The 57,671-nt window shown below is 26.9% G+C and carries 52 protein-coding genes (1 of these 52 running past the window's edge); 42 read left to right on the top strand and 10 right to left on the bottom strand.

Annotated elements, in window-relative coordinates; translation table 11 throughout:
* The 10 genes from X274_RS10635 to X274_RS10590 form a co-directional block, all read left to right on the top strand.
* Positions 1-13, top strand: partial view of a NusG domain II-containing protein gene (locus X274_RS10635; protein WP_047266811.1) — the final stretch only. It extends 350 nt beyond the left edge of the window; only the last 13 of its 363 coding nucleotides appear in the window; its start codon lies beyond the left edge, outside the window; it ends in the stop codon at positions 11-13.
* The gene (locus tag X274_RS10630; RefSeq protein WP_047266810.1) at positions 7-504 is read left to right on the top strand and encodes a Gx transporter family protein; all 498 of its coding nucleotides are present in this window, start codon (positions 7-9) and stop codon (positions 502-504) included. Before X274_RS10635 ends, X274_RS10630 begins: the two co-directional genes overlap by 7 nt.
* Positions 501-1,055: a Maf family protein gene (locus X274_RS10625; RefSeq protein ID WP_047266809.1), complete on the top strand. Its 555-nt coding sequence runs from the start codon at positions 501-503 to the stop codon at positions 1,053-1,055. The genes X274_RS10630 and X274_RS10625 overlap by 4 nt, the downstream gene beginning before the upstream one ends.
* Before the next feature lie 197 nt (positions 1,056-1,252).
* Positions 1,253-1,954 (top strand): RadC family protein, encoded by a 702-nt coding sequence (radC, locus tag X274_RS10620; protein WP_231580412.1) that lies wholly within the window; start codon positions 1,253-1,255, stop codon positions 1,952-1,954.
* Positions 1,947-3,164, top strand: coding sequence for a hypothetical protein (locus X274_RS10615; protein ID WP_047266807.1), 1,218 nt, complete (start codon positions 1,947-1,949; stop codon positions 3,162-3,164). The genes radC and X274_RS10615 overlap by 8 nt, the downstream gene beginning before the upstream one ends.
* Positions 3,161-3,703: an HD domain-containing protein gene (locus X274_RS10610; protein ID WP_047266806.1), complete on the top strand. Its 543-nt coding sequence runs from the start codon at positions 3,161-3,163 to the stop codon at positions 3,701-3,703. The genes X274_RS10615 and X274_RS10610 overlap by 4 nt, the downstream gene beginning before the upstream one ends.
* A gap of 85 nt (positions 3,704-3,788) precedes the next feature.
* A complete protein-coding gene (locus X274_RS10605) occupies positions 3,789-4,004 on the top strand; it encodes a hypothetical protein (RefSeq protein ID WP_047266805.1) in 216 nt (71 codons plus the stop codon).
* A 44-nt stretch (positions 4,005-4,048) separates the two neighbouring features.
* Complete coding sequence (locus tag X274_RS10600; protein ID WP_047266804.1) at positions 4,049-4,873, top strand: PHP domain-containing protein; 825 nt, start codon at positions 4,049-4,051, stop codon at positions 4,871-4,873.
* 10 nt (positions 4,874-4,883) lie between these two features.
* A complete protein-coding gene (locus tag X274_RS10595; RefSeq protein WP_052913304.1) occupies positions 4,884-5,825 on the top strand; it encodes a cation diffusion facilitator family transporter in 942 nt (313 codons plus the stop codon).
* Complete coding sequence (locus tag X274_RS10590) at positions 5,822-6,895, top strand: alanine/ornithine racemase family PLP-dependent enzyme (RefSeq protein WP_047266803.1); 1,074 nt, start codon at positions 5,822-5,824, stop codon at positions 6,893-6,895. Before X274_RS10595 ends, X274_RS10590 begins: the two co-directional genes overlap by 4 nt.
* A 30-nt stretch (positions 6,896-6,925) precedes the next feature.
* Here the strand turns inward: X274_RS10590 and X274_RS10585 are convergent, their stop codons facing one another.
* The 6 genes from X274_RS10585 to X274_RS10560 form a co-directional block, all read right to left on the bottom strand.
* Positions 6,926-7,123: a cold-shock protein gene (locus tag X274_RS10585; protein WP_047266802.1), complete on the bottom strand. Its 198-nt coding sequence runs from the start codon at positions 7,121-7,123 to the stop codon at positions 6,926-6,928.
* Positions 7,124-7,267: 144 nt separating this feature from the next.
* Positions 7,268-7,465 (bottom strand): cold shock domain-containing protein, encoded by a 198-nt coding sequence (locus X274_RS10580; protein WP_047266801.1) that lies wholly within the window; start codon positions 7,463-7,465, stop codon positions 7,268-7,270.
* 187 nt (positions 7,466-7,652) lie between these two features.
* Entirely contained in the window at positions 7,653-9,203 is a 1,551-nt protein-coding gene (locus tag X274_RS10575; protein ID WP_047266800.1) for a 5'-nucleotidase C-terminal domain-containing protein, read from the bottom strand.
* Between the two features lie 28 nt (positions 9,204-9,231).
* Positions 9,232-10,119, bottom strand: coding sequence for a damage-control phosphatase ARMT1 family protein (locus X274_RS10570; RefSeq protein ID WP_047266799.1), 888 nt, complete (start codon positions 10,117-10,119; stop codon positions 9,232-9,234).
* 95 nt (positions 10,120-10,214) lie between these two features.
* Positions 10,215-11,588, bottom strand: coding sequence for an RtcB family protein (locus X274_RS10565; RefSeq protein ID WP_047266798.1), 1,374 nt, complete (start codon positions 11,586-11,588; stop codon positions 10,215-10,217).
* Between the two features lie 206 nt (positions 11,589-11,794).
* The gene (locus tag X274_RS10560) at positions 11,795-12,367 is read right to left on the bottom strand and encodes an acetate uptake transporter (protein WP_047266797.1); all 573 of its coding nucleotides are present in this window, start codon (positions 12,365-12,367) and stop codon (positions 11,795-11,797) included.
* Between the two features lie 537 nt (positions 12,368-12,904).
* On the opposite strand from X274_RS10560, the gene deoC reads away from it, so the two are divergent.
* The 14 genes from deoC to era all read left to right on the top strand — a co-directional run bounded on the left by deoC (position 12,905) and on the right by era (position 28,072).
* Positions 12,905-13,654 carry a deoxyribose-phosphate aldolase gene (gene deoC / locus X274_RS10555; protein ID WP_047266796.1) on the top strand — a complete coding sequence of 250 codons (750 nt, stop codon included), beginning with the start codon at positions 12,905-12,907 and terminating at the stop codon, positions 13,652-13,654.
* A gap of 384 nt (positions 13,655-14,038) precedes the next feature.
* Positions 14,039-15,160: a type II secretion system F family protein gene (locus tag X274_RS10550; RefSeq protein WP_047266795.1), complete on the top strand. Its 1,122-nt coding sequence runs from the start codon at positions 14,039-14,041 to the stop codon at positions 15,158-15,160.
* On the top strand, positions 15,157-15,549 hold the full coding sequence (locus X274_RS10545; RefSeq protein WP_047266794.1) for a hypothetical protein: 393 nt from the start codon (positions 15,157-15,159) through the stop codon (positions 15,547-15,549). Before X274_RS10550 ends, X274_RS10545 begins: the two co-directional genes overlap by 4 nt.
* Positions 15,543-16,043 carry a hypothetical protein gene (locus X274_RS10540; protein WP_047266793.1) on the top strand — a complete coding sequence of 167 codons (501 nt, stop codon included), beginning with the start codon at positions 15,543-15,545 and terminating at the stop codon, positions 16,041-16,043. The genes X274_RS10545 and X274_RS10540 overlap by 7 nt, the downstream gene beginning before the upstream one ends.
* On the top strand, positions 16,037-16,447 hold the full coding sequence (locus X274_RS10535) for a hypothetical protein (protein WP_047266792.1): 411 nt from the start codon (positions 16,037-16,039) through the stop codon (positions 16,445-16,447). Before X274_RS10540 ends, X274_RS10535 begins: the two co-directional genes overlap by 7 nt.
* A complete protein-coding gene (locus X274_RS10530; protein WP_047266791.1) occupies positions 16,444-17,022 on the top strand; it encodes a hypothetical protein in 579 nt (192 codons plus the stop codon). Before X274_RS10535 ends, X274_RS10530 begins: the two co-directional genes overlap by 4 nt.
* Positions 17,019-19,685, top strand: a complete 2,667-nt coding sequence (locus X274_RS10525; protein ID WP_047266790.1) for a hypothetical protein — start codon at positions 17,019-17,021, stop codon at positions 19,683-19,685. Before X274_RS10530 ends, X274_RS10525 begins: the two co-directional genes overlap by 4 nt.
* Position 19,686: 1 nt before the next feature.
* Positions 19,687-20,550 carry an AmmeMemoRadiSam system protein B gene (gene amrB / locus X274_RS10520; protein WP_047266789.1) on the top strand — a complete coding sequence of 288 codons (864 nt, stop codon included), beginning with the start codon at positions 19,687-19,689 and terminating at the stop codon, positions 20,548-20,550.
* A gap of 16 nt (positions 20,551-20,566) precedes the next feature.
* Positions 20,567-20,908, top strand: a complete 342-nt coding sequence (locus X274_RS10515; protein ID WP_047266788.1) for an Asp23/Gls24 family envelope stress response protein — start codon at positions 20,567-20,569, stop codon at positions 20,906-20,908.
* Between the two features lie 13 nt (positions 20,909-20,921).
* Positions 20,922-22,574: a DAK2 domain-containing protein gene (locus X274_RS10510; RefSeq protein WP_047266787.1), complete on the top strand. Its 1,653-nt coding sequence runs from the start codon at positions 20,922-20,924 to the stop codon at positions 22,572-22,574.
* Between the two features lie 12 nt (positions 22,575-22,586).
* Complete coding sequence (locus tag X274_RS10505) at positions 22,587-23,444, top strand: glycine--tRNA ligase subunit alpha (protein WP_047266786.1); 858 nt, start codon at positions 22,587-22,589, stop codon at positions 23,442-23,444.
* The gene (glyS, locus tag X274_RS10500) at positions 23,437-25,470 is read left to right on the top strand and encodes a glycine--tRNA ligase subunit beta (RefSeq protein ID WP_047266785.1); all 2,034 of its coding nucleotides are present in this window, start codon (positions 23,437-23,439) and stop codon (positions 25,468-25,470) included. The genes X274_RS10505 and glyS overlap by 8 nt, the downstream gene beginning before the upstream one ends.
* A 581-nt stretch (positions 25,471-26,051) precedes the next feature.
* Positions 26,052-27,173, top strand: coding sequence for a TM0106 family RecB-like putative nuclease (locus tag X274_RS10495; RefSeq protein ID WP_047266784.1), 1,122 nt, complete (start codon positions 26,052-26,054; stop codon positions 27,171-27,173).
* A complete protein-coding gene (gene era, locus X274_RS10490; RefSeq protein WP_047266783.1) occupies positions 27,170-28,072 on the top strand; it encodes a GTPase Era in 903 nt (300 codons plus the stop codon). The genes X274_RS10495 and era overlap by 4 nt, the downstream gene beginning before the upstream one ends.
* A gap of 295 nt (positions 28,073-28,367) precedes the next feature.
* Here era and X274_RS10485 read toward each other — a convergent pair whose 3' ends face one another.
* The 4 genes from X274_RS10485 to X274_RS10470 form a co-directional block, all read right to left on the bottom strand.
* Positions 28,368-29,297, bottom strand: a complete 930-nt coding sequence (locus X274_RS10485; protein ID WP_047266782.1) for a tyrosine-type recombinase/integrase — start codon at positions 29,295-29,297, stop codon at positions 28,368-28,370.
* Positions 29,288-31,651 carry a Lon protease family protein gene (locus X274_RS10480; protein WP_197073368.1) on the bottom strand — a complete coding sequence of 788 codons (2,364 nt, stop codon included), beginning with the start codon at positions 31,649-31,651 and terminating at the stop codon, positions 29,288-29,290. Before X274_RS10480 ends, X274_RS10485 begins: the two co-directional genes overlap by 10 nt.
* Positions 31,652-32,226: 575 nt before the next feature.
* A complete protein-coding gene (locus X274_RS11705) occupies positions 32,227-32,661 on the bottom strand; it encodes a type II secretion system protein (RefSeq protein WP_052913303.1) in 435 nt (144 codons plus the stop codon).
* Positions 32,662-32,732: 71 nt separating this feature from the next.
* A complete protein-coding gene (locus X274_RS10470) occupies positions 32,733-34,598 on the bottom strand; it encodes a GumC family protein (RefSeq protein ID WP_047266780.1) in 1,866 nt (621 codons plus the stop codon).
* A 336-nt stretch (positions 34,599-34,934) separates the two neighbouring features.
* Here X274_RS10470 and galE point away from each other — a divergent pair, with 336 nt between their 5' ends.
* The 18 genes from galE to X274_RS10380 form a co-directional block, all read left to right on the top strand.
* Positions 34,935-35,948: a UDP-glucose 4-epimerase GalE gene (galE, locus tag X274_RS10465; protein ID WP_047266779.1), complete on the top strand. Its 1,014-nt coding sequence runs from the start codon at positions 34,935-34,937 to the stop codon at positions 35,946-35,948.
* 252 nt (positions 35,949-36,200) lie between these two features.
* Complete coding sequence (locus X274_RS10460) at positions 36,201-37,367, top strand: ATP-binding protein (protein ID WP_047266778.1); 1,167 nt, start codon at positions 36,201-36,203, stop codon at positions 37,365-37,367.
* Positions 37,368-37,531: 164 nt separating this feature from the next.
* On the top strand, positions 37,532-38,785 hold the full coding sequence (locus tag X274_RS10455; protein ID WP_197073367.1) for a sugar transferase: 1,254 nt from the start codon (positions 37,532-37,534) through the stop codon (positions 38,783-38,785).
* A 10-nt stretch (positions 38,786-38,795) separates the two neighbouring features.
* Positions 38,796-40,625 carry a GumC family protein gene (locus X274_RS10450; RefSeq protein ID WP_047266777.1) on the top strand — a complete coding sequence of 610 codons (1,830 nt, stop codon included), beginning with the start codon at positions 38,796-38,798 and terminating at the stop codon, positions 40,623-40,625.
* A gap of 11 nt (positions 40,626-40,636) precedes the next feature.
* Entirely contained in the window at positions 40,637-41,701 is a 1,065-nt protein-coding gene (locus tag X274_RS10445) for a glycosyltransferase (RefSeq protein ID WP_052913302.1), read from the top strand.
* 5 nt (positions 41,702-41,706) lie between these two features.
* On the top strand, positions 41,707-42,888 hold the full coding sequence (locus X274_RS10440; protein ID WP_047266775.1) for an O-antigen ligase family protein: 1,182 nt from the start codon (positions 41,707-41,709) through the stop codon (positions 42,886-42,888).
* The gene (locus tag X274_RS10435; RefSeq protein WP_197073366.1) at positions 42,875-44,170 is read left to right on the top strand and encodes a glycosyltransferase; all 1,296 of its coding nucleotides are present in this window, start codon (positions 42,875-42,877) and stop codon (positions 44,168-44,170) included. Before X274_RS10440 ends, X274_RS10435 begins: the two co-directional genes overlap by 14 nt.
* The gene (locus X274_RS10430) at positions 44,157-45,305 is read left to right on the top strand and encodes a glycosyltransferase family 4 protein (protein WP_052913301.1); all 1,149 of its coding nucleotides are present in this window, start codon (positions 44,157-44,159) and stop codon (positions 45,303-45,305) included. The genes X274_RS10435 and X274_RS10430 overlap by 14 nt, the downstream gene beginning before the upstream one ends.
* A gap of 17 nt (positions 45,306-45,322) precedes the next feature.
* On the top strand, positions 45,323-46,426 hold the full coding sequence (locus X274_RS10425; protein ID WP_052913300.1) for a CDP-glycerol glycerophosphotransferase family protein: 1,104 nt from the start codon (positions 45,323-45,325) through the stop codon (positions 46,424-46,426).
* Position 46,427: 1 nt separating this feature from the next.
* Positions 46,428-47,843 (top strand): lipopolysaccharide biosynthesis protein, encoded by a 1,416-nt coding sequence (locus tag X274_RS10420; protein ID WP_047266773.1) that lies wholly within the window; start codon positions 46,428-46,430, stop codon positions 47,841-47,843.
* Between the two features lie 4 nt (positions 47,844-47,847).
* Positions 47,848-48,357: a glycerol-3-phosphate cytidylyltransferase gene (gene tagD / locus X274_RS10415; protein WP_047266772.1), complete on the top strand. Its 510-nt coding sequence runs from the start codon at positions 47,848-47,850 to the stop codon at positions 48,355-48,357.
* Positions 48,358-48,361: 4 nt separating this feature from the next.
* Positions 48,362-49,453: a glycosyltransferase gene (locus X274_RS10410; protein ID WP_047266771.1), complete on the top strand. Its 1,092-nt coding sequence runs from the start codon at positions 48,362-48,364 to the stop codon at positions 49,451-49,453.
* Positions 49,454-49,614: 161 nt separating this feature from the next.
* Complete coding sequence (locus tag X274_RS10405) at positions 49,615-50,580, top strand: glycosyltransferase family 2 protein (RefSeq protein WP_047266770.1); 966 nt, start codon at positions 49,615-49,617, stop codon at positions 50,578-50,580.
* Positions 50,581-50,793: 213 nt separating this feature from the next.
* Positions 50,794-52,500, top strand: coding sequence for an AAA family ATPase (locus X274_RS10400; RefSeq protein WP_047266769.1), 1,707 nt, complete (start codon positions 50,794-50,796; stop codon positions 52,498-52,500).
* Between the two features lie 476 nt (positions 52,501-52,976).
* A complete protein-coding gene (locus X274_RS10395; RefSeq protein ID WP_047266768.1) occupies positions 52,977-55,148 on the top strand; it encodes a GumC family protein in 2,172 nt (723 codons plus the stop codon).
* A gap of 17 nt (positions 55,149-55,165) precedes the next feature.
* Positions 55,166-55,786, top strand: a complete 621-nt coding sequence (locus X274_RS10390; RefSeq protein ID WP_047266767.1) for a CpsB/CapC family capsule biosynthesis tyrosine phosphatase — start codon at positions 55,166-55,168, stop codon at positions 55,784-55,786.
* Between the two features lie 151 nt (positions 55,787-55,937).
* Positions 55,938-57,413, top strand: coding sequence for a sugar transferase (locus tag X274_RS10385; RefSeq protein ID WP_052913299.1), 1,476 nt, complete (start codon positions 55,938-55,940; stop codon positions 57,411-57,413).
* On the top strand, positions 57,414-57,671 hold a 258-nt coding region (locus X274_RS10380), incomplete at its 3' end, for a hypothetical protein (RefSeq protein ID WP_047266766.1).

The raw sequence follows: 57,671 nt of genomic DNA, 5'->3' as shown, positions 1-57,671 counted from the left end.
AATTTCATGGTAAAAAACAACCTTCCGAGATTAGCAATATTAACCGCATTATCTTCAGCCGTTTATTATATAGAAACTCTTGTTCCTTTTCCGATACCTTTACCAGGAGCACGATGGGGATTTTCGAATTTTGCAATATTATATTCTTTGAATTATGATGGAATATTGATAAATGGTCTTTATATAGCTATTTTTAAAAATATTTTGGGAGCATTACTCTCAGGTAAATTCTTAAGTCCAACATTTTTTATGGGAATATCCGGAAGTTTGGTTGCAACATTAATTATGTATATTGCAATAAAAACGAAAATATTTGGTATAATAGGAATCAGTGAATCAGGAGCGATATTCAATAATTTAACCCAGGTTACAATAGGCTGGTTATTCATTGTAAAATCAATAGGAATATTCTGGTATCTTCCTCAAATGATATTATTTGGAACATTTTCAGCAATGGCAAATGCTTTTGTTGTAAAATCTGCATTCAGGAGTGTAAACAAATGAAAATAGTATTGGGTTCATCATCACCAAGAAGAAAAGAAATATTGTCAAAATTGGGATTATCATTTGAAATAAGAATATCGAATATAGAAGAATACAGTGACAGAGATAATCCAATTGAATATGTTAAAGAATTAAGCCTTAAAAAATCGAAAGATATAAAAATATATGAAAATGAAATATTGATAACCGCAGATACAATTGTGGCTTTTGAAGATAAAATATTGGGAAAACCTGAAAATAAAAAGGATGCATATGATATTTTAAAAATGCTTTCAGGACAAAAACATGAAGTAATAACAGGAATAACCTTTCGAACATTATCGGAAATATATACAACATATGATATAACAGAGGTTTTTTTTCATAAAATACCTGAAGAAATGATAAAATATTATATAGATAATTATTTACCATTGGATAAAGCAGGAAGTTATGGAATTCAGGATTTTGGTGGAGTCTTTGTAGAAAAAATAAATGGAGATTATTATAATGTTATGGGGTTACCATTAAATAAAATATTTTGGTATTTATATGAAAAACATTTATATTAGGCGGTCTAAAAAGTCTCAAATGAAACGAAGGCTCGAAGATTGCCCTTAAAATTATGAATGTAAGCCGTCAAAAAAACAGGATGTTTTTTTGAGTGAAGCTTTTTCATGGATGAAAAATCTGAACGACGGCTGAGAATGAATAATTTTAAGGATAAGCAATCGAGCTGCCTGAGTGAATTTGACTTTTTTGACATCGTATGAAAAACATTTATATAAAAAAGGAGTTTTTAATGAATACTGAATTACCAAGAGAAAAGTTATTAAAGTATGGTCCAAAAAATTTGACTATTGATGAATTATTAGCTATAATAATAAGAAAGGGAACAAAAGAGAAAAATGTATTTGAAATTTCAAAAGAGATTTCAAATGAGTATTCTCTAAAAGACCTGTTTTTTATGAATATAGAAGATTTATGCAATATAAATGGTGTTGGTGAGGTTACGGCAATAACATTAAAAGCAGTTTTTGAACTTGGAATAAGATTTCATAAAAAAGCATTAGAAAAAGAAAATTTAAAATTAGATTCTCCGGATAAAGTATATGAATTATTATATGATGAAATGATTTTTTACGATAAAGAAGTAGTAAAATGCATATCATTAAACAGCAAGCTAAACCCTATCTCAATAGACACAATTAGTATTGGCACGGCAAATAGCTCTATTTTACATCCAAGGGATGTTTTCAAAACTGCAATAAAAAACAACGCGGTTTCTATTTTGATTGTTCATAATCATCCGTCTGGAGATAGTGAGCCAAGCATTATGGATTATGAAATAACGAATAAACTTGAAAAAAGCGGAGAGTTGCTTGGAATAAAATTATCAGATCATGTCATAATTGGAAAATCAGAATATTACAGTTTTAAAATGGGAAGAAAGGTGATTAGAAATGGATAATATCCCTGATAACTTAAAGGCTTTAATGCAATTAAAAAAGAAATTTGAAAAGGATTTAAAGAAAAAAGGAATTAATATTGAGAAGAAAAAACAGAAAACTGTAGAAAGGGCAAAAATAGAAATAAAATACATATCTGTACCTATTGATGATGTTCAAACAATAGTTGATCTAAATCTTTACGATTTCAAAAACAACAATTTAGAACTGGCACGACATATAGAAAAATTACTTGCAAATAAACCAAAAAGCTCTTATGTAAATCAGGTTGCAGTGGTGCATTTATTAAGGGAAGAATTTGATGAGGTTAAAGAACTAATTGATAATCCATCATTTCCTGAGGATTATTTTAATCTTGGCATGGCTAAATTCTTTCTTAAAGAAAAGGATGCATATGATTTTGCGGAAATGGCAGTAAAGAGATTTCCAAACAATAAATACACAAATTTATTGCTTGCAATGAATGCTGTGTATAATGGTCATTATGTTAAAGCATATAAGGCGATTGAAGAAGCAGCAAGAAGTTCAAACGATCCGTTGCTTTATTTCGTAATCCATTTATACAATAAAGATTATGTAAAAGCAAAAGAATACTTAAGTAAAGTATTTTTGCAAGGTAAAGTAAAATACGTTGCTTCTATATACCAAGGATATCTTCACTATTTATCCCAGGAAGGCGATAAACTTTATCAAATGAGAAAAAATTTTGAAAATAATATTCCATGTGCCAATTGTTTGTTAAGGTATTCAAAAATGAAAGCAATAAATGTACCTCCAGATTATTGTAAATACTGGAAAGTGTTGGAAGCTTTTGAATATGAAACATCCGGAAGATTCGAGACAGAAATGAAATTACCAGAACAATCCATAATTAGTTTCTTAGGTTTTTATAATTATAATAATGAAGAAATGGCAAATAAAAGTTTTGAAGAAATTTCAGAAATGTTTGGTGAGGTTAGAATAGTATTTTTCCCAAATGATTCTCATGTAAAAGGATTAAAAACATTTACAATGGAACCGATAAAAAATGGAAAAGTAGCAAAATTATTTGGACCGGGTGTTTTCCAGAAACTAAAAAATATAATTCAAAGATTAGAGTCAAAAGAAGGAGTACGATATGATTTTGCAATAGATTTACCATTTTATGAAGGCATAAAAATGTTATTTGGATGGAGAACCTGTCAGTTATATTATGGAGGGGATGAGGAATGACAAGAGATGATGCTATAAAATTATTAAAAGAACATGTAAAAAATGATAATTTAATTAAGCATTGTATAGCAGTTGGTGCTATAATGAAAGGTCTCGCAACTGAATTGGGTGAAAACAGTGAGAGATGGGAAATAATAGGTATATTACATGATTTAGATTATGAATATACAAAAGACAATCCAGAAAAGCATGCTAAAAAAACAGTAGAACTTTTAGAAAATGAATTAAGTGAAGAAGAAAAAAATGCAATACTGGCACATAACGAACACGCAGAACTTAATTCAAAATTAGATTATTCATTATATTCAGCAGATCCGATATCAGGTCTTGTAACAGCAGCAGTATTGGTAAGGCCTGAAAAAAAGATAGAAGGATTAAAAGTAAAATCATTAAAAAAGAAATTCAAAGATAAATCATTTGCAGCTGGTGCAAATAGAGAAAACATAAGAAAAATAGAAGAAATAGGAATAGAATTAAATAGATTTTTTGAAATATCTATAGAATCGATGAAGCAAATTGCTGATGAACTTGGATTATAATATGACTTTTTAAATATTCTATATATTAAAAAAATTGTGTATATAGTCGATATATAATATGACACAACCTTAAGAAGGTGATAATATGATTAATCCTGTAAGTGGTGTTTCATATCAATATACACCTCAGGTAATTTCGAGTCAACCGAGAGCAGCGATATCATCATCAGTACAGCAAACATCAAAAGATTTCGAAAAACTTCTAAATGCAATAGTCTACAAACAGGATGGGTTAACCAGAAAATTAGTCAGAATTGTTGGGGAAATGTATAGTGGACAAAAACTTGATATTCTCGCTTAATGCGGGCAGTTTGCCCGCATTAAATTATTATAGGGAGGTTATTTATGTTACTGGATTTACACTCGCACTCCACTTTTTCAGATGGGACATATACATCAGAAGAATTAATTTTAAAAGCTAAAGAAAAAAAATTAGAACTGTATTCTATAACAGATCATGATAATATTAATGCCCAGAAGGAAGCTATATTTTATGCAGAAAAACATAAAGTTAATTATATAACAGGACTTGAAATTAGCTGTAAATTTAAAAATATGTTTGATATATTGGGATATAGAATAGATTTAGATAATAACGCATTAAACAAAACATTGGAAAAGGTTCAGACATTCAGGAAAAACAGAAATAAATTGATGATTGAACGTTTAAACAGTCTTGGTTTTAATATCACATTAGAAGAAGTGGCAGAAGAAGCGAAAGGAGACGTTATTGGAAGACCACATTTTGCCAGAGTATTACTTAAAAAAGGATATGTAAAAGATAGAGATGAAGCATTTGATAAATACCTGGGAGATGGAAAAATAGGGCATATACCAAAAGAAAAAATAGATCCTAAAGAAGCTGTAAAATTGATAAAGGATGCTGGAGGTTTTCCTGTAATTGCTCATCCAAAATCTTTAAAATTATCTTATACTGAATTAAAAAAAGTTATTTTAGAATTAAAAAAGCATGGATTATGGGGAATAGAAGTATATTATTTAAATCATACAGTTTCGGAAATAAAAATGTTCAGGGAAATAGCAGTTGAAACAGGATTATACATAACTGCTGGAAGTGACTTTCATGGTTCAAATAAACCAGATATCGATTTAGGAATAAAAGTTGAAGATGAATTGCTGGAAAAATCCATTAATATACTGCTAACATAGGAGTGAAAATATGGATTATATAAAAAGAGAAAAATTATCTACAAAATCATCGTTAATTTCGATAATTACAAATACACTGCTGGCAATATTAAAAATATTAATAGGATTTTTTACAAATAGTATGGCAATTCTGGCAGATGGATTTGATACAGCAACGGATATTTTAACCTCATTTATGACATTGATTGCCGGTAAGATTTCAAATCGTCCTCCAGACATTGAACATCCATATGGTCACGAAAGAGCAGAAACTATTGCAACAAAAGTTGTTTCGCTTGTTATCATATATGCAGGGTTTGAAGTTTTTATAAATTCTCTAAAAAGACTAATAAACAAAGAAATCATTATAGAAAATATAATTTATGTTGTTATAGTGGCATTTATCTCTGTAATTACAAAATATATATTATACAAATATAGATTATCAATTGGAAAAAAAATAAATAGTAATGCTATTATTGCTGATGCGTTAAATATGAGAAATGATATATTGACCTCGTCATCTGTTTTAATTGGAATAGGAATATTATATTTTACAAAAGTATGGTGGTTGGATCCGTTAATTGCAATAGGCGTTTCATTTATGATATTCAAAACAGGTTTTGAACAATTTATGGAATCATCCAATGAATTTATGGAAAGTTCACAAGAATTAAAAAAAATCTATAATGATGTTATAATTGAAGCAGAAAAATTAAAGTGTGCCAGAAAACCACATAAAGTACGTGCGAGAAAGTTTGGGCATAAAATTTTTGTAGATATGCATTTGGAACTTCCACCAGATATGACAGTAAAAAAAGCCAATGAAATATGTGCAAAACTTGAAAAAAACATAAAGGATAGAAATAATGAAATTAGAGATATAGTAATACATATAGAACCATATGGAAATGCAGAAAAAGAATGTTTTGGTCTTTCGGCAGAAAATATAAAAGATTTAAAGGGGGAATGATCTTGTATCCTGTACTTCATATCTATCCTGACAGAATAGAGCATAATGCAAAAAATTTAAAGAAACTTTGTGATAGTAGAAAAATTAAAATTACAGGAGTTACAAAAGTAGTTTCTGGAAATATTGAAGTAGCTCAAGCAATGCTGAAAGCAGGAATAACCTCAATAGGTGATTCAAGAATTCAAAACATAATACATATGAAAAAAAATGGGATTAATGCTGAATTTATAATGCTGAGAATTCCTATGAAATCTGAATTGGAATTAGTTGTTGAAAATGTAGATATTACACTTGTATCTGAATTAAAAACGGTAGAGTGGCTAAATGAAATTGCAAAAGAGAAAAACAAAATTCAGGATATAGTATATATGGTTGATGTAGGGGATTTGAGAGAAGGAGTATGGTATGAAAATGCGGTGAGTGAAATAGTTTCAGCTCAAAAATTTAGTAACATATGCTTAAAAGGAATTGGTACAAACCTTGGATGTTTTGGAGGAGTATTACCGAGTATTCAAAATATGAATATATTATTGGAAGTTAAAAATGAAATAGAAGAAATATTAAATAGAAAACTGGAAATAATTTCTGGTGGAAATAGTGCAGCATTACCATTAATAGAAAGTGGAAAATTACCAGAAGGAATTAATCATTTTAGATTGGGAGAATCTATAATTTGTGGAACTGATGTGACAAATAATAGAAACGTACCCGGAAACAGGCAGGATACAGTTATATTAGAAGCACAAATAATTGAACTAAAAGAGAAACCATCGGTACCGGTGGGAGAAATAGGGTTTGATGCATTTGGAAGAAAACCTGTTTTTGAAGATAAAGGAAAAAGATTAAAAGCCATACTGGCTATAGGAGAACAAGACATATCGCCAGATGGATTAATACCTCTTGATGAAAAAATTGAGGTGCTTCATTCAAGCAGCGATCATACCATTGTAGATTTAACTGAATCGGATAATCAATATAAACTTGGAGATACAATAAAATTTAAAATGAGTTATGGAAGTTTATTAAAAGCAATTACAAGCAAATATGTTGAAAAGAAAATTGAAAAATAAAAAAGCCCCATTTCGGGGCTTATTGGTTTATTAGATAGCTTTAACGTTTTTAGCCTGTAATCCTTTTTCGTTTTCTTCAATTTCGTATTCTACTTCTTGACCTTCTTCTAAAGTCTTAAATCCGTCCATAGCAATTGCTGTGAAATGAACGAATACGTCTTGTCCGTCTTCACCAGAAATGAAACCATAACCTTTTTTTGCATCAAACCATTTAACTTTACCTTTCATACTTTCCTCCATGTTTCTACCGAGTTACCCATTGCAACTACGGATGTGATTCTTTTCCCTTAAGGGACATATTAATTATATACCTTTTTTTTATAAATGTCAACTATAAATTAAAAGCCCCATTTCGGGGCTTGATTGGTTTTATTAGAGAGTAGTTACATTAACTGCCTGTAACCCTTTATCGTTTTCTTGAATATCATATTCTACATCCTGACCTTCTTCTAAAGTCTTAAATCCGTCCATAGCTAAAGCTGTAAAATGAACAAATACGTCATTTCCATCTTCACCAGAAATAAAACCATAACCTTTTTTTGCGTCAAACCATTTAACTTTTCCTCTCATGTTTTCCTCCATGTTTCTCCGTGTTACCCTTTGTAACTACGTGTGATTTCTCTTATAGTATATACCTTTATTATTACAAACAAACACTTTAATTATTACAGTCTGACAACAAAAGATTTTTAACAAAATATTTATAATAAACCGCAAAAAAATAACCCCTTCTGTTTTACAGAAGGGGTTATTTTTATTATTTCTCAACAACAACTCTCTTTGTATTATCGTAATTTTCTATAGTTCCTAAACTCTGAATATATTCTTTAACAACATCGGCTAATACAAATCCTGTATCGTATCCTTTTAGACCTTTTAACATTTTATAACCGTCTCCACCACCAGCAATATAGTTATTTGCAGCAACTCTATATTTTGCATTTAAATCAATAGGTTTGCCATTTACCATTACATCAACAGGTTTTTTATCTTTAATCTTATAAGTTACACCTGCAACGTGTAACCATGCACCTTTACCAGCAGGAATAGTTGCGGCGTATTCTAATACTTTCATTAAATCAGCACCAGTCATTTCAAAAACATATGTTGTATTCCCAAAAGGTAAAACTGTTAATATATCTCTATATGTAATTTTTCCTGGTTGAATTGAAGCCCTAATTCCACCACCATTTTGCAAAGCAACATCAGCACCTGTTTTCCAGATTAATGCGTCTGTAATCAAGTGACCAAGATTTGTATCTCCACTTCTTACATGTGCTCTTTCACCATCTAATAATATTTTTGTTTCTCCAATAACTTTATTCAATTCTTCTGCACCTAAAGAATAATAATAATCAGCAATCATTTTTATAAATGGATCTTCTGGAATAGGTTCTGTTACATATTCATATTTGGATTTTCCGTTTTCATCTTTTCCAAGATATTTTTTCATGTTTATAGGAATTGGAGCCCATTCATAATCTACGATTTTACCATTTTCAACCCATAAATCCAATCTTCCTAAATATTTGCCCCATTCTCCAGCCTGGACAACTATAGTTTTATTTATGTATGCAGCCTTATCCATCAATGTATGAGAATGACCATCAACGATAACATCTATGCCTTTCACGTCTTTAGCTAATTGATCAGAAGTAGTATATTCAACACCTAATGGTTGGTATTCACCATCATAACCTAAATGACCGAGAACAACGATAATATCTGCTTTTTTCTTCAGTTCAGGTAGGTATTTTTTAACTGTCTCTTCAACATTTAAGAATTTACCACCATTTAAATGAATAGGTTCTAAAATCTGTGTTTGTTCAGTTGTAACACCAAGGATAGCAACCTTAACTCCACCAACATTTTTTATAATGTATGGTTTGAATAACTGTCTTCCATCTTTTGTAACAAAATTAGCTGATAAAAATGGGAAACCAGCATATCTCTGTTGCATAAACGTTGTTTCAAGTGGATTATCGAATTCATGATTACCCAAAGCCATAGCATCAACACCCATATAATGGAAAGCTACAAAATCTGGAACAGCGTCAAGTTGATCTGATTCAGGAACACCGGTATTAGCATCTCCAGCGTGTAAAAGCAATACATTTGGATTTACTTCTCTTTCTCTGTTGACCAACGTTGCAATTCTTGCAAATCCCCCAATATCAGGATTGTGATACTCACTATAAGGCCATACATGACCATGTGTGTCATTCATGTGAAAAATAACAATATGTGTTGGAGCAGCAAAAGCAGCTACTGTCAAAAGAGTTAATAAAACTACCAAAAACTTCTTCATCATCTTACCCCCTTTAAATAAATATATACTATTTTACAAACAATCTTTTCCTTGAAAAGATTAAATCTCCGATGTTAACCCCTAAATCTCTTGAAACAACCGGACATTTAGCCATCAAAACGAAGTAAATATTTTCATTTTCTTCGCTTAATCCTTCAAAATTCCCCTGACCTTTAGAAATTATTATATCTGCTTGCTTATAAGCAATCATAAATTCCTGATTTACATCGCTTAAAAGCGTTCCTGGTATCTTACTTCCAGAAGAAATTATTTCTGAAGAAACCTCATCTAAGCCAATTTCTTTCGCATCTTCAAGTGTAACATCATTTATTATGGGTGCTCCTCTAACAACAGAAACTACGTGTAAATCAGGAAATTCTTCTTTAATTAGCTTAATGAATAATTTGTCCAAAACAATTTCTCCGGCATTATCATGTATATAAAGTAAGATTTTTGAATTTTCTAATGATTCATAAAAACTCTCAAAATCATCTAAAGCAAATTTTTTTATTTTCAAAATATTTTCCAATTCCCATTCCAACTCACCAAAAGAATTTTTAACACCATAATCTATAACATTACCAAGGGCTGATAATTTTGCTGCGTTTTTAAGTGGATTATCTGAATCTTTCAAAAAAAGATACATTTCATCAAAAACATCCAGAAATGTTTCATTTGATTGTTTTTTTTCTTCTTTAAAATAGTCTGTAGTACCTGTATATTCGCTTAATTTATCGTATATTATTCTTGCCATTTCAATAGGTTTTTTTCCATAATCCGAATATTTTAACATATCAAGCGATATATTTTTCATAATTTCAAATTTTTCTCTTTCGGTATAATTCTTAAAATCTTTATTAATTATACTTTTCATTTGATCTATAATACATACAATACATTCATATTTAGCATACATATATATTACCCCCGTGTTTTATTTCTATAATTAAATTATAGAAATAAAACTTTACAGTTTTAAATATTTAACTTGAATATACCTTTTAGATTTTATTAACCCTTTACAACAGCAACAGGAATTAATTTCACAACTTTTCTTGATATTTTTGTATTTTCTATAATAGTTATAACCTCTTCAATGTTCTTATAAGTTTCGGGGGCTTCTTCGACAATAGTGCTTTTTGACCTGGATATTAAATGTATATTTTTCTTTTTTAATTCATTAAAAACAGTTGATGAATTTAACATTTTCTTTGCCTGTCTTCTGCCAAGGATTCGACCAGCACCATGAGCAGATGAACCAAACGCTATATCCATTTCAGTTCCAGATAGGATAAAAGAAGCTGATCCCATATTTCCAGGGATAATTACAGGTTGATTATTAAAAGCTCGAGTGGCACCTTTTCTATGAACAATTAAATTATATTCTTTACCATGAATATTATGTTTTTCTAATTTTGCGATATTGTGAGTAATATCATATAATAAACTCACGTCAACTCCAAACAAATGTTTGAAAATTTTTCTAATTTTATGTCCGATGACCTGTCTATTTGCAAAAGCAAAATTAGCTGCACCATTCATTGCATAAAAATAATCCTGACCATATTGGCTGCTAAAAGGAGCATTAATCAATTGTTTATCGGGAATCTCTTTATTCCAATCTTTTAAATTATCTCTGAAAATTTTTATATAATCAGTAGCTATTTGATGACCCAAACCTCTTGAACCGGAATGCACGGAATATACAATTTGATTTTCAAACAATCCCCACTTTTTAGCAAAATTCGAATCAAAAATTTTTTCAACCTTCTGAATCTCAATAAAATGGTTTCCTGAGCCAAGAGTTCCTAACTCGTTGGAACCTCTTTTTATAGCAGTTGAACTTATTGTATTAAAATCCGTGTATATAATTTTACCGCTATCTTCAATATTATTCAAATCTTCTGGTATTCCATAATCATTATTAATAGCCCAATAAGCCCCATTTTCTATAATATTCTTCATTTCTTTTACAGAAAATTTAAATAAAGTTCTCGATCCTATTCCAACAGGTATTTCATTATAAATATATTTGATTAATAAATCGAGAGAGTCCTTAACATCATTATAAGTTAAAGGTGTAGTCATTACTCTCACACCACAATTAATATCAAACCCAACTCCTCCAGGAGAAATAATACCGCTATCTTTATCAAAAGCAGCAACACCACCAATGGGAAACCCATATCCCCAATGAATATCAGGCATTGCATATGCTGCATCTATAATTCCGGGTAAAGTTGCAACATTGAGCAATTGCTGTATAGCTTCACGAAAATCATGATTATAAATAGTTTTTGAATCTGTAAAAATTATAGCATCAACATTCATATTACCAAATTTTTTAATTCTCCAGACATAAGGACTTTCTTTAATTATTTTCATAAAAGTCACCTCAAATAAATTATAACATATTTAAAGCAAAATAGGTTTCATTATAATAAAAAAAGTGGCTTACGCCATATCAGTCTGTCGACAAAAATTTTTATACTTAAAAATAACTTTGCCTACAAACTGAGTAGCGCTTGCCACACTATATGATGTCTAAAAAGTCAAACAAGCGAAAACTCAAATATCAAAATTTCTGTTTTTTATAATGGCAAAACTGTTTTACCCAATTTTTCATTCAACACTTCACCCATAGCAGTATAAATCGCAGATGCTCCACAAAAAATACCTTCCCATCCAGCTATAACTTTAATTAAAGCATTTCCTGTAAAATCTCCAATTGCAAGCAAGAAAAAAAGTACCGTTAAACTACCAAAAACAACTTGAAGAGACTTGTTTCCGTTTAATGTTCCAAAAAACATAAATAAAGTAAATATACCCCACATCAAAAGATAAAAAGCTACAGCTGTTGAAGAAGCTGCATTACCCAGTCCCATTTTCGGTAATGTCCATATACCAACCAAAGACATCCAGAATAAACCATAAGATGTAAACGCCGTTGCTCCAAAGGTGTTATTTTTCTTCATTTCAAAAATTCCCGCAATAACCTGTGCAATTCCACCATAAAATATTCCCATAGCCATAATCATAACATTTAATTCAAAAATACCGGCATTATGCAGATTCAGCAAAACAGTTGTCATTCCAAACCCCATCAATCCAAGAGGTGCGGGATTCGCTAATTTCTCAGAAACACTAACGTTTTTTATTTCCATATCTTCTCCTCCTATAAAAAATTTTAAAATCTAAAAACCCTCGCTATTTTAATAAATAAATATTAATTTTAAGTGAAACATATCTTACAAAAAAAACCGGGATATCTATGTAAGGTTCTATACTTTTTCCAATTCTTCTCTTTTTACCAGTATTTTTAATACTAAATTTGCGTTTGAGCGGCTTTACTTTTTGGACATCGTAATTAGTTTAGTATTAGGCCGTCTAAAAAGTCTCAAATGAAGCGAAGACTCGAAGATTGCCCTTAAAATTATGAATGAAAGCCGTCAAAATTACATGGATGTAATTTTGAGCGAAACAATACACGATGTATTGTTTGAGCGACGGCTGAGAATGAATAATTTTAAGGATAAGCAATCGAGCTGTCTGAGTGAATTTGACTTTTTAGACATCATAATATCATATTAAAAAAGTTATATCATTAAATTTTTTGACACTTAATATAAATATGATATAATATGTTCGTTATAAAAATATATCTCAAATAACATTATCAAAATAAAAAGAGGTGATTTTATATGGAATTAAGAGATTTAATTCAAGCGGAAATAGAAAGATACAACAAAGATTTTAAAATTATAGAAAAAGATATAGTTTTAAAACCACAAGATGTTGCTCGATATATCGACCATACCATTTTAAAAGCAACGACAACACCAGAAGATATCAAAAGAATATGTAAAGAAGCTAAAGAATATGAATTCTTTTCTGTTTGTGTAAATCCAGTTTATGTTCCACTTGCAAAAGAGGAATTAAAAGGTTCTGATGTAAAAGTTGCTACAGTTATAGGATTTCCTTTGGGCGCAAATGCCATTGATGTAAAAGCTTATGAAACAGATATAGCTTTAAATGATGGTGCAGATGAATTTGATATGGTTATAAACGTTGGAATGTTAAAAAGTAAAGAATACAAATATGTTTATGATGAAATAAAAGCAGTTGTTGAAGCTGCTCAGGGAAAAACCGTAAAGGTTATTATAGAAACATGTTATCTAACAACTGAAGAAAAAATTGCAGCATGTGTTATATCAAAAGAGGCTGGCGCTCATTTTGTTAAAACATCTACAGGTTTTGGTACAGGTGGAGCTACAGTTGAAGATGTAGCTTTAATGAAATTTGTTGTTGGAAATAAATTAAAAGTTAAAGCTTCTGGTGGAGTTAGAAGTTTCGAAGATGCTGAAAAGATGATAAAAGCTGGTGCAGAAAGAATTGGAGCCAGTTCAGGAGTTAAAATCGTAAGTGGTGAAAAATCAGAATCTGATTATTAAAAAAACCGGATTTATCCGGTTTTTTTTTAATATTTTTTAATTTGTTAGGTTGTCTAAAAAGTCAAATTCACTCAGACAGCGATTATCCTTAAAATTATTCATTCTCAGCCGTCGCTCAAACAATACATCGTGTATTGTTTCGCACATTACATCCATGTAATTTTGACGGCTTTCATTCACGCTTAGATTTTTTGGGATAAAAAATCTAAGGGGAAAAGATTTATAATTATATAATAAAAATCTTTTATCCTATACCCGCTGTAGGCGTGTAAGGGCAATCTTCGAGTCTTCGTTTCATTTGAAATTTTTTAGACATCATATTAATTTGTAAGAACTCAAAATTTATGATAAAATATAAATAAATTGTTTAAAAAAGGTGATAAAATGAAACTTTTTTATTTCCAAGGTAAAAATTTTAGCATATCTATAAATGGTTATATAGTGGGTAAAAATGATATAGATGCGCTAAAAAATATAGATAAATCCATAGAAATAGAAAAGTTTGAATACGTAAAAAAAATAAATTTCAGAAAACTAAATACAAAAGAACATTTTAAACTGATAAAAATGCTGAAGGCGTTTATATCATCTGGACTGCAATTTTTTGATGCAATATTGTTTATAAGAGAAAATCAGGAAGTTTCACAAAAAATAAAAATAGCCCTGGACTTATTGATAAACAACATAAAAATTGGCATGCCATACAAAAATGCTATGGATTCTAATACCTATTTTGATTATGAATTTAGAAAATCATTGTCAAAAGCATCTGATAATAATGAAATGTTAAAAATATTGAAAAGACTTGAAAATGTATATGAAAATAGAATAAAAAACACACAGGAGATAAAAAATTTATTATCTTATCCTATTCTGCTCTTTTCAGGAGTAATTAGTTTGTTATTATTTTTACAATTTATGATTATTCCAATATTTAAAAGTACATTCAATACCAGTTTTAATTTTAACATATCATGGTTTCTGGTAGGGTTTATATCAAGCATAACAGCAACATTAATATTATTATTAAAAAACAAAAGAAAATTCGATAGTATATTGTATAAAATTCCAATAATAAAAAAAATATACAGGAAATATGCTTTACTGGAATTTGTTGAAACGACATTAATATTTATTGAAAGTGGGCATACAACTTATGAGGCATTTGAAAAGAGTTCAGAAATTTTGTCATCAAAGAAAATAAAAGAAGATATAATACACATCTTAAATAAACTTGAAGAAGGAAACAATATCATAGATATTCTCCAGAAAACCGATTTAAATGAATTGCTTTTTAGCATTTCACTATCAAGGGATTTAAACGATTTAAAACAGCCTTTTAAAATATTAGAAACAGAATTAAATTTTGAAATAAATCAAATAATACAACGAATAAAAAAGCTTTTAGAACCAGTGTTGATAATGGTTATATCTTTAATAATATTAGAGGTGGCATATGGGTTTTATGGTGGAATATTCAATACAATAAATAATTTAGGGTTATGAAAAAGGGATTTATATTATATGAAATGTTAATATTAATATTAATCGAAAGCATTATGTTCATCAGTTTTGCCATAGTTATAAAAAACTCTTTTTTTGATGATATAAAAAAGAGAATAGATTTTATTGAAATGATGAATTACTTTGTGCAGATAAAATATCATTCAATAAAATTTGAAGATCAAAGCACAAAAATAGTAATATCAAATAAAAGTTATTTTGATGGAATAATATATAAGGAAATACCGTATAAAACACAGGATTATACAAAAATTTTCAACTTTTACAATCTCATATTCAAAAGTCCAGGAAATACATTAAGAATAAAAGACGCAAATTTAGTAATCCTTCCTATAACCTCGTCATTTAGATGGAGTGGTATAGAATGGTGACAAAAATATATTATAACAAAAAATTTATTCATAAATACAAAAATAATAAATTTAAAAACATAAAAATAAATATAGTTGATTATTATGGAATAATAAAAGAATTCACCGGGAAAAAAGAATTGGATAAATATATAATAAAAAATTCCAGAGATAATAACATCTCAACTCAAAAAGTGAAATACATAAAATTAAAAGAAAACATATATTATCTTTATATAACCAAATTCACGAATAAATACAGATATTCGCTGTTATTTGACTATACAATTCCATTAAATTATTTATTATGGAGTACATTAAAAAATAACACAGATGAATTTATAACCTTTAGTGGAAATCAAAATAATATAGTATTTCAAAAATCATCATCGAGTTACATATATGGAATATATATAGACGAACCAATTGGAAAAAAAATAAATCTGGAAACCTTTTTTGAAAAAGAATCCATAACAAATACAATAAAAGGATTAGAAAGGGAATTAAAATGGTAGTATTCAAATCAAATGTCAGATATATACTGAATATAATTTCATATATACTGCTGATAGTTTCCATAATAATATTAACAATCTCATATTTTAAATTCCAGAATAGAATATATTTAAAAAAAATTGAACAAATAAAAATAAATCAAAATATAATAGCCGACTATAAAACAAAAATTGACACGGCAAAAAGAGCAAATGAGAAAATATATAATTTTTTGGATTTTTTAGAACAGATAAAAGCACCGGTATATATACAATCCATAGAATACACCCCTTCAACACTAAGTGCAACAATACTAATAGAAATAATAGATGGACTAAAAATAGTCTCGCCATATCAGATAAAAGAAATAGGAACCCTTGATTTATTATACAAACAATATAAAATACTGGAGCTAAAAAAATGATATACAGATATGCAATATCAATAATATTGATAATTCTCTCAATAATATTCTTAACTCAAAAACTCGAAAATAAAAAAGAGAATATAATTTCATATTTTTCAGTTTCAGATATAAAAGAAGAATATGTAAATCCAGAAATAAAATCAGAAGAAATAAATGAAATATTATCAAAATTAAAAGCGGAAAAAGGTGTGATTATAGAAAAGATTAAAATAGATTCTAATTATAACTTTGATTCAAATACATATTATTCAATATACATAAAAAGGAATATACCCACAAATACTAAAATAATAAAAGATTATGAGTTAAAAAAATACAAAATATTTGATTTTTTAAAAATAGATCTGGAAAAATTATGGCAAAATGCATCAGATGCACCAAATCCAGATTTTTTTGAGTTTTCTGGTGTAATAATAAAAGAAAATCAAAAAAAAGCATATATATATTTTAATGGGGTTTTAAAAGAAATAAATGAAAATATGCAGCTGGGAAATTACAGTGTATTGAAAATATTCAACAATGGTGTATTATTATTTGATAGAAATAAAAAACAATTTGAGGTGCTCAGATGAAAAAAATAACCTTAATAATATTTATACTATATTCCTTGATAATTTTATCATATCAAATAAAAATAGATTATATAAACAACAAAAATATTATAGAAGTTACAGGAGTTTCAACAGATACAAGAATTTTTCAAAACAATACAAAAACAGATTATAAAATACAATTTAAAAATGTCAAATTTGAAGAAAAAGAGTATATATTACCAAAAGGTCCGATAAAACTAATAAAACAATATGATAATATAATAGAAATTATAATGCTATTTCCAACGCAACTAAACATTGACAAAACAAACATTGATAAAACAAATATTGACAAAACAAATATTGAAACATCAAATAAAATAAAAATAACAGCAGAAGGGAAAAAGCGATTAAATGATGAAATATTTCAGTTTAAAAAAATAAAAGCAAAAGATTTACTTGAAATACTACTAAAAGAACTTGGGTTTAATCAATATTATTTAACCGAAATTCCTGATAAAGATATATCTTTAAATATTAAAAACTTTTATCCTGAAGATTTATTCAGATTAATTATAGATTCTACAGGCATATATTATAATTATATAGGTAAAAATAATATATACATATCGAAAAATCCATTATATAAAATCAACTATCCAATTATAAATTCAAAATACGAAAATAATGAAGATTTATATGAAGTAATACAGACTGATATAAATATATCCAGTCTTATGGAACTTATAGATATACAATATACCAGAATATATGAAGGGTTATATATTCTAAAAGGCGATAAAAATAAAATAGAAATGATAAAAAAAATAATAGCAAAAATACCAGTAAAAAAAACCATGCCAGAAGAAACAAAAAAGGTAACTGTAGAAAAAGAGAAAATATATAAAGTATTTGAATATAAAATACCTCAAAAAAACATAATAAAATTATTCAATATAGAATATACTGAGATATCTGATAATATAATATTATTAAAAGGTTTTAAAGAAGATATAAAACTTTTTGAAGAATATTACTTTCAGGCATATACACTTTATGAAAAACAAAAAACATTAAAAGAAAAAGTATTACAGCAAAAAAATGAAAAGCAAAAAATAGGAAAGTCAAATAAAACAGATATTAAACCAATGGATTTACAACAAATAGAATCGCAGGCCACAATTACAGTAATGAAAACAAAACTGCCAATAGAAAAATTATCTAATATTTTAAATTTAGAAATAAACAAGTTAACAGACGAAATATATATTATAAAAGGAAAAAATAATAATATAGATATACTGAGTAATATAATATCAAAAATCCCTCAACCGCAGGTAAATAAAATTAATAAAAAAAATAACATAAAAAACATAGAAACAGATGAAAAAATTGAAATAATAGAATCAAATTTAGATTTATATCCGTTTAATAAAATTTTTAAAAATGTTATAATCCAAAAGATAGAAAAAAATTATATAATAAAAGGAACACCACAGGCAATAAATACAATAAAAGAATTTAATGAAAAATACAATATTGCTCTAACAAATGATGCCACCAAAAATAACATTACCAATAAAATAATAACTGACAGTGCAACGGTGACCAATGACTATTACATTGCAATAAAAAATGATGAAATTGAATATTTTGAAAAAATATCAAAAAGTATAAATATAACCTATAAAATAATATATGAAAACGAAACAGGAAAGATTATAAAAATCACAGCAAATGAAAAGCAAAATGAAAAGTTTAAAAAAATATGGGCATTAAAAGAAAAAATAAAAGAAGAAAAAACAATAAAAAAAACAGAAACCATCGATAAAAACAATATTAATAGTAACAATAAAAACAAAATTGAAGAATATGAAACGCTATATAAATTGGTTGAAAATTATGCTCTGAAAAACAATATATCGTTAATCAATAATGAAAAGTTAAAAGATATAAAAATATACAATAATAAAGTTCAAAACATAGAAGACTTATTGTTAAAAAATGGATATTATATTGAAAAAGGAAAAGATATTATAATAGTAAAAGAAAAAATTCCAGAAATAATTTCCATAGAAATCGCAATAGTGGACTCATCTGTATTAGAAGAAACGATAAAAAATATAGAATCAAAAATATCATCAAAAAGCATAATAGATTCAATAAATCAGGGAATAATAAATCCTCAATTATATAAAGAAATACTGGATACCGCAATAAAAACTAAAAATATTGATTCAAAAACAAATACCAAACTGGTATCAAAGCCAAGAATAATATTAAAATCTGGGACAAAAGCGATTTTTAAATCAGTATACAGAATTCCTGTAATACAGGAAAATTCCATAAAATATATAGAGAGTGGATTAAATCTGGAAATCTCGGGCAAATATATAGAAAACAAAGACCTCATAGATTTAGATATAAGTCTAAAAGTAGGTGAGCCGGAAAAATCATCGGTGTCGAATTATAATGCGGAAAATTCGAGAGAAATAAATACAAAAATGATATTGAAAAACAATTATGTTAGCATAATAGGCGGTTTAAAAATAATGAAAGAAGAAAAATTGAATTCCGGTATTCCGCTATTAAAAGATTTGCCCATAATAGGTTTTTTATTCAAAACAAATGAACAAAGAAATAGAGAATATGATTTGAATCTGTTTATATGGCCCAAAACAGTAAATTACGGGGGCGATTAATATGAAAAGATACCCTGTTGTGGCAGGGACGTTTTATCCGGAGAATAAAAAAGAATTACTCGAAATGATAAGTGGATATTTTCCAAACATTGATAAACCAAATACTGATAAACCAAGCACTGATAATCCAGATAATGATAATCTGGATATAGATAATAAAGAAAAAAATTATATTAAACCAACGGGATTAATATCACCACATGCTGGATATATATTTTCTGGAAAAACAGCTTCATATGGATATTATGAAATCTTCAAAAAAGGTAAAATAAAATCTGTTATAATAATTGGACCTAATCATACAGGTATAGGTCCAAATATTTCTGTCTATCCAGAAGGGACATGGATTACACCTCTGGGAGAGCTAAAAATAGATAAAATGGCGAAGACAATAGTAGAAAAATTAGAAATATCAGGAGATTATTCCGCACATCAATATGAGCATTCAATAGAAGTACAACTGCCTTTTTTACAATATTTGTATGGAAATACATTTAAAATAGTACCTATTATTCTTGGTGATCAAAGCTTATACACATCTAAAAAATTAGCGGAAATATTAAACGAATTAATGAAAGATGGTATATTAATAATAGCATCAAGTGATCTGAATCATTATGAAAATCATGAAATAACCATGAAAAAAGGAGAAATGCTAATAAATGCGATACAGAGAAAAAATCCAGAATTATTATACGAAAAAGTAAAACAATATAGTATTACTGCATGTGGATACGGATGCATAAATACATTATTATACATGAATTTTGAAAAAGTAAAAATACTAAATCATACAACAAGCGCTACTGCTTTTGGTGATTATGACAGAACCGTTGGATATTTATCTGCATTATTGGAAAAATAAAATTGGAGGTGTAATTATGATAGTTGAAACTGAACTTGGAAAGGTAACCATAAAACCAGAAGTATTTAATGAAATAGTGTATAGAGCAGCATTAGAATCATATGGTACAGTTGATATAGGTAAAGGTGGATTTCTAAATAAATTAACAGCAATGCTTCAAAAACCACAGGAAAAAGGTGTTGAAGTAATAGAAGAAAATAACAGAGTTATAATAAACCTATATATTTATATGGAATATGGATTGCCTTTAAAAAGAGTTGCATCAAATGCACAGGAAAATGTATATCATAGAATAAAGGAAGCCTTGGGGGATGTCGATGTAGTTGTAAATGTAAAAGTCGTGGGAATAAAATCATAAAGAGGTGAATACAATGACAGAATTAAATGCAAAAGACTTTTATGTGGCATTCAAAAAGGCGGCCGAAACATTATTGGTAAACAAAGATGAAATAAATGCATTAAATGTATTTCCTGTCCCTGATGGAGATACAGGTTCAAATATGTCTTCAGGAATGCTTGAAGCATGTGAATGGCTTGACAAAGTTAAAAATAAGGACAAATTAAAGGATATAATGAAAAATATGAGAGACGGATTATTAATGGGAGCAAGAGGAAATTCCGGAGTTATACTTTCTCAAATATTCAGAGGTTTTACTGAAACACTTGAAGATAAAGAAACAGTAACAACAAAAGATTTTATAGAAGCATTAAAAAACGCAAAAGAAGTTGCATACCATGCTGTAATAAAACCGGTAGAAGGGACAATGCTTACATTAATAAGAAAAGTTGCTGAAAGGGCCGAAAATGAATTATCTGAAATAAAAGATTTTGAAGAATTTCTGGAAAAATTATATGAAATATCCGAAGAAGTGGTTGAAGAAACACCAAAATATCTAAAAAAATTAAGAGATGCTAATGTTGTAGATGCAGGAGCAAAAGGTGTTAGCTATATAATAAAAGGATTCAGAGACGCAATAAAAGGCGATACAACAATAAATCTAAAAGAAATAGAAAGTGCATCAGTAGAGCAGATAAAAGAAATAGCATATGAAGAAATAAAATTTCAATATTGTACAGAATGTGTATTAAAATTGAATAATCCAGAAATATCAAAAGAAGAAATAGACAAAATAAGGGCATTCTTAGAAGAACTCGGTGATTCAATCGTATTAGTTCATCAGGGAGAATTCCTGAAAACACATGTTCACACCAATAGACCAGGTAAGGTATTCGAAGAATTCATAAATTATGGCGAATTATATAAAGTAAAAGTAGACAATATGAAAGTTCAACACGAACACGTTGTAGAAACAGCTAACGCGGTAACCTCATCAGAAGAAGAGCCAGTTTACGAAACAAATAATGAAAATTGGGGCATAATAACAGTATCACCTGGTGAAGGAATAACAAAAATATTTAAAAGTCTTGGTGTAGATAAGGTTATTTTTGGCGGACAAACAATGAATCCGAGCGTAAAGGATTTTATGGAGGCTATAGAAACATTGCCTCAAAAAAAGATATTAATATTGCCAAATAATCCTAATATTATATTAACAGCAGAAAAAGTTGCAGATATGGTAAAAGACAAAGAAATACTTGTAATAAAAACAAAATATATACAGGAAGGAATTTCAGCTTTATTAGCTTTTGATGATAATATGACCTATGAAGAATTAAAAGAGGCAATAGAATCAGAAATATCTTCAATAGTGCCAATACAGGTAACCTATGCTATAAGAGATTCGGAAATTGCTGAAGAGAAAATAAAAAAAGATGAATACCTTGTATTTGTCGGCAAAGAATTAAAAGCGCATAGTTTTGATTTAACAGAGGCTGTAATAAAAGTGTTAAAAGAAAAAATCAATGATGGATATGAAATAATGACCATATTCTATGGTCAAGATATAGAATTAAAAACAGTGGAATTAATTGCAAATGAATTAATGGAAGATTTTCCGGACCTTGAAGTGGAAATTCACAATGGGTCACAACCACATTATCCATTATTAATTTCACTCGAATAGGGAGGAATTGACTTGTATATACAGGATTTAATATTAAAATTGGATAAATTTTGGTCAGAATATGGTTGCGTAATAGACCAACCTTACGACATGGAAATGGGTGCAGGTACATATCACCCATCGACATTTTTTAAAACACTCGGTAAAGAACCATATAACATAGCCTTTGTTCAACCAAGCAGAAGACCTACAGATGGAAGGTATGGTGAAAATCCTAACAGAATGCAGAGATTCCACCAATATCAGGTAATATTAAAACCATCTCCCAAAAACTCGCAGGAAATATATTTAGAATCATTAAAGGCGATAGGAATTGATCCTTTAGAGCATGATATAAGATTTATAGAAGATAATTGGGAATCACCAACATTAGGTGCTTGGGGAATAGGATGGGAAGTATGGCTTGACGGAATGGAAATAACTCAATTTACGTATTTTCAACAAATGGGAGGAATTTCATTAAACCCTATATCACTTGAAATAACATATGGAATAGAAAGGCTTGCGATGTATTTACAGGGAAAAGAAAATGTATATGAAACCATGTGGAATAAAGATATACCATATGGCAAATTATTTAAAGAAAACGAAAGGCAATTTTCCATATTCAATTTTGAAAAAGCAAATATAAAGACATTATACAACTTGTTTGAAACATATAAAAATGAGTTCGAATCATTAATAAAAGAAAAATTATATTTACCGGCATACGATTATCTTGTAAAAGCGGCACATGCATTTAATCTTCTTGATGCAAGAAATGCCATAAGTGTAAATGAACGTCAAAAATACATATTAATCATAAGAGACATGGCGAGAAAAACTGCCCGCACATATTTAGAAGAGATTGGGGGCGAAGGCGATGAATAAATCATTACTAGAAATAGGAGTTGAAGAATTACCATCAAGCGAATATGAAAATATAATAAAACAATTATATACATATACAGAAGAAGAATTAAAATCAAGGAACATATCCTATTCCAAATTACAGGTATTCATAGCGCCAAGAAGATTTGGAATATTATTAGAAGGACTACCTGAAAAAGAACCGGATAGAACAATAGAAAGAAAAGGTCCCGCAAAAAAAGTTGCTTTTGATGAAAATGGTAATCCAGCCAGACCATATCAAGGATTTTTAAACTCATTAAAAGGCGAAAATTATGAAATAGAAGAAAAAGAAATAAAAGGTAATATATATATATTTGCAAAAATAAAAAAAGAAGGTAAAAAAATATCTGAAACTCTATCGGAAATATATCCATCGATAATAAAAAAATTAAGATTTAAAAAACCAATGAGATGGGGTAATGGTGATTATGAATTCATAAGACCAGTACACTGGATAATGTCATTATTGAATTACGACATAATAGACTTTGAATTGTTTGGAATAAACACATCGAGAAAAACATTTGGGCACAGATTCCTTGGAAAAGGTGAAATATCCATAAACCATCCGGAAAATTATTTTAATGAATTAAGAGAAAACTTTGTAATAGCAGATTATACAGAAAGGAAAGAAAGAGTAGAAAGAGAAATAGAAACAATTTCAACAAATAACGAACTAAAAATCGAAAAAGATGAGGAATTAATAAATGAAATAACACAATTAACCGAATATCCAACAGCAGTATTGGGATCATTTAATGAAGAATATCTGGATTTGCCAGAAGAAGTAATAAAAATTACAGTAAAACATCATCAAAGAAGTTTCGTAGCAAAAAAAGAAAATAAAATAACAAATTATTACGTCGCATTTCAAGATGGATTAAGCGAAGAAAAAAACGTTACAAATGGATATTCAAGAGTTATAAATGCGAGACTTGATGATGCAAAATTCTATTATAAAGAAGATCTGAATACAGATGAAGAAACATATCTATCTAAATTAAATGAAATAACCTATCAAGCAGGTCTTGGAACATATTTAGACAAAGTGAAAGCGTTAAAAGAAATATCAAAAATAATAGCAGAAAAACTCAACTACAAAAACCAAACTTTATTAAAAGCAGCAGAACTCTCTAAAATAGATATTCCCACACATATAGTATATGAATTTCCTGAACTTCAAGGAACGATGGGAAGAATATATTTAAAACACAAAGGTTATAAAGAAGATATATACATGGTTCCAGAAGAACATTATAGACCAATTGAAGAAAATGATGAATTGCCATCAGATTTGAACTCATTAATAATATCATTATCAGATAAATTATATGATATAATTGGTTTCTTTGGAATCAAAAAAATACCAACAGGTTCAAAAGACCCATTTGCACTTAGAAGAAAAGCATATGGGGTTTTAAGGATAATAATAGAAAACAATTGGGATATAGACCTAAATGAAATAATGAAAGAAATTGCAAAAATTATAAATATTGAATATCTCGAAAAAGAAATCGCAGATTTCTTTAAAGGTAGATTTGAAACATATCTATCTAAAAAGGAGATATCAACCGATGTAATAAATACAGTAACAATAAACTGGAATAAACCATTACGCGCATTAATATCAGCTCAAGCTTTAAATAAAGTAGTATACTCTGAAAACTTTAAAACATTCATAAAAACATTTCAAAGAGTACAAAATATATCCAGAAAACACGACTCTTTAAAATATGAAGGAAGATTATTTAAAGAAGAAGCAGAAAAACAATTATTCGATGAATACCTCACAGTAAAAAGCAAGATGGAAGAAAAAATAGAACATCTGGATTATGAAAGTGCAATAGAAGAATTATTAAAATTAAAAAGTGCAATAGACAATTACTTTGATAATGTTTTCGTTATGGATAAAGACGAAAGTATAAGAATAAACAGATTGGGATTTTTAAAAAACATAGCCAATTTATTCCTTGAATTTGGTGATATTGAAAAGTTGTATAGTTAATGATTTTGAAGATAAATAGAGTGTCCAAAAAGTAAAGCCGCTCAAACCTTAATTGCTAATCTTCAAAAATAGCATATTTTCGCCGGTCGTATCAGACTCACATCCATGTTCGGCTTCACTCAATTTTGCATCCATGCAAAATTGCCCGGCTTCATATGCTATTTTTTCAGGCAATTTTCGAGTTTTCGCTTACTTTACTAATTGGACACACTAAAAATAAAAGTGATTATTGATTTTTAAATTATATTCAAATTAGACTTTTTAGACATTCCATTATGTTCACGTAAATTGATAATTTCAGAAAATAATACTCTCACGTTATTTTTTTGAGATTATTAGATTTTTTTAATTTTATATGTAGCGAAGGCTTGAAAATTCCCGAATGGAAGGATTACGTGAGCCGTCAAAATCACAAGGATGTGATTTTGAGCGCAGCCGAGCACGGATGCGAGTCTAAGCGACGGCGGCAAGTAATCCTGTAATGAGGAAAAGAATTTTCCGCCTGAGTGAATATAAAATAAAAAAATCTAATATAAAAAATATAAAAATTAAAAACGCAGATAGAAGCGGAGCTGGAATTTATGAAAATGGATTTATTAAATTACAGAAACATAAAAAAGTGCAAACATTTTGTTCCAATTTACAAAAGACCAACAAAATACTTCGAAATTAACTATGAAGGAATAACAATAGTAGCCAGCTATGATGAATACGACAATAGAAGAAAAACAGCAAAGATATCCAGAGAATCAAGAAAATTAAAATTAAACCATATATATCATATAATAGCTGTATATCTATACTTTCGGAAAAATGGAAAAGACGTCAGGGGAATAGAAGTAACCCTTGAAAACAAAGTCCATTATTTTTCTGAAAGATGGATAGAAAGAAAAATGCCATTATTAAAAAAAGAAATAGAATATTTTAAAACCCATCAGGAAAAAACACCAGGGAATCACTGTAAATTCTGTAAAATAAAGGTTCAATGTCACAGAGAATTATTAAAAAATGGAGACATATCCATAGTTCCTGGCATATCAACAAGCTATCTGAAATTATTAAAAGATATAAATATCAACCCTATAAAAGCAGTAGAAGCAAATAAGATAGAACAGGTACCACCACAATTCAGAAAACCATTATATAATCTTAAATCATTACTTGAAAACAAACCAATAATAATAAACAAATTTGACATACCAAAAAAATACATAGTATATGATGTTGAAACATATAGAGACCTTGATTTCCTACACGGAATATTAATAAAAAACAAATACAAAGCATTTTTAAATGTGGAAAATATAGATGATAACCTTGAAAGATTTTTAAAATTCATAGATTCAACAAAAGATATAATAGTTCATTATGATGTTTATGACATAAAAAGACTTCAAATGATAACAAAAAACATATCACATCTATACAAATATCTTTACAAAATCGAAGACAGGTCATATGACTTATACGAAAAAATACAGAAAAATATAGCGATTCCAGTAACATCATATTCATTAAAAGACATAAGCAAATATTTTGGCTACAAATGGAGAACAGATTTAAACGGATATGCCATATTTATAGAGTACAAAAATTACTTAAAAGGACATAAAGAAAGTCTGGAAAAAATAATAAAATACAACGAAGATGATTGCAGGGCAACAGCAATGATAATGGAAAAATTAAGGGAGTTGATGAAATGAAAAGTGGATTTGTAGCAGTAGCAGGAAAACCAAATGTTGGGAAATCCACATTAATAAATGCGATAATGAAAAGAAAAGTGGTTATAGTGTCAGATAAACCACAAACCACAAGAAATAGGGTAAATTGCATATTGAATACACCAGATGCACAGATAGTATTGGTGGATACACCGGGGATACATAAACCATTACATAAATTCGGAGAATATATGGTAAAAATAGCAATAAATGCATTAAAAGGGCAGGATTTAATACTCTTTTTAATAGATCCCATAGATATGGTTAGAGAATCAGACCTGAACATAGCCAGAATAATAAAAGAATCCGGTATCCCCACAATACTGATAATAAACAAAGTAGATGCAGCAACACAAAATCAAATAGAAGAAGCAGAAAAAAGAATAAAAACTGTACTTGACGAAAAATCAAATGTCATAGCAGAATTCAAAATTTCTGCATTAACAGGTAAAAACATATCAGAATTACTTGAAAAAATAATAGAAGTATTGCCAGAAGGGCCACAATATTTTCCTGAAGACATGACAACAGACAGGCCGTTAGCATTTATGATATCGGAATTAATAAGGGAAAAAATATTCCATTTAACCTCAGAAGAAATACCGCATTCTACAGCAGTAGTGGTAGAAGAAATAACAAATAAAGAAAACCTTATATATATCAGAGCAGAAATATATATTGAAAGACAATCGCAAAAAGGTATAATCATAGGACAAAAAGGAAGAATGATAAAAAAAATAGGAATGCTCGCAAGAAAGGATATAGAAATGCTACTTGATGACAGAGTTTATCTTGATTTATATGTAAAAGTAAAAGACAAATGGAGACAAAAAGATTCGATAATATTAAATACAATAGGACTGAAAAACGATCTGGAATAAAAACAAAATTTTTTGGATTCGTGTATAATTAAAATAAAAAATATAATAAATATTTAATAGTAAAAAAATAACTATACTATTATGTTGTCTAAAAAGTCTCAAATGAAACGAAGGCTCGAAGATTGCCCTTAAAATTATGAATGTAAGCCGTCAAAAAAACAGGACGTTTTTTTGAGTGAAGCTTTTTCATGGATGAAAAATCTGAGCGACGGCTGAGAATGAATAATTTTAAGGATTAGCAATTGAGCTGCCTGAGTGAATTTGACTTTTTAGATATCGTATATACTATTTCTATTTATTCATTAAAATCAATAAGTTCATCTGCTTCAAGTGCAACAGAAGTTGCTTCATGATAATAAATCTGTGTTGTAGAAATATTCTTATGTCCTGCAATCTGTTTCGCAGCTTCTATACCATGATTTAAAGCTATTTTTGTAATAACAGTATGTCTAAATGAATGTGCAGACAATTTTTTTCCGCCTCTAAAATCCTTTAAGCCCAACTCATTAAAATATTTATCAATAATCATTTGAATAGCTCTTTCCGTTAAAGCATTTCCATATGAATTCTTTGAAAGTGAAATAAATAAAGGATCATTTGGTTTAACCTTTTTTATCTTATTCCTTTCTTTTAAATAATCATTTATCGCTTCATATACATCCTTATGAAGTGAAATTATAGAATCCTTTCCAACATGACCTTTGGATTTATAATGCAGTAAAACCTTATTATTTCTTTTTACAATATCTCTTATTTTTATCCTCGTTAAAGAATATGTTCTTATACCTGTATATGCGAGCAATTTTATTATTGCCATATTTCTTTTTCCAGACAAATTTGACGTATCAATAGTTTGAAAAATCTCTCTTATCTCATCGTCTGTCAATATATCCTTTTGATGTCCAAATGGTCTTTTGGCACCTTTCACATTCCTTGCAATATTTGCATATAATCCTCTATCTTCTAAAAAAGCAAAAAAACGCCTTATACCTGATAGGTATAAATTTACAGTATATGGACTTTTTTCCTTTAATAAAAAAGTTTTCCACATTTTAACTGTTTTTGGTGTTGGCTTTGATACATTGCGTTTTCTCAAATAATTTAAAAAATATTTTATAGACTTTGTATATTGTTTTTTTGTCTCATCAGTCACATCATCGAGTTCTTCAAGAAATTCAATGAGAATCTCATCAAATTTATTTATCTCTTTTCTTTCTATTTCCACAGCCAAAACCTCTTTTTAGTGGGATGTAATTTCTTTAAATACCTTATTCCTTCCAATACCCTATAATTTACTGTATCCTTTTCATAATTCCCAAATTCATCTGTTTCTCCGGCTTTTTTATCCATCATTATTTCTATCGCATCATCTACATTTTTTACAACATATATATGAAATTTATTATTTTTAATAGCTTCTTCAATCTCATGATTCAACACAATATTTTTAACATTTTGATATGGAATTACCACGCCATGTTTCGAGTTTAATCCCTTAATTTTACATACATTATAAAAACCTTCTATCTTTTCTATTATTCCACCAACAGGCTGTATATTCCCATTCTGATCAATAGAACCTGTTACAGCAAAATTTTGCTTTATTGGAACAGCTGATATTGCAGATATCAACGCCAAAACCTCTGCAAGAGATGCACTGTCTCCTTCGAGCATAGAATATACCTGTTCAAAACTTATTGAGGCAGAAAATACCATGTTTTCATCAAGATGATACTTTGAATAAAAATAATTTTCTATAATATACGTTGATTTCCTGTGTATTTTTCCGCTCATATCAGAATCCCTTTGAATATCGAGCAATCCTGCCTGCTTTGCCGAGAAAACTTTAGCTGTTATCTTTACAGGCACTCCAAAGGATAACGTATCTACCTCCATAACCGTTAAACCATTTATCTGACCGATTTTCACACCATCTGTCTCCAAAATCAATTGCCCATCTTTTATTGAATCCATTATTTTATCCCTGTATAAAGAGAACATGTTTTCATGTTTTTTAATAGCTTCTTTCACAGCATTACCATCAACATATGGTATAGTATCACTATATCTATCAGAAATATAATTTGATTCAAGTATAATGTTCTTTAATAATCCAAATTTTGCAGAAAGCTTATCATTTCTTCCATTAATTCGACATGAATACTTTATCAATTCTTCTATTGCCTTTTTAGTAAAATCCCTTAAATTATTTTCCTTTATTATATTTTTTACAAACTGTGCAAAATAATCAGCATTTTCCTTATTTAAATCGATTTCCGTATCAAAAGGTACCTTTATATTAAATAATTTTTTAAAATCGGGATCATAAGCATATAACATTTCATACATCCACTCTTCTCCTATCAAAATTACCTTTATATCAAGTGGAATAGGATCTGGCTCCAGAGTATGAACAACACTTAATCCCATTTTACCCTCTAAATTCTCTATCTTCACTTCCCTATTCATCAAAGCATTTTTTAACGCTTCCCATACATATGGATTTCTCATAACCTTTTCAGCATCAAGAATTAAATATCCGCCATTAGCCTTATGTAGCATCCCAGGCTTTATCATCATAAAATCCGTTTTTAATATACCCATTTGCGAAATATACTCAATCTTCCCTATTAATGAAGAATATGTTGGATCCGTTGCTTCAATTACAGGAGCTCCGCTTATTGATGAATTATCGATTATAATATTTACAGAATATTTTTTTCTATAATATTTTAATATATTTTCATCAGATAAAATTTCTGGGAAGTTTTCTGACAGGTCGTTTTTTATATCATTTAAATATTCAACCACATCAGAATTTCCATTATACTTTTTTATAAGATGCTCAAATATTCCAGATATTGTAAATAAAGCCCAATATTTTTCAAGATTTCTCAATTGCTCACGATAACTTTTATCAGTTTCTGTTATTTTTATCATAGCTTTTTCCATCAATTGCCTTAAAATAGGAGTTTTTTCTTCATACTTACTTTTTATATCTTCTGGTAATTTTTCATACTCCTCATCCGTTAGCTCTTTACCTTCATATACTGGTATAGTTACAGCACCGTCGGATGTAAATTGTAGCTTAAAACTCAAACTTTCCACTTGTTTTTTCAAATCTTCCCATATTTTTTTTCTTTCATTTAAATATTCCTGCTCTAATTGTGTCCTTTTTTGTGAAAAGTCCTCACCTTCAAGTCCTTTTTTTATAGCATTAAAAGCCATTTCTATGGTTTCTTCAAGCTCGTTTTTAAAAATTTTAGCCTCTCCAGATTTCAATGAAATGGCTTTTGGCCTCATCGAATTCTTAAAATTATAAACATAAATATAATCCTTTGGTGTTTTTTTATCTGTTGAATATTGTGCCAAAATATTTTTAGCAAAAGTCCTCCTGCCTGTATTTACTGGACCTGTTATAAAAATATTATGTGTTTTCTCTTCTATTTCAAGGCCCATTAAAATAGATTCGTATGCTCTTTTCTGACCGAAATATTGTGTTATTGGCTTTAAACTTTCTGTAGTTTCAAAATTCAATTGTGGCATATTAATCTTAAAATCTTCTAATTTTAATTTCAACATTTCACCTCCGTACTCGCCTGCGGCGGGTTATTGGATAAAAAACATTATAAAACCATTATGCTAACTCATTAAAATTATATCACACAATAATAATAAAATAGTGTGTCCAATTAGTAAAGCAAGCGAAAACTCGCGGATTGTCCGAAAAAATAGCGAATGTAGCCGGTCAATTTTGCACGGATGCAAAATTGAGTGAAGCCGAACACGGATGTGAGTCTGATACGACCGGCGAGAATGAGCTATTTTTGAGGATTAACAATCAAGGTTTGAGCGACTTTACTTTTTGGACATCGTACAATAATAAAAGGATATAGCAAATCACTATATCCTTTATTATTATTATTGGCATATGTTTTTATTATTAGACCGTCTAAAAAGTTTCAAATGAAACGAAGACTCGAAGATTGCCCTTAAAATTATGAATGAAAGCCGTCAAAATTACAAGGATGTAATTTTGAGCGAAACAATACACGATGTATTGTTTGAGCGACGGCTGAGAAAGAATAATTTTAAGGATTAGCAATCAAGCTGTCTGAGTGAATTTGACTTTTTAGACATTCCATTTTATAATATTAAAAAATAACCTTTAAAACTGGATATTTTTTAGTCTCAGAAGGTGTATCATCAAGTGAAGAAAAATCTGTATTAGAACCACTCCATTTTAAAGTAGAATCCAAATTTTCAAGAGCATCAGCTTTATCGAATTCATTGGTATAAAACACATAAACAACATTGCTGTTAACACTAAAATCAATACTGTCAATGGTGTTCTCAAGGTAATTACCAGCAATTAAAGCACTGATATCAGCTGGCAAAGAATCCTCATTGTAATAATACTGAATAACAGAATTTTCCAGAACCTTCATATCGTTTATAATCTTTGTCATTTTCGCCTTCATTACAACATTATTTACCATAGGAACAGCAAATGCTCCCAGAATAGCAATAACCGCCAATACAATAAGCACTTCATACAAAGAAAACCCAGCTTTATTTTTCAAAGCCATCCCCATACCCCCTTATATTAAATTTTTATAAAACAATAATATTATATCATAAAAATTAAAATTTAAATAAATTAATTTTTAATATATATAATTATGCTGTTTAAAATATAATTTTTATATCTATTGACAATAGCTTTTTCAGAAATACCTTCATATATTAAAATAATAATATTTTCAAATGATTTTTCATATAATATAAAATTTGGATCATTTAATTCTGGAAGTATCTTTATAACAAACTCATTACTTTTACCTTCATCTTTTCTCACAATTCTCACAATATTATTATCAGTATATTCTTCTAAAGAAAAATCTACATTACTATAAAAAGTATTTATTTCATTAATCTTTTCCCTTATATCATAAATAAGATTTTTAAAATCAAAGTCCCCAATCCTTGTAATTCCGATTTTATTCAAATCATTAATGTAAATATAATTTACAATCCTTTTTAATTCTTTCTCAATAGATTTTTTTTCTAAAACAAACTCAGGCATTTTGTATTTATTGGCAAAATCATAAATGTCATTGATTTTATCATCAAAATACTCTTTAGTAAAAATACCTAAAACTGCTATAAAAAACCCCAAAACTATGCCTATGGCTAAAGTTAATTTTTTGTTTGGTGCAACTGGTTTATAGGGAATATAAACATTATCAATGACTCTAATAGAAGGTTGCAAAAATCGTTTCTGTAATTCTTGTGTTTCAATAGATGATTTTAAAGAATTATATTTGCTCTGTAAAATAGCAGAATCCTTTTTCAACAGGAAAAATTCATATAATAAGGGGGATTTATTTCTAATTTCCGAGTCAATCTTTTGCATTAACGAAATAGTAGATGATTTACCAACATCTAAAAGTTCTAATTGTGTTTTATCATTTACATATTCCTTATAAGATTCGAGGTCAGTAGTTGCAAGATATTTTAAATTATTTTCCATAATGTCATTAATTTGTTTTTTTAAATTCTCTTCAAGAACCTGAATTTTTGTTTCCAGTTCAATTAATCGCGGATTTTGAGTTGAGTTCAATTTTAATGTTTCATATTCAATTTTTAAATTAATCAACTCACTTTTCAAGGGTTTTATAGCTTCATTATTCTCAAGAAAAAATTTTTTTAAATCTGGGTTTAAATTAACAAGATTATCTTCAATTGCTTTAATCTTCGATTCTAACTGAGTTTTTTTGCTATCAATTTCAATTAAATCAAAATATAATTTTGAATATAATGAAACAAATGGGTTCAGAGAATTTTCATCAAAGATTTTATTATTAACCTGAAAATCAAGAATCTTCTTTTGAATATCCAGGTATTTCTCGGAAACATCCTTAAATAATTCTTTTAAATTTTCTAAATAAAAATTGGAATCCTCTAAAGCTATATATTTTTCATATTTTATATATTCATTATATACAGATCTAACAATAGAAGCCGCTAATGTTGGGTCATGAGATTTAAATGAAATTTTTATTAAAGAAGTATCCTTTTGAGGTTGAATATTTAAATTGTCTTTTATAACTTCAATAATGTCATATTTATTAATATTTATATCATCTTTTCCAAATAAACTGCTAATAAGAGAGGGTTTAGAATTTCTCAAATAATAATCTAACAAATTATTATTTTCAATAACCTTTAATAAAATCTGATCTGATTTCATCTTTTCTATAATAGTACTGATTGAATTAGAACCTGAGGGCAAACTGATACCAACCATTGATGCTAAATTTCCATATTGAGCAAGCAAAGAAGAAGTTTTTGAAGTATTTTTTGTTTCAACAAGCATTTTTGCCTCATAAATATCTTTTGATAAGAAAATATATAGTGTTGTAGTCAAAACAACTATAATAAAAATAACAAAAAAAGATATTTTTCTTCTGTTAAATATTCTGAAAATATCAGATAAAGTAAGCTCATCATCGTATTCTTCCATAAAAAACACCTCCCAGATTTCTTTAAAATTATATCAAAATTTTATTAAAATTTCAATAATTATACAAATAAATACGGTGTCTAAAAAGTCTCAAATGAAACGAAGGCTCGAAGATTGCCCTTAAAATTATGAATGTAAGCCGTCAAAATTACATGGATGTAATTTTGAGCGAAACAATACACGATGTATTGTTTGAGCGACGGCTGAGAATGAATAATTTTAAGGATAAGCAATCGAGCTGCCTGAGTGAATTTGAATTTTTGGACACACCGTACAAATAAATAATGTGCAAAAAATATGATATAATAAAAAAAGAAAAATGACGGAGGTGGTATCGTGGCAATATTAATAACAGGTGGTGCGGGATATATAGGATCTCATGCATGTATAGAATTTTTAAATGCAGGATATAAAATTGTAGTTTTAGATAATTTTTCAAATAGCAAACCAGAAGTATTAAATAGAATAAAAGAAATAACGGGAAAAGATTTCAAATTCTATGAAATAGATTTATTAAACAAAAAAGATGTAGAAAAAATATTTGATGAAAATCAAATAGAGGCAGTAATACACTTTGCAGGTTTAAAAGCTGTTGGCGAATCTGTAGCAATACCTTTGAAATATTATCATAACAACATAACTGGAACTTTAAACCTATTGGAAATAATGAAGGAAAAAAATGTAAAAAAAATAGTTTTCAGTTCATCAGCAACAGTATATGGGAATCCTGAAAAAGTTCCAATAACAGAAGATGCACCATTATCAGCAACAAACCCATATGGAAGAACAAAGTTATTCATAGAAGAAATATTAAAAGATTTATACATATCAGATAATGAATGGAGCATAGCATTATTAAGATACTTTAATCCAATAGGAGCACATGAATCAGGAAGAATTGGCGAAGATCCAAATGGTATACCAAACAATTTAATGCCATACATTACGCAGGTGGCAGTTGGGAAAAGAGAAAAATTATATGTATTTGGGAACGATTATAATACTCATGATGGAACAGGAGTGAGAGATTATATACATGTTGTGGATTTAGTAATTGGACATATAAAAGCATTGGAAAAAATAATGAATGAAGTAGGTGTAAAAGTATATAATCTTGGAACCGGCGTAGGATATAGCGTTTTAGATGTAGTAAAAGCATTTGAAAAAGCAAATAACATAAAAATACCTTATGAAATAACAAATAGAAGACCAGGTGATGTGGATCAAATATATGCAGATCCAACAAAGGCCTTAAAAGAATTAGGATGGAAAGCAGAAAGAAATTTAGTCGATATGTGCAGAGATTCATGGAACTGGCAAAAGACTAATCCTAATGGTTATGACAGTTAGTTATACAAGTCTTTAAATTGACAAAACATGAGAGCCTAAAAACTCTCATGTTTTTGTTATATCTAACTATTTTTTATTCAAAAGATACGAAGAAGTAAAATAAGTTCTATAATAGAACGCTTTTTCAAAAAAATAGTTCTGTAAAAAAACGAAATAGAAAAATTAATATAAAAAGAATTATATTAGAACGATTTATGGTATAATACATATGATAATATAATAAGATAATTTGTTTCTGAAGGTGGTTAAAAAATGAAAATCGAGGATATTATTGAAAGATTGGAGTTAAAAACAGAGCGTCTTTTGACAGCTTTGCCAGAAAAAAAAAGACTGTATTTTCAAAATTTAGATAAATATGATAATAGAGGGATGCTATTTTATGGTCCACGAGGTGTTGGAAAAACAACGTATCTATTAACCAAAATAAGAAAAAATAATTTATTTTATATTTCAGGGGATGACCCTTTAATTGCTTCAATTCCCTTTTATGATTTGGCTGAAAATATTTTTTTAAATGGATATAGCGGAATAGTTATAGATGAAGTTCATTATATAAATAAATGGAGTATATATATAAAATCGCTATATGATTCCTATCCGAATAAAAAAATTTGGATAAGCGATAGCAGTAGTATTGTATTAAGAACAGGTATAAGTGATCTTTCAAGACGCTTTATTAAAGTAAGGATTCCATGGCTTTCTTTTAGAGAATATATTCATTTAGTAACTGGGTTAGAAATTGAACCAATAAAAACCCCGTTTAATTTCGATAAAAATGAGTTTTTGAATAAAATAAAAGATTTGGAAATTTTGAAATTATTCAAAGATTATGCAATATCAGGAACAAGACCATTTTTCCTTGAAGGGAATTTTTCTGAAAAAATGGAAAATATATTAGAAAAAACCATATATAGCGATATCCCGTTTTTTTTAAAGTCAACAAATGAAAATCATTTAAGATTGATGAAAGCAATAATTGGTTACTTGATATATTCAAAAATTCCAACAATTAATGTTGAAAAGATGTGCAAAGAATGGGGTATAAGTAAAAATAAATTATATGATTTATTAAATGTTATGTCAGAATCAGAATTAATAAATATTGTGTTAAAAGAGAGAGATTTTAATGTAAATACAAAAGGAAAAAAAATATTTCTTTCAGATCCTGCGTATTATTATATTTTCAAAGGAGAAATTGGCAATTTTAGAGAAGCCTATACTGTTTTTGCATTAAAAGAAAAAGGGGAAATATTCGCATTAAAAAAAGAAGAAGACGGCGATTTTATTTGGAATGGGATAAAAATAGAAGTTGGCGGAAAAAATAAAAAAATAAAAAAATCAGATTTTGTTATACGTGATGATATAGATTTGCCAATAAAAAATAAAGTTCCATTATGGATCTTAGGATTTTTATGGTAATCAAAAGAAGGTTGTGGAGGTAAGTTATGAAAAAAAGCTAATAGAATATATATCTCCACAGCCATTTTTTTCTAAATTTAACAATTTCTTATTTTATTATAAAAACAAAATGTAAAAATTGTGCTATAATTAGATTTGAAAGAAAATACAGTTGGAGGCATGAAATGAAAATAAATTCAAATTTTTTAAAATTAATTGATTATATATTTTTAATGGTTTTTAATTTATATATAACTCAAAACATATATATATCATTTATATTTTCAACATCAATATATCTTGGAATTTACGCATTTAGAACATATGATTTTGAAAATATAGAGAGCTGGAATGATACAATAATTAGAGTTTTTGCTGGAACAATGCTGGGCTTTCTTGTAATATCAACATTTTATGTGATATTTGATGGATATATATTAAAAGAGTATTTTCTGGATAACTTTGTATTCAATATAATAGCTTTGCCAATAATTCATAAAATAAGTTATTATATTTTGTTAAAAAATATAACACCAAAAAAATATATAGTAATAGGGAAAAAGGAAGAATGGCATAAATTAATGAATGAAATAGAGAAAAAAAGTCTTGGAAAATTACAATTTGTTGAATATATAAATCCCTCGCCAGTCAAATTAAAAAAATTAATTAAAGTATATGATGGGGTATTAATAGCAGATCCTGAATTAGAAAAATTAGTAATTGATGAAATAAATGAATTTAAAGAGAATGGTGTAAAAGTTGAATATTTACCAGTGATTGTAGAGAGATTTTTAAAGAGAATACCTATACAAGTTGCTGAAAAATTTAAATCACACTACGAAGTGGCTTTCAGCGAAATAAAAGAATCACCAGCTAAGAGAATTGTGGATATATTTATATCGTTAATAGCCTTAATTATATTATCTCCAGTTTTTTTGTTAATTAGTATAGCAATATTTATTGAAAATGGCAAACCTATAATATTCAAACAAAAAAGAATAGGAAAAGATGAAAAAGAATTTATATTAATAAAATTTAGAAGTATGTATAATAATAAAAATAAAACAGAAAAATTTGCTGATGAAGAAAAAGATAGAATAATGAAATCTGGTAAAATAATCAGGCCTATAAGACTTGATGAGATACCACAATTTATTAATATTTTAAAAGGTGAAATGTCATTTGTTGGTCCAAGACCAGAACAACCGGGATTTGTAAAACAATTTAATGAATTAATTCCTTTTTATGAATTTAGACATAAAGTGAAGCCGGGGTTAACAGGTTGGGCTCAAATTAATTATAAATACCCAACCACATTAGAAGAAACAAAAATAAAAACAAGTTATGATTTATATTATGTAAAAAATAGAACAACGCTTTTAGATTTAAAAATAATAATGCAAACAATTGAAGCAATATTGTGGAAGAAAGGAATATAGGAGGGAGATAATGAATCAAAAAGAAATAGAAATTTCTATATCAGATATTTTTAGGGCCCTTAAAAGGAGAAAAAAACTTTTTTGGGCAGTATTTTTTTTAGTTATAATAATTTCAGTAGGAAGTTTATTTGTATTAAAACCTAAATATGAAGCATATTCAGTGTTGGAATATTCATCAGAAAAAAACACACAAACAGTTTTATCTAACCTTGGTATTCAAGATATATTAGATGTTTCTTCTGGTTCTGAGGACCTTGATACGGAAATGGAAAAAATAAAACTTGATAATATATTGCTAAAAGTTGTAAAAGATCTTAATATGGTGGAAAATGCTAATAATAATAGAAATATTTATCTAAAATTAACAGGGAAAATTCTTACTGAAAGAGATATGGTAGAATATTTAAGAAAAAATATAAAAATTGAATTATATAAATCAAATGATTTAGCAAAAATGCCAAATTTAATAAAATTATCTTTTCAAAGTACAGATCCAACCTTTGCTGCATCTGTTATTGATTTAACGTATAACTATTATTTGGATTTTTCCAAAAAGAATTTTATATCTTCAAAAGAAAAATATATAAAAAATTTAAATATGTTATTAAAAGAATCAAAAGATAATATGGAAAAAATGTCATTAAAATTAATAGATTTTAAAACGACAAATTTAATAGACGAAAATAGTTTTTATAACAAATATTTTGATTATTATTATACCTTGGATTTAAAATTATTAGACGTAAAAAATCAAGAAAATTCTTTAAAAGAAAAATTAAAAATTTTAGAAGACAATTATATAAACTTAAATGAAAAATTAAAAAAGGAAATAGCACTCAAAACTCCTGAAATATCAAATTTAAAAAAACAACTAATTTCAGATAAAATAAATTATGAAACACTTAAATTATCTTCTCCAAACAATCCTTCATTATATGAGCTTGAATCCAAAATAAAAGTAGAAGAAAAAACATTAAATGATATGATAAAAAATTTAATAGCAGATAATAAAAAATTTTTAATTAATATTAATTTTGATAAATATATTGAATATATGAGTTTAAAAGAAAAACTTGAAAACATTGATATTAATACAAATGTTTTAATAGAAATGAAAAATAAAGTTGGGAATATTATAAGTCAAAAAGGGAACTTATTGCATGATTATATTGAAATAAAAAACAAACTTGATTATTGGACTCAAAAATATGAAAAATTGAATAGTTTTTTAGAACAAGAAAAAATAAAAGCGCTGATTTTTGAACCAAAATTAAAAATTGTAAATCCTATCTTTATTCCCCAAAGGCCTATTTTTCCAAGTAAAAAAAATGTAGTACTTTTAGGCACCATATTCGGAATATTTTTTGGGATATTAACATCTTTAATGAAAGACTTTAAAGATCCGACAATTAAAGACTTATCTCTTTTTATTAGAATTGCAAAAACACCAGATTATATTATAAATAAAAACAACGAATTGAGAATAATACAAAAAATAAGTTCGGAAATATTTTCTAACAAATATAAAAATGTTGGATTTTCTTGTGTGGGAAATTATAATATTGAAATTTTAAATTCTATATATAATGAGTTGTTTAATTTTAAAATAGATATTGAAATTAACACTTTAAAGAATAGTTCTGATATTAATTTGATTAATAAAGAAAATAAAAAAATTAGCCTTTTCAAACTTCCAAATACAGAAGACGGTTATTTTGAATTATATTCTCAAAAAATGGATATATTATTTTTAATTGTAAAAGAGCAAAGCAGTGAATTTGAAGAATTTTTAAGGGTATATAATAATCAGAAAAATATAAAAATTATATATATAATGTAATGGTGATAAAATTGAAAAAAAAAATATTGCATATTATAACAAAAGGAGATTGGGCAGGAGCTCAAAAAGTTTTGTATGAAATTGCAAAAAGTATAAAAGAAAAGTATTATAAAGAATTTAATATAGATGTAGCCGTTGGTTCTAATGGCCCTTTAGTTGAAGAATTAAAAAACTTAGGTGTTAATGTATACATATTAAAACATCTAAAATGGAAATTATCCCCCATAGAAGATATAAAAGGCATACATGAGATAATGAAATTAATAAGGCAAAAAAATTACGATATAGTTCATTTACATAGCTCAAAAGCAGGTTTTATAGGAAGAATTGCCGCAAAAATTGTAGGTGTGAAAAAAATTGTATATACTGTTCATGGATGGTGGGGTATTGAAAGGTTTAAAGGCATAAAAAAGCATATTTTTTTAAATGTAGAAAGATTTGGTGCAAAATTTTGTGATTATATAGTCTTAATAAATAAAGAAGATATAAAATATTCTAAAAAAAATAAAATTGGCAATGAAAAACAGTATAAATTAATATATAATAATATTTCAGTACCTAAAATCGATAAAGGAACATTAAGAAATACTTTGAAAATTTCAAAAAACGTGAAAATAGTAGGAAATGTTGGAAGATTAGATAATCAAAAAAATCCTTTAAGATTTATATCTATTGCAAATAAAATTCTTGAAAAAAATGAAAATTTTGTATTTGTTTGGATAGGAGATGGAAAATTAAAAGAGAAAATTGAATCATTGAATTTTGATAGAAATAAAATTTTATTTCTTGGATTTATCAAAGACCCTTATGAATATATAAAAGATTTTGATTTGTTTTTAATGACTTCTGATTTAGAAGGGACCCCATTAACGATTATAGAAGCTCTAAAATTAGGAGTTCCTGTTGTTTCGACGGATGTTGGTGGAATAAAAGAAATAATAGGGGATGAAAATGTTTATAAAACGAATAATATAGAAAAAGCAATTAAAAAAATTTTAAATTGGGATATACAAACAAATATAAAATATAAATTCGAAAATATGACAGAGAAGTATATAGAAATATACAGGATGTGAATAAAATGAAAATACCACATTTAACGTTGAAGATGCAATACACACCAAAAGAAATATATAAAAATTTTCTTTTAGGATATATATTTTTATCTGGATTTGTTTTTATAGAACCTTCACCTGCTGAATTATGGTTTATAGTATTCTTACCTTTTTTTCTCTATTATTCAAAATTAAATATAGAACACTTAAAACTTTCATTATTGCTTTTTATTCCATTAATTATATCATTAATCTCTGGATATTACTTATTTGGTTTCTTAAATATTAAGTTTTTTGGAATTGATTTATATCTGTTTTTATTATTTTTATTTCTTAGTTCGTATAAATTTCAGGAAAATGATTATGATATACTACTAAAAAAAGCAATGAATATCTGGATATATTCTGGATTAATAAATATTATCATAGGGTTATTTGCTTATGTGACAGGAAGAAATGAGATTCTTGGAACAAAAGTAATAAGATTTGGCATAAGACTGGTAGGTTTTTTTAAGGACCCAAATGTATTAGGTCCTTTTTTGATTATTCCTGCATTATATTTATTTGAAGAATATTATAAATCTAAAAAAGAATGGTTAAATAAAATTCCAATTTTATTTTTTTTAAGTTTAGGTATATTTTTAAGTTTCTCAAGAGCAGCCTGGCTTAATTATTTTATGGGAATTTTTTTTATTATATTATTATATGCTATAAAAAATAAAGCATTATACAATTGGAAAACACTGTTGGTTTTATTTGTACTTATAATCATTATTTTTTCATTATTTATGATAAACATAGAAATAATGGGAATTAGTTTTAATAGTTTTTTCAAATCAAGGTTAGGAATAAAATCTTATGATATGGATAGATTTAAGTCACAAGCCGCATCAATAGAAATGTTAAAAATGAATTTTTTGTCTGGAATAGGACCTGGAAATTATGAAAATATAACAAACTATTCAGCACATAATACTTTTTTAAGATATTTAGGAGAAAGAGGAATATTAGGAATAGTAACTTTATTTATATTTTTATTATATCTTTTACTACAAGCATATAAAAATAAAAGTTATATATTTTTACTTTCTTCATTTATAGGTTTGATGATTAATTCCTATTTTGTAGATACATTACATTGGAGACATATGTGGATTTTATTTTCTATAATATTATGGCAAAAGGATGATAATATTGAAAAATATTAAATTTATAATTTTAAGTGCATATTCGCCAAAAGATATTGAAATAGCTTCTTTAAGAATTGAAAAGTTAGGAAAATATATATCAAAAAAATATAATACGATTATTATTTCAGGGAAACCTTTGAAACAAAAAACAAAGTATGATATTGGAAATAGCAAATTAATTGAAGTTGATTATAAAATTTTTTCAAAAAATAATAATGAAAAAAAAGTGCCAACTCTTAATAAACCAAATAAAAAAATAAATAAATATAGTATTTATGGACATCTTGAATATTTTTTACCAATAGCTCCAGGTGGAAAAAGACTGTACAATATAAGAAAAATGAAGTCAGTTTTAGAAAATGAAATAGCAAATTTTGAAGGAAAAATATTTTTAATTGCATCATATGGCCCTTATTTTATTTTAAAGCTTGCTATAAAGTTAAAACAAAAATACAAAAATAAAATATATCTTATTGAAGATTTTCGAGATATGATAGGCAAATTTAATCCGCATCATTCTACCAATATATTTATAGAAAATACTATTTCAAAAATTATAAAAAAGGCAGATATAGTTTTAACCGTTTCAAAGTATATGGGAAAAAGGTTTATTAAATATTATGGGCTAAATTCCAAAAAATTATATGTTTTATATAATGGAATTGACAAAAATAATATTTTTGAAAAAAGTAATATAGATAAAAATAATAAATTTAAAATAGTTTATACAGGTAGTTTATATGAAAATGCAAATGGAAGTATAATACCATTTTTAGAGGCATTAAAGAAAATGAAAAAACAAACTTTAAAAAATTTAGAATTTATCTATTGTGGGAAAGATTTCGAATTTATAAACAATATTTTTGATAAATACAAATTAAATAATATTTTAACAAATAAAGGAATTGTAAATAGAGAAGAATCCATTAAATTACAAAAAAATGCAGACTTATTATTATTAATAACTTATACCGGGAATGAACCGGATGAAGGTATAGATATTATTTCTGGCAAATTTTTTGAATATTTAGTTTCAGGAAAACCTATATTGAATATAGGTAATAAGGATTGGGAATTAAAAGAAGATTTAGAAATTGATGGAGTAAGTAAAGTAATAGAAGCTAAAAATATAGAAGATATAAAAAAATACATAGAAAGAATGTGTTTAGAAAGGCAAAAGTTAAATTTTAAAAAAAGGAAAGAAATTATAGATAAATATATTTTTGAGGTTTCAATTGAAAAATTTTTAACAAAAATATGTTTAGCACAAAATCAGGAGGAAAGAAATGAAAAATTTTAAAATTATGGTTATTAACAATGGATATCCAAGCAAAGATAATATATATAGTAATGTTTTTGTTCAAAAAAGACTTGAGTCATATAAAAAATACAATGAAAAACTTGATATTCGTGTAATAAAATTAATAAGGAAAGCACCTCTACCAGCAGATTATATTTATAACAATATTGAAGTAAAATATTATTTGATAAAAGATGTGTTTCAAGCATATAAGAACTATAATCCTAATATAATATTAATACACTTTTTTCCTTATTATTTATTAAATTTTATAAAATCATTAAATATACCTGTCATAATATGGGTACATGGGTTTGAGGCATTATCTTGGAAACGCAGGCTTTTTAATTTTACTTTTGATTTAAATTTTGTCAAATATATTGTATCTAATAAAATACAATTAAAGTATTTTAATAAATTGATTTCTATATCCAATAGTAAAAATAATATATTTTTTGTTTTTGTTTCCAAATGGATGAAAAATACCTGTTTTAAAGATATTGGTAGGACTACAAAAAACTATAAAATTATTCCCAATTTTATAGACACAGAATTTTTTTATTATTTACCTAAAACGCCAGATTATAGAAAAAAAATACTTATGATTCGATCTTTTAAAAGTAGAAAATATGCAACGGATATAGCAGTAAAAGCAATAAAATATTTATCTAAAATATATCCAAATTTTTCTGATTTAGAATTCACGATTGTGGGAAATGGGAAATTTTGGAAAAAAGATATTTCAAAAATTAAAAATTTTAATAATATAAAAATAGTTAAAAATTTTTTAAATCATGAAAAGATAAAAGAGCTTCATGGTTCTAATGGAATTTTGCTTTCTCCTACACGTCAAGATTCTCAAGGAGTTTCAATGTGTGAAGCAATGTCGAGTGGCTTGGTTCCTATTACCTCTTTAAATACAGCTATCCCAGAGTTTGTAAATACATCATGTGGGTATTTAACAAAAAATTATATGGAGGCAGCGAATGCTATAATTGAATTATACGAAAATAAAGAACTTTTTATAAAAAAAAGTAAAAAAGCTGCAGAATTCGTAAGAAATAAATGTTCTTTTCACAATACTATTGAAAAAGAATTAAATTTAATATATGATTTGGTAAACAAAAATTTGTAATTTTTGGAGGAATAAAAATGAAAAATAATATTATTACATTTTATTATAGATCGCATAGTGGCTCTAATGCTTATTCATTATATAAACTTTCACCTGAAACAATGAAAGAAAAATATATTTTAAGATTATATAAAAAAAGAAATGTTTCAATAAAAAAAATGATTAAAAAATTTGATTTTAAAGGAATAAATTTATATATAAAAGAATATATAAATATTAATTCTTCAAAACTTATAATAACTACACATGGACCTATTATGAAAAAAAGAAAAATACTTAATCTTGAACTATGGCATGGTTTTCCATTAAAAGCTATGGGGTTGATGGATACACGAATAAGTAATGACTATAAAAAAAAGAATTCTTGGAAAAATATTGATTATATAATTTCTTATTCTGTACTTTATAATACTTTGATGGTTGCATGTACTGGTGCAAATATTGAAAAATTTGTAATAACTGGTATGCCAAGAAATGATTTTCTATTTAAATCAGACGGTAAAAAAAATCTGTCAAAAATTTTTGAAGTTGGCAATAAGAAAGTTGTTTTTTTCATGCCGACTTTCAGAAAAGGTTATAAAGGAGAAGAAGGAAATAAAAATTTTAATAATGTTTTTGGCTTTGAAAAATTTAATGAAAAGGAATTTTTGAAATTTTTAAAATTAAATAATATTTTATTTATTGCCAAACTTCATCCAAATGAAGAGAATAAAGTAAAAATAAATATAAATGAGGATAATTTTAAATTATTAAAAGATTCAGATTTAGAAAAGAATGATTTAGATCTATATGAATTGATAAATGGGGTTGATTTGTTAATTACAGATTATTCATCAATATACTTTGATTATTTGTTGTTAGATAGACCTATAATTTTTACCCCTGTTGATTTAGAAGAGTATAGACAAACAAGGGGGTTATTATTAGAGCCATATAATCAGTGGACACCAGGAGAAAAAGCAACATCACAAAATTCCCTTCAGGAAACTATATTAAAAGTATTTACAAAAGATAAATATAAATCTAAAAGAAATGAATTAAAAAACATTGTTCATTATTACCAAGATGGTAATTCAAGTCAAAGGGTTTGGAATTTAATAGATAAAATAATGGAGGAATAAAATGACTCTTTTTAAAAAAAGTGTAAAAACATTTTCTTGGTCATTTTTAGGAAGCGGTTTAGGATTTGTTTTTCAATTATTAATTGCTAGAATATTAGGAGCCTCTGAATTTGGTAAAGCAAATGTTATTTTAGGATTTGTTGGTACATATTATACATTATTGAATTTCGGATTACCAACACTTTTGATAAGAGAAAGTGCAAAAAATAAAAATAATTCTATTAATTTATTTTCTAATTTTTTCTATCTATATTTTATTTTAGATATTATTTTTTTACCTGTAATATATTTTACCTTAAGGTATAGTTTGAGAAATATAGGTTTATGGAATATTTTCAATATTGTTATTATCTTGCTTATAATATTTCTTACTCAAACGGCAAATCTATTATATGCTTATTTTATTGGAATAAAAAAACAGAATTACACAAGTTTTTTAAGAGATACATTAACAAGATTAATAAGAATTTTTAGCTTTTTTTTAATCTATATTTTTATTTCTAACTATATATCATATATTTTAGCTGCTTTAATTTCATTTTTTGTCCCTTTATTTATCGCTCTTTTTCGTATAAAAAAGATAAAAAATATTAAAATTAAATGGATTTTAATAAATTCTTGGCAATTTTACTTAATTTCTATTACTTATACTTTATATAACAGTCTTTCAAAAATTTTACAAAAACTATATGCAACTAATGAAACTGTTGGATATTTATCTGTTGGCATTACTTTGGGAAGTATTGGTGTAATATTAGGCTCATCATTAGCTTCGGTATCTATGCCGGAGTTTGCTCATGCTTGGAAAGAGAAAAATATGAAAAAGATAGATTTAATATTTAAAGAGGTTTCGCGTTGGAATGCATATGTAATGTTACCAATTGTAATATTTTTATTACTAAATATAAAAAGGATTTTAGAATTTCTTGGAAAAGATTATGCAAATGGAACTATTATAGTTTCGATAATATTAATTTCACAATTTTTGAATTCATTTGTTGGTCCAAATGGAACATTATTAAATATGTCAGGATATCAAAGATTTGAAATATATAATGGTATTGCTATGATTATAACTGGAACAACAATAGGTATATTGTTAGGGCCAAAATTTAGTTGGGGAATAGCCGTTTCATTGGCAATAGCAACAATAATAGTAAATTTACTAAAATTTATAGAAGTTGGCATAATTCATAAAATATATCCTTATAATATAAAAACATTTGTGTATATAATTTTGGAGGGTTTTTATTCTTTTATTTTATTTCTATTGTTTAAAAAGATTAATCAAACGATATTATGGTTTTTGTTAAATAGTATTTTGATTTTGGTTACAATAATATTTACATTTCGTTTTTCTCCTAATATTGAAGATAGAAATATAATAAAAAAATTTATTAATAAAATTTTGAGGTGAAAACATGAAAAAAAAAATTGTTATAACATATGGTACTTTTGATTTATTTCATATAGGACATTTAAAATTATTACAAAGAGCTAAAGAACTTGGAGATAAATTGATTGTTGCAGTTTCGACAGATGATTTTAATAAGATAAAAGGGAAAAAATCAATAATTCCGTATGAACAAAGAGTTGAAATAGTGAGAAATATAAAATGTGTTGATATGGTTATTCCTGAAAACAGTTGGGATCAAAAAATTGAGGATATCAAAAAATATAAAGTTGATATATTTGTTATGGGGGAAGATTGGAAAGGGAAATTTGATTTTTTAAAAAAGTATTGTGAGGTTGTTTATTTGCAAAGAACAGAGGGGATATCATCAACAGAAATAAAAAATATATTACAGCATATCTCAAAATTATCAACAACAGAATTAAAAAAAGCGTTAGATATACTTACTAAAATAGATTTCGAGGAGTTAAAAGAAGCTTTTATAATATTAGAACAATTGAGAAAAGATTTGTGGTGAAAACATGACAATACTAATAATAGGATATATGCACCCGAAATATGATAAAAGGGTATATAGAACAGTAAAAGCATTATCAAAAGAGAATAAAGTAATATATCAATACTGGACAGATAAAGATGAAGAAGAATATATAGAAGAAAATATAAAATATTTACCAATAAAGTATAAAAAAAATATTCAGGCAAGTCCTATAATAAAACTAAAAAACAGAAGAAAATTAGATAAAAAAATATTAAAAATTATACAAGCTTATGATTATGATATATTATACATGCATCATTTTTTTGCGAGTATGCCAATTGAACCTTTTAGAATTGCAAAAAAAAGAAAGAAAAAAATAATATATGATATCCATGAATACCACCCGGAAAACTTCTTAAATAATTTATCTGGAATAAAAAAACAAATAAAAGAAAAAACATTATGGAAAATCTTTGAAAAGCAATTAAAGTTATCAGATAAATTAATCTTTGTTTCAGAAGAAATGCAAAAGGATGTATATAAAAAATTAAATATAAATAAAGATTATTTAATATTAAAAAACTATGCAGAAATTTCTGTTGAATCAAAAGAAAAAAAGAAAGAACTTTCTTTTGTTGGTAAAGTAAATAGAAACCTTGATGATGAAAAAGAAATAATAAAAGTGTTAATAAACAAGGGATTTAAATTTAGAATAATAGGAATGGATTCTGAATATTTTAAAAATATAGGTCATGAATACACATCATTTTTACCATACGATAAAATGATGGAAGAGTTATCTAAATCCATGTTTTCATTAATATCATTTAACACAGTAAAAAACAAAAGTTATAAAAATGATTTGTTTTCACTTCCAAACAAGTATTATGACTCCATAGCAGCAGAAACACCAGTAATAGTAAAAAATACGTTTATTTCAATGGCAAAGGAAGTTGAAAAATTAAAAATAGGGGTAGTTATTAATCCGAAAAATGTAGATGAATCAGTGGGAAAAATATTAGAAGCGTATAATAATTACGATGAATTATTAAACAATATAAAAAAACATAAAGAAAAATTTATCTGGACAGAAGATAAAGAAAAAGAATTTATAGCTTTTATCATCAATTAATCGGGCATACGGCATAGAATGCTCGATTTTTATTATGCATAAAAAATTAGAATAAAATTTAAATATGGTATAATATAGAAAATAAAAAAACCTATTTACCTTAGATTTTTTAGACATCGCAGATAATATGATATCAAAATTAAATATCAGGGGGAAATAAAATGAAAAAAGTATCGATAATAATACCAACATTAAATGAAGAAAAACATATTGAGAAATGTATAAAATCATTATTAGATAATAATTATGAAAATAAAGAAATAATAGTTGTTGATGGCATGAGCGAAGATAAAACAAGAGAAATATTAAAAAAATATGATAATATAAAAATAATTGATAACGAATTAAAAATAACCCCTGTAGCTTTGAATATTGGAATAAAAGAAGCAAGTGGAGATTATATTATGATAGCAGGAGCTCATACAACATATTCAAAAAATTACATATCAGCATGTATAAAAAGATTAGAAGAAAACAAATGCGACATAGCAGGAGGCTTGGTAATAACAAATCCAGGAAATAACACATCAACAGCAAAAGCAATATCAAATGTATTATCCCATCCATTTGGAATAGGCGGTGCAAAATACAGATTAAATAATTCAAAAGAAGAATACGTTGATACAGTAGCATATGGAATATATAAAAAAGAAGTATTTAAAAAGGTTGGAATGTTTGTCCCACAATTAAAAAGAAATCAGGATATAGAAATGAATTTAAGATTAAAAAATGCAGGAATGAAAATAATGCTTATACCAGAAGCAAAAGCTTATTACTACGCCAGAGATAATTTTAAAGATTTATTTAAAAATAACTTTTTAAACGGGCTATGGGTAATCCTTTCAACACATTACTCAAAAAAAGCATTTTCATTAAGACACATAATACCTCTATTTTTTGTACTGTTTTTATTAATTGGAACAATAGCCTCTATTTTTTCACCAATTGCAAGGATTCCATTTTTTACAATTCTTTCCCTTTACATAATATTATCAATATATTTTTCTTTAAAAATATCATTAAAAAATAAAAATTTAAAACTATTTATACCAACATTATTATCTTTTTGGATATTACATATATCATATGGTATAGGATCTATATATGGATTATTCCTTATACTATAAAATTACACGGTTATATATAATACCTAATATCAAATCGGGCATAAAAAGCCCGATTTTTCATTTAAAGTTTGAACACTTTGGCTTTTTAGAGGTTGTATTATGATATAATAATTATAAAGTAGATAGTCTAAAAAGTCAAATTCACTCAGACAGCTTGATTGCTAATCCTAATAGATTTGAATATAAAGTAAATATGCACTGGGGGTGTAAACAATGAAATTAAAAAGACTACCAATAGGAGACAGTGATTTCAAAACAGTAATAGAAGATAATGCATACTATATAGATAAAAGCATGTTAATAAAAGAAATAATAACAGGAGGCAGAGTAATACTAATAACCAGACCAAGGAGATTTGGAAAAACATTAAATATGAGCATGTTGGAGTATTTTTTTAAAAATGATGAAGATAATAAACATCTATTTGAAAACTTAAAAATATACAAAGAAAAAGAAATAATAGAAAAGTATTTAAATAAATATCCAGTAATTTATTTAACATTTAAAGATGCAAAAAAAGATGACCTATTATCAATGAAAATAGAAATAAAAAGCTTAATAAGAAAATTATACTCAGACAAATTATATCTTTTAAACAGCGAAAAACTCAATGAATTAGAAAAAAGATATATAAGACAAATATTAGAATTAGAAGAAATAAAAGGATACACAACAGAAGATAAAATAGCAAAAGAAGATACACTATTTGAAATGGCATTAAAGAATCTATCTGAATATCTATACAAACATCACGGTAAAAAAGCGATATTATTAATAGACGAATACGACACACCAATACAGCATTCATATTTAGAGAAATATTATAAAAATTTTATATCGTTCATAGGAAACATATTAGGCAATGCGTTAAAAGACAATAAATATCTTGAAAAAGCAGTATTAACAGGAATAACCAGAGTGGCAAAAGAAAGCATATTCACAGGAGTAAACAATTTACAAATATCAACAGTAATAAGTAAAAAATTCAATGACAAATTTGGAGTAACAAAAGAAGAACTTGATGAAATATTAAAATACTATGGAATAGAATATGAAAAAGAAAAAATAATAGAATGGTATAACGGATACAACTTTGGAGGAAAAGAAGTATATAACCCATATTCAATAATAAACATGGTATATGAAAAGGAAATAAAGAACTACTGGATAAACAGCAGTGGAAACGCATTAATAAAAGAATTAATAAGAAAAGGGACAGCAGAAATAAAAACAAAGATATATGAATTAATAAACGGCGGAACAATAGACAGCACAATAAATGAAAATTTAGTATATGGAGATTTAGATAACAATTTAGAAGAAAGCGTATGGACATTGTTCTTGTTCACAGGATACCTAACCTGGGTGGATAAAAAAGGAGAAGGAAACAGTGCAGAATACAAATTAAAAATACCAAATAAAGAAGCACAAGAATTCTATGAAATGACAGTAGTGAATATACTAAAAGAAAGCGGAATAGGATACAACAAAATAATGGAATTGTTGATAAATGGGGAAAAAATAGAATTTACAAAAGAATTTAAAAATATAGTAAAAGAAAGCATGAGTTACTATGACGTAACAGAAAAAGAACCAGAAAGGTTCTATCATGGATTAATATTAGGAATGAGTGTAGGACTACAAAAAGAATATATAATAAAAAGTAATAGAGAAGCAGGATATGGAAGAGCAGATTTAATATTAATCCCTAAAGAAAAAACAAAACCAGGGATAATAATAGAATTCAAAAAGTTTAAAACAGATTATGATAAAAATCTAAAAGACAGTGCAGAAAGAGGAATGAAGCAAATAGAAGAAAAGGAATATGAAAAAGAAATAAAGAGTTACGGAGTAGAAAAAGTAATAAAAGTTGCTATTGCCTTTGATAAAAAAGATGTGGAAATAATAGTGAAAGAATAAGGGTATTCAAAATAGCGCTTAACCAAGAATTAATATATCACCTGATATATTAATTCGTTTTTAAAAAAAAACAACAGTATTGAAAAACATTTGAAATACAAAACAATTTATGTTAAAATAGCTATGCGTAATATATATATAATATATAATAAAATAATATATAATAAAATTTATGGTGTCCAATTAGTAAAGCGAGCGAAAACTCGCAGATTGTCCGAAAAAATAGCGAATGAAGCCGGTCAATTTTGCACGGATGCAAAATTGAGTGAAGCCGAACATGGATGTGAGTCTGATACGACCGGCAAGAATGAGCTATTTTTGAGGATTAACAATCAAGGTTTGAGCGACTTTACTTTTTGGACATCGTGATAAAATTAAATAGACTTGACAATTTAAATTATTATAGTAAAATATACATAGAGGAAAAATTCCTCAAACAAATCTTTTGGCATACAAATAATGATTGGAGGAATACAATGGATCCAGAAATCTATGAAGACGAATTAACTCTTGAAGACATAATACACATATTTAAAAAACGTTTTTGGTGGTTTTTTGCAACAGTAGTAATAACAGTAGCATTAACCATACTTTATTTGTTATTAACAACACCAATATATGAAGCAAGCGTTACATTAAAAATAGAACCACAATCACAAGGGTCAGTTGCAGATATATTTACATCACAATTAACATCATCAAGGCCTGAAATATCAACAGAGGTTGAATTAATAAAAAGCAGAACAAACATAGAAAAAGTAATTAACAATCTAAACTTAACAGAATATTTCAAGAATAAATCAAAAGACAGTGAAAAAGAAATAACAAGATTGGATATTATAAAAACAGTGTCGGAAATGATAAGCGTGTCGCCTGTAAAAGACACAAATATAGTAAAAATATCAGTTCAAAGTGATGATCCAGAATTAGCTAAAAACATAGCCAATGAACTTGCAAATGTATATAACGAATTCTTAAAAACATTATCAAAAAACGAATATACAGTAAAACGAGAATTCATAGAAAAACAAATACCAAAAGTAGAAAATGATTTAAAAGCAGCAGAAGAAAAGATAAGGAAATTCAAAGAAGAAAATAAAGTATTTTTACTCGACGAAGAAGCAAAAAATATTCTTTCGTTTACCTTAGAATATGACAAACAAATAAATTCTTATAATCTTCAATTAGAAGAAAACAATGCAAAAATAAAAGCATTTAATGATTTACTAAAAAAAGTTGATGAAAAAATAATATCATCAGAAACCATATCAACAAACCCGTTTATAAACCAATTAAAGTCAAAATTGATTAATTACAAAGTAGAATTGGCAGGATTAACAAATATATATTCAGAAACAGATCCAAAAGTAAAAGAAATAAAAGATAAAATAGCAGAAACAGAAAAACTATTAAAAGAACAGGTAACGAAAATAGTAACATCGCAGGTAAAAACAATTAATCCTGCATACCAGGATATATATTTGCAATTAATCGAAGCGCAATATACAACAGAAATACTGAAATCAACAATACAGGCATTAACAAAACTAAAAGAAACATATAATCAAAAATTTGCAAGATTGCCATTATTAGAACAACAATTATTAGAATTAGAAAGAGATATAAAAGTAAAAGAAAATTTATATACATTATTGCTTGAAAAATTAGAAGAAACAAGAATAGCAGAAGCTGGAGTAATAGGGACGGCAAAATTAATAGATTCTGCAATAACTCCAGATAAACCAATAAAACCAAATAAAAAATTAACAGCAGCAATAGGTTTAGTATTAGGAATATTCCTGGGAATTTTAGTTGCGTTTATAATAGAATATGCTGATAAAAGTATAAAAGATGAAGAAGAAATAAAAAGAATGGCAAAAGGTAAAATAGTATTAGGAAGAATACCAACATTTGAAAAGAAAAAAGAATATGAGAACCCAGAATTAATAGTATTAAATTCTCCAACATCACCAGTTTCAGAGTCAGTAAAACTAACAGCAACAAATATAATCTATTCAGTAACTCCAGAGCCAAAAGTTATAGCAGTTACAAGTTCAGGTCCTGGGGAAGGAAAAACTGTTAGTTCAGCAAACCTTGCCATATCATATGCACAAAATGGACTAAAAACATTGCTTATTGACATAGACATGAGAAAACCAAGAGTTGAAAAAGCATTAGGATTAGAAAGATTTAATATAGGATTAGTAAATCACATATTAAAGAATGTTCCTATAGAAAGAATAACGCAGAATTATATGGAAAATTTAGATGTAATACCAGTTGGGCCATTACCACCAAACCCAACAGCATTATTAACCTCTAAACAATTTGGAGAATTAATAAATACATTAAAAGAAAAGTACGATAAAATCGTAATAGATTTACCACCAATTCTGGCAGCGGCAGATGCATTGATAGTTTCCAAACATTCAGATGGTTTGATTTTAGTAGTGAGAGCAGGAAAAACTCAAAAGCATTCATTAAAAGTAGCGCTTGAAAACATTACAACTTCAGATAACAATTTACTTGGTTTAATAATTAACGATATTAACGAAAAGTCATCAAATTATTATTATTATTATTATTATTATTATTACCAGGATGGGCAGAAAACGAAAAGAAAGAAGAATAAGAAAAACAAATATTAACAAAGGATGGGGATTTCATGTTTGATATACATAATCACATATTGCCAGTAGATGATGGTTTAGAAACCATAGAGGAAGCTATACAAATGTTAAAAGAATACAAAGAAAATGGAATAGAAATAGTATTTTTTACTCCGCACATAAACCACCCAACGGTAAAAACAGACATAGAAAAAATAAAAGAAAGCTATGAAAAACTGCAACCATATTGTAAAGAAATAGGTATAAAAACATATCTTGCAAGCGAATTATATCTACAGCCAAATAAAAATATGGAATTTATTCCACTAAAAGATTATTTTATACTTATTGAACTTCCATTAACAATCTACCCAATTTATCTATTAGACAAGATATTTGATTTGCAATTAGAGGGATATGAAATTATCCTTGCACATGTAGAAAGATATCAGTGGCTTCAAAACAATAAATCTTTAATAGGCAGATTAAAAAGAATGAATGTATATTTTCAAATGAATTTAGAATATCTGGAAAAAGATAATTATTATTTAAAAAATGACTTAATAGATTTTATAGCAACAGATTTTCATGGAAAAAAAAGAGGACCAATAGATTTTTCATTATTTAAAAAGTATGAAAATATAATAGAAAAAGGAAAAAAAATATTGAAATTATAATTGTTTTACATTACAAAAAAATTCAATTTCCTTGTAATGTATAATAAAAAGGCTTTATCCAACTAAATTATACATAATTTTTAACCGATAGCTCACCGCAGGTGTGTTCTGAAAAAACAGGATGGGGATTGAATTGAAAGGATGAATAGTTATGGAAGTGATTAATAGTAAAAACGATGTATTTTCAAAAAATTTAGAAAAAAAAATACTTTTAAGAGGAATAAAGAAATTTATATTTGCATTAATTTTAATGTTAATAGACACAGTAGTATTGTTTTTTTCTTTTTCAATAATCTCTTTTATAAAATTAGATGGTGATTTTATAAAAAATTTGTATACACTTAATTATGTTCCTTCAATGAATATAGTTTTAAGTATATTTATTCTTTCTTTTTTATTTAATTCCTTATATTCTTTTAAAACATATTTGTTTTGGGATGAAATGAAGAATATAGTAAAAGCTTCCTTTTTCTCTCTTACAATTTTGCTTTTTATTTCATTTATAACAAAATTGTATTATTCTCGATTTATTGTTATTTATGGAATATTATTGTTTGTAATAATAGATATTCCAACAAGATATATATATAGAAAATTATTATATAGATTGAATTTATTTAAAACAAATGTATTGATTATAGGTGCTGGAGAAATGGGAGAAATAATATCTCAAAAAATTAAAAGTCATACCTTCACAACATATAATATCATAGGTTTTGTTGATGATGATAAAACTAAAATAAACAAAATAATTAATGATTATAAGGTATTAGGAGCGATAAAAGATATAGATAAAATTATAAATGAAATACAGGTAGATGAGGTAATTATTGCAATTCCAACAGCAAAAAGAAAAGAGATATCAAAAATAATATCACATCTTGAAGGAAAAGTAAGGCGTATAAAATTTATACCTGATATGTATGGATTAATTACATTCTCTACAGAAATACAGGATTTTGATGGTGTTATGACAATATCAGCATCACAAGGGTTATTAAATCCATTAAATAGAATTTTGAAAAGAGTTTTTGATATAATTTTTGGAGTTGTTGGATTTATCCTATTATTTCCACTTTTTATTATAATTGGATATAAGATAAAAAAGGAAGATAGGGGAACGATATTTTTTAAACATACTAGAATAGGTGAAAATTTAAAAGAATTTAAAATGTATAAATTTAGAACAATGGTTCCTAATGCTGAAGAAAAACTGAAGGAAATGCTAGAAAAAAATAAAAAATTAAGAGAAGAGTTTTATAAAAATTTTAAATTAAAAGATGATCCAAGAATTACAAAAATAGGAAAATTTTTGAGAAAAACAAGTCTTGATGAATTTCCTCAGTTTATAAACGTTATAAAAGGTGATATGAGTATAGTCGGACCAAGACCTGTAGTAAAGAAAGAAATAGATATGTATTATGGTGAAGAAGTAGCAAAAAGAGTTTTTGCCGTAAAACCAGGAATAACAGGAATGTGGCAAGCAAATGGCAGAAGTGATGTTGAGGATTATGAAGAAAGAATAGCGTTAGATTTATATTATATAAGAAATTGGTCATTGTGGTTAGATATAATAATAATTTTGAAAACAATAAAGGTTGTATTAGATAAGAAAGGAGCATATTGATTGAAGAATAAAAACATATTTATCATGGCATTTATTTTAATAATATTTACTTTAAATATTTTCGGTGTAGATTTTTTATTGAGATTTGACGAGAATATAAATAGTATAAAGCCCTACCAAGGTTTTACTTTCAAAGTTACACATGATTTTAAAGGTTTTAATTTTTTAGGAGAATTAAATGCTTATAATGATGGAAAATATAAGCCCTCACATGGTGAAACTTATTATAAAGGCTTTTATTTCTATATGAAAAATGGT

It is taken from the genome of Marinitoga sp. 1155 (genome assembly GCF_001021175.1).
Lineage (GTDB): Bacteria > Thermotogota > Thermotogae > Petrotogales > Petrotogaceae > Marinitoga.
Note: the sequence above shows the minus strand (reverse complement) of the source record. Positions and strands in the feature narration are given on the sequence as shown.

Bases quoted from the DNA above. Each gene is read 5' to 3' on its own strand.
- X274_RS10630 (WP_047266810.1), top strand. From the start codon at position 7: ATGGTAAAAAACAACCTTCCGAGATTAGCAATATTAACCGCATTATCT.
- X274_RS10625 (WP_047266809.1), top strand. From the start codon at position 501: ATGAAAATAGTATTGGGTTCATCATCACCAAGAAGAAAAGAAATATTG.
- radC (WP_231580412.1), top strand. From the start codon at position 1,253: ATGAAAAACATTTATATAAAAAAGGAGTTTTTAATGAATACTGAATTA.
- X274_RS10615 (WP_047266807.1), top strand. From the start codon at position 1,947: ATGGATAATATCCCTGATAACTTAAAGGCTTTAATGCAATTAAAAAAG.
- X274_RS10610 (WP_047266806.1), top strand. From the start codon at position 3,161: ATGACAAGAGATGATGCTATAAAATTATTAAAAGAACATGTAAAAAAT.
- X274_RS10605 (WP_047266805.1), top strand. From the start codon at position 3,789: ATGATTAATCCTGTAAGTGGTGTTTCATATCAATATACACCTCAGGTA.
- X274_RS10600 (WP_047266804.1), top strand. From the start codon at position 4,049: ATGTTACTGGATTTACACTCGCACTCCACTTTTTCAGATGGGACATAT.
- X274_RS10595 (WP_052913304.1), top strand. From the start codon at position 4,884: ATGGATTATATAAAAAGAGAAAAATTATCTACAAAATCATCGTTAATT.
- X274_RS10590 (WP_047266803.1), top strand. From the start codon at position 5,822: ATGATCTTGTATCCTGTACTTCATATCTATCCTGACAGAATAGAGCAT.
- X274_RS10585 (WP_047266802.1), bottom strand. From the start codon at position 7,123: ATGAAAGGTAAAGTTAAATGGTTTGATGCAAAAAAAGGTTATGGTTTC.
- X274_RS10580 (WP_047266801.1), bottom strand. From the start codon at position 7,465: ATGAGAGGAAAAGTTAAATGGTTTGACGCAAAAAAAGGTTATGGTTTT.
- X274_RS10575 (WP_047266800.1), bottom strand. From the start codon at position 9,203: ATGAAGAAGTTTTTGGTAGTTTTATTAACTCTTTTGACAGTAGCTGCT.
- X274_RS10570 (WP_047266799.1), bottom strand. From the start codon at position 10,119: ATGTATGCTAAATATGAATGTATTGTATGTATTATAGATCAAATGAAA.
- X274_RS10565 (WP_047266798.1), bottom strand. From the start codon at position 11,588: ATGAAAATAATTAAAGAAAGTCCTTATGTCTGGAGAATTAAAAAATTT.
- X274_RS10560 (WP_047266797.1), bottom strand. From the start codon at position 12,367: ATGGAAATAAAAAACGTTAGTGTTTCTGAGAAATTAGCGAATCCCGCA.
- deoC (WP_047266796.1), top strand. From the start codon at position 12,905: ATGGAATTAAGAGATTTAATTCAAGCGGAAATAGAAAGATACAACAAA.
- X274_RS10550 (WP_047266795.1), top strand. From the start codon at position 14,039: ATGAAACTTTTTTATTTCCAAGGTAAAAATTTTAGCATATCTATAAAT.
- X274_RS10545 (WP_047266794.1), top strand. From the start codon at position 15,157: ATGAAAAAGGGATTTATATTATATGAAATGTTAATATTAATATTAATC.
- X274_RS10540 (WP_047266793.1), top strand. From the start codon at position 15,543: ATGGTGACAAAAATATATTATAACAAAAAATTTATTCATAAATACAAA.
- X274_RS10535 (WP_047266792.1), top strand. From the start codon at position 16,037: ATGGTAGTATTCAAATCAAATGTCAGATATATACTGAATATAATTTCA.
- X274_RS10530 (WP_047266791.1), top strand. From the start codon at position 16,444: ATGATATACAGATATGCAATATCAATAATATTGATAATTCTCTCAATA.
- X274_RS10525 (WP_047266790.1), top strand. From the start codon at position 17,019: ATGAAAAAAATAACCTTAATAATATTTATACTATATTCCTTGATAATT.
- amrB (WP_047266789.1), top strand. From the start codon at position 19,687: ATGAAAAGATACCCTGTTGTGGCAGGGACGTTTTATCCGGAGAATAAA.
- X274_RS10515 (WP_047266788.1), top strand. From the start codon at position 20,567: ATGATAGTTGAAACTGAACTTGGAAAGGTAACCATAAAACCAGAAGTA.
- X274_RS10510 (WP_047266787.1), top strand. From the start codon at position 20,922: ATGACAGAATTAAATGCAAAAGACTTTTATGTGGCATTCAAAAAGGCG.
- glyS (WP_047266785.1), top strand. From the start codon at position 23,437: ATGAATAAATCATTACTAGAAATAGGAGTTGAAGAATTACCATCAAGC.
- X274_RS10495 (WP_047266784.1), top strand. From the start codon at position 26,052: ATGAAAATGGATTTATTAAATTACAGAAACATAAAAAAGTGCAAACAT.
- era (WP_047266783.1), top strand. From the start codon at position 27,170: ATGAAAAGTGGATTTGTAGCAGTAGCAGGAAAACCAAATGTTGGGAAA.
- X274_RS11705 (WP_052913303.1), bottom strand. From the start codon at position 32,661: ATGGCTTTGAAAAATAAAGCTGGGTTTTCTTTGTATGAAGTGCTTATT.
- X274_RS10470 (WP_047266780.1), bottom strand. From the start codon at position 34,598: ATGGAAGAATACGATGATGAGCTTACTTTATCTGATATTTTCAGAATA.
- X274_RS10460 (WP_047266778.1), top strand. From the start codon at position 36,201: ATGAAAATCGAGGATATTATTGAAAGATTGGAGTTAAAAACAGAGCGT.
- X274_RS10455 (WP_197073367.1), top strand. From the start codon at position 37,532: ATGAAAATAAATTCAAATTTTTTAAAATTAATTGATTATATATTTTTA.
- X274_RS10450 (WP_047266777.1), top strand. From the start codon at position 38,796: ATGAATCAAAAAGAAATAGAAATTTCTATATCAGATATTTTTAGGGCC.
- X274_RS10440 (WP_047266775.1), top strand. From the start codon at position 41,707: ATGAAAATACCACATTTAACGTTGAAGATGCAATACACACCAAAAGAA.
- X274_RS10430 (WP_052913301.1), top strand. From the start codon at position 44,157: ATGAAAAATTTTAAAATTATGGTTATTAACAATGGATATCCAAGCAAA.
- X274_RS10425 (WP_052913300.1), top strand. From the start codon at position 45,323: ATGAAAAATAATATTATTACATTTTATTATAGATCGCATAGTGGCTCT.
- X274_RS10420 (WP_047266773.1), top strand. From the start codon at position 46,428: ATGACTCTTTTTAAAAAAAGTGTAAAAACATTTTCTTGGTCATTTTTA.
- tagD (WP_047266772.1), top strand. From the start codon at position 47,848: ATGAAAAAAAAAATTGTTATAACATATGGTACTTTTGATTTATTTCAT.
- X274_RS10410 (WP_047266771.1), top strand. From the start codon at position 48,362: ATGACAATACTAATAATAGGATATATGCACCCGAAATATGATAAAAGG.
- X274_RS10405 (WP_047266770.1), top strand. From the start codon at position 49,615: ATGAAAAAAGTATCGATAATAATACCAACATTAAATGAAGAAAAACAT.
- X274_RS10400 (WP_047266769.1), top strand. From the start codon at position 50,794: ATGAAATTAAAAAGACTACCAATAGGAGACAGTGATTTCAAAACAGTA.
- X274_RS10395 (WP_047266768.1), top strand. From the start codon at position 52,977: ATGGATCCAGAAATCTATGAAGACGAATTAACTCTTGAAGACATAATA.
- X274_RS10390 (WP_047266767.1), top strand. From the start codon at position 55,166: ATGTTTGATATACATAATCACATATTGCCAGTAGATGATGGTTTAGAA.
- X274_RS10385 (WP_052913299.1), top strand. From the start codon at position 55,938: ATGGAAGTGATTAATAGTAAAAACGATGTATTTTCAAAAAATTTAGAA.